Origin of the sequence: Streptomyces sp. NPDC006512 (genome assembly GCF_040611935.1) — a bacterium.
Lineage (GTDB): Bacteria > Actinomycetota > Actinomycetes > Streptomycetales > Streptomycetaceae > Streptomyces.
In genome coordinates, this window is sequence record NZ_JBEXPG010000019.1 from 56887 (window position 1) to 112244 (window position 55358).

Annotated in this window: 53 protein-coding genes, 3 tRNA genes and 2 pseudogenes (2 of these 58 only partly in view); 34 read left to right on the forward strand and 24 right to left on the reverse strand. The window is 72.4% G+C overall.

Annotated elements, in window-relative coordinates; all coding sequences use genetic code 11:
* From efeB to ABZZ17_RS15550, 6 genes are all read right to left on the reverse strand, one after another.
* A protein-coding gene (gene efeB, locus ABZZ17_RS15525) for an iron uptake transporter deferrochelatase/peroxidase subunit (RefSeq protein ID WP_356876093.1) crosses the window boundary here: on the reverse strand, positions 1 to 257 show its 5' portion. 1027 nt of this gene lie to the left of the window's left edge; the window shows 257 of its 1284 coding nt (coding positions 1–257); its start codon is at positions 255 to 257; its stop codon lies off the left edge, out of view.
* A 5-nt stretch (positions 258 to 262) separates the two neighbouring features.
* Complete coding sequence (locus ABZZ17_RS15530) at positions 263 to 2311, reverse strand: copper resistance protein CopC (protein WP_356876095.1); 2049 nt, start codon at positions 2309 to 2311, stop codon at positions 263 to 265.
* A 22-nt stretch (positions 2312 to 2333) separates the two neighbouring features.
* Positions 2334 to 2834 carry a copper chaperone PCu(A)C gene (locus tag ABZZ17_RS15535; protein ID WP_356876097.1) on the reverse strand — a complete coding sequence of 167 codons (501 nt, stop codon included), beginning with the start codon at positions 2832 to 2834 and terminating at the stop codon, positions 2334 to 2336.
* Positions 2831 to 3484, reverse strand: a complete 654-nt coding sequence (locus tag ABZZ17_RS15540; RefSeq protein WP_356876099.1) for an SCO family protein — start codon at positions 3482 to 3484, stop codon at positions 2831 to 2833. Before ABZZ17_RS15540 ends, ABZZ17_RS15535 begins: the two co-directional genes overlap by 4 nt.
* A gap of 70 nt (positions 3485 to 3554) precedes the next feature.
* Positions 3555 to 4292: a YcnI family protein gene (locus tag ABZZ17_RS15545; protein ID WP_356876101.1), complete on the reverse strand. Its 738-nt coding sequence runs from the start codon at positions 4290 to 4292 to the stop codon at positions 3555 to 3557.
* A gap of 114 nt (positions 4293 to 4406) precedes the next feature.
* Positions 4407 to 5219 (reverse strand): hypothetical protein, encoded by an 813-nt coding sequence (locus tag ABZZ17_RS15550; protein ID WP_356876103.1) that lies wholly within the window; start codon positions 5217 to 5219, stop codon positions 4407 to 4409.
* A 222-nt stretch (positions 5220 to 5441) separates the two neighbouring features.
* Between ABZZ17_RS15550 and ABZZ17_RS15555 the strand changes: the two genes are divergently transcribed.
* A complete protein-coding gene (locus ABZZ17_RS15555; protein ID WP_356876105.1) occupies positions 5442 to 5978 on the forward strand; it encodes an ATP-binding protein in 537 nt (178 codons plus the stop codon).
* A gap of 87 nt (positions 5979 to 6065) precedes the next feature.
* Here the strand turns inward: ABZZ17_RS15555 and ABZZ17_RS15560 are convergent, their stop codons facing one another.
* Both ABZZ17_RS15560 and ABZZ17_RS15565 read right to left on the reverse strand, forming a co-directional pair.
* Positions 6066 to 7532 (reverse strand): aminopeptidase P family protein, encoded by a 1467-nt coding sequence (locus ABZZ17_RS15560; protein ID WP_356876107.1) that lies wholly within the window; start codon positions 7530 to 7532, stop codon positions 6066 to 6068.
* Positions 7533 to 7682: 150 nt separating this feature from the next.
* Positions 7683 to 9245 (reverse strand): PP2C family protein-serine/threonine phosphatase, encoded by a 1563-nt coding sequence (locus ABZZ17_RS15565; RefSeq protein WP_356876109.1) that lies wholly within the window; start codon positions 9243 to 9245, stop codon positions 7683 to 7685.
* A 407-nt stretch (positions 9246 to 9652) separates the two neighbouring features.
* On the opposite strand from ABZZ17_RS15565, the gene ABZZ17_RS15570 reads away from it, so the two are divergent.
* The gene (locus tag ABZZ17_RS15570) at positions 9653 to 10372 is read left to right on the forward strand and encodes a bifunctional DNA primase/polymerase (protein WP_356876111.1); all 720 of its coding nucleotides are present in this window, start codon (positions 9653 to 9655) and stop codon (positions 10370 to 10372) included.
* A 104-nt stretch (positions 10373 to 10476) separates the two neighbouring features.
* Positions 10477 to 11046, forward strand: coding sequence for a hypothetical protein (locus ABZZ17_RS15575; RefSeq protein WP_356876113.1), 570 nt, complete (start codon positions 10477 to 10479; stop codon positions 11044 to 11046).
* 180 nt (positions 11047 to 11226) lie between these two features.
* Here the strand turns inward: ABZZ17_RS15575 and ABZZ17_RS15580 are convergent, their stop codons facing one another.
* From ABZZ17_RS15580 to ABZZ17_RS15590, 3 genes are all read right to left on the reverse strand, one after another.
* On the reverse strand, positions 11227 to 12201 hold the full coding sequence (locus tag ABZZ17_RS15580; RefSeq protein WP_356876115.1) for a DUF5926 family protein: 975 nt from the start codon (positions 12199 to 12201) through the stop codon (positions 11227 to 11229).
* 235 nt (positions 12202 to 12436) lie between these two features.
* Positions 12437 to 13039, reverse strand: coding sequence for an ATP-binding protein (locus ABZZ17_RS15585; protein WP_356876117.1), 603 nt, complete (start codon positions 13037 to 13039; stop codon positions 12437 to 12439).
* A gap of 85 nt (positions 13040 to 13124) precedes the next feature.
* Positions 13125 to 13925: a glycerophosphodiester phosphodiesterase gene (locus ABZZ17_RS15590; RefSeq protein ID WP_356876119.1), complete on the reverse strand. Its 801-nt coding sequence runs from the start codon at positions 13923 to 13925 to the stop codon at positions 13125 to 13127.
* Between the two features lie 244 nt (positions 13926 to 14169).
* On the opposite strand from ABZZ17_RS15590, the gene ABZZ17_RS15595 reads away from it, so the two are divergent.
* The 6 genes from ABZZ17_RS15595 (at position 14170) to ABZZ17_RS15620 (ending at position 19860) form a co-directional block, all read left to right on the forward strand.
* The gene (locus ABZZ17_RS15595; RefSeq protein ID WP_356876121.1) at positions 14170 to 15726 is read left to right on the forward strand and encodes a trypsin-like peptidase domain-containing protein; all 1557 of its coding nucleotides are present in this window, start codon (positions 14170 to 14172) and stop codon (positions 15724 to 15726) included.
* A gap of 117 nt (positions 15727 to 15843) precedes the next feature.
* Complete coding sequence (locus tag ABZZ17_RS15600; RefSeq protein WP_356876123.1) at positions 15844 to 16749, forward strand: LysR family transcriptional regulator; 906 nt, start codon at positions 15844 to 15846, stop codon at positions 16747 to 16749.
* A 100-nt stretch (positions 16750 to 16849) separates the two neighbouring features.
* Complete coding sequence (locus tag ABZZ17_RS15605) at positions 16850 to 17407, forward strand: cysteine dioxygenase family protein (protein WP_356876125.1); 558 nt, start codon at positions 16850 to 16852, stop codon at positions 17405 to 17407.
* A complete protein-coding gene (locus ABZZ17_RS15610; protein ID WP_356876127.1) occupies positions 17407 to 18465 on the forward strand; it encodes a putative sulfate exporter family transporter in 1059 nt (352 codons plus the stop codon). Before ABZZ17_RS15605 ends, ABZZ17_RS15610 begins: the two co-directional genes overlap by 1 nt.
* Before the next feature lie 264 nt (positions 18466 to 18729).
* Entirely contained in the window at positions 18730 to 19701 is a 972-nt protein-coding gene (locus ABZZ17_RS15615; protein WP_356876129.1) for a peptidase, read from the forward strand.
* Positions 19702 to 19773: 72 nt separating this feature from the next.
* A tRNA-Ser gene (locus ABZZ17_RS15620) sits at positions 19774 to 19860 on the forward strand.
* Positions 19861 to 20377: 517 nt separating this feature from the next.
* Here ABZZ17_RS15620 and ABZZ17_RS15625 read toward each other — a convergent pair.
* A complete protein-coding gene (locus ABZZ17_RS15625) occupies positions 20378 to 21385 on the reverse strand; it encodes a CU044_5270 family protein (protein WP_356876131.1) in 1008 nt (335 codons plus the stop codon).
* Positions 21382 to 21948: an RNA polymerase sigma factor gene (locus ABZZ17_RS15630; RefSeq protein WP_356876133.1), complete on the reverse strand. Its 567-nt coding sequence runs from the start codon at positions 21946 to 21948 to the stop codon at positions 21382 to 21384. Before ABZZ17_RS15630 ends, ABZZ17_RS15625 begins: the two co-directional genes overlap by 4 nt.
* A gap of 900 nt (positions 21949 to 22848) precedes the next feature.
* On the opposite strand from ABZZ17_RS15630, the gene ABZZ17_RS15635 reads away from it, so the two are divergent.
* Complete coding sequence (locus ABZZ17_RS15635) at positions 22849 to 23349, forward strand: CAP domain-containing protein (protein WP_356876135.1); 501 nt, start codon at positions 22849 to 22851, stop codon at positions 23347 to 23349.
* 67 nt (positions 23350 to 23416) lie between these two features.
* On the opposite strand, the gene ABZZ17_RS15640 is transcribed toward ABZZ17_RS15635, so the two are convergent.
* Together ABZZ17_RS15640 and ABZZ17_RS15645 are read right to left on the reverse strand one after the other, a co-directional pair.
* Positions 23417 to 24037 carry a hypothetical protein gene (locus ABZZ17_RS15640; RefSeq protein WP_356876137.1) on the reverse strand — a complete coding sequence of 207 codons (621 nt, stop codon included), beginning with the start codon at positions 24035 to 24037 and terminating at the stop codon, positions 23417 to 23419.
* 97 nt (positions 24038 to 24134) lie between these two features.
* Positions 24135 to 24695, reverse strand: a complete 561-nt coding sequence (locus tag ABZZ17_RS15645) for a hypothetical protein (protein WP_356876139.1) — start codon at positions 24693 to 24695, stop codon at positions 24135 to 24137.
* Between the two features lie 199 nt (positions 24696 to 24894).
* On the opposite strand from ABZZ17_RS15645, the gene ABZZ17_RS15650 reads away from it, so the two are divergent.
* From ABZZ17_RS15650 to ABZZ17_RS15665, 4 genes and pseudogenes are all read left to right on the forward strand, one after another.
* Positions 24895 to 25296 carry a DUF6344 domain-containing protein gene (locus ABZZ17_RS15650; protein WP_356876141.1) on the forward strand — a complete coding sequence of 134 codons (402 nt, stop codon included), beginning with the start codon at positions 24895 to 24897 and terminating at the stop codon, positions 25294 to 25296.
* A gap of 832 nt (positions 25297 to 26128) precedes the next feature.
* Positions 26129 to 26437 (forward strand): hypothetical protein, encoded by a 309-nt coding sequence (locus ABZZ17_RS15655; protein WP_356876143.1) that lies wholly within the window; start codon positions 26129 to 26131, stop codon positions 26435 to 26437.
* A 324-nt stretch (positions 26438 to 26761) separates the two neighbouring features.
* A complete protein-coding gene (locus ABZZ17_RS15660) occupies positions 26762 to 27913 on the forward strand; it encodes an acyl-CoA dehydrogenase family protein (RefSeq protein ID WP_356876145.1) in 1152 nt (383 codons plus the stop codon).
* A gap of 110 nt (positions 27914 to 28023) precedes the next feature.
* Positions 28024 to 28305, forward strand: a pseudogene (locus tag ABZZ17_RS15665) (MaoC family dehydratase N-terminal domain-containing protein); the annotation flags it as partial.
* Positions 28306 to 28458: 153 nt separating this feature from the next.
* Here ABZZ17_RS15665 and ABZZ17_RS15670 read toward each other — a convergent pair.
* Positions 28459 to 28680 (reverse strand): annotated as a pseudogene (locus ABZZ17_RS15670) (hypothetical protein); the annotation flags it as partial.
* On the opposite strand from ABZZ17_RS15670, the gene ABZZ17_RS15675 reads away from it, so the two are divergent.
* Genes ABZZ17_RS15675 through ABZZ17_RS15690 form a run of 4 tightly spaced genes read left to right on the forward strand, consistent with a single transcriptional unit; the run spans position 28633 to position 31686 of the window.
* A complete protein-coding gene (locus ABZZ17_RS15675; protein ID WP_356876249.1) occupies positions 28633 to 29013 on the forward strand; it encodes an OB-fold domain-containing protein in 381 nt (126 codons plus the stop codon). The pseudogene ABZZ17_RS15670 and the gene ABZZ17_RS15675 sit on opposite strands and share 48 nt — an antisense overlap.
* A complete protein-coding gene (locus ABZZ17_RS15680; protein ID WP_356876147.1) occupies positions 29013 to 30110 on the forward strand; it encodes an acyl-CoA dehydrogenase in 1098 nt (365 codons plus the stop codon). The genes ABZZ17_RS15675 and ABZZ17_RS15680 overlap by 1 nt, the downstream gene beginning before the upstream one ends.
* A 17-nt stretch (positions 30111 to 30127) precedes the next feature.
* On the forward strand, positions 30128 to 30523 hold the full coding sequence (locus tag ABZZ17_RS15685; protein ID WP_356876251.1) for a MaoC family dehydratase: 396 nt from the start codon (positions 30128 to 30130) through the stop codon (positions 30521 to 30523).
* Complete coding sequence (locus tag ABZZ17_RS15690) at positions 30520 to 31686, forward strand: lipid-transfer protein (protein ID WP_356876149.1); 1167 nt, start codon at positions 30520 to 30522, stop codon at positions 31684 to 31686. Before ABZZ17_RS15685 ends, ABZZ17_RS15690 begins: the two co-directional genes overlap by 4 nt.
* Positions 31687 to 31729: 43 nt before the next feature.
* Here ABZZ17_RS15690 and ABZZ17_RS15695 read toward each other — a convergent pair whose 3' ends face one another.
* Entirely contained in the window at positions 31730 to 32650 is a 921-nt protein-coding gene (locus ABZZ17_RS15695; RefSeq protein ID WP_356876151.1) for a hypothetical protein, read from the reverse strand.
* Positions 32651 to 32918: 268 nt separating this feature from the next.
* Between ABZZ17_RS15695 and ABZZ17_RS15700 the strand changes: the two genes are divergently transcribed.
* Complete coding sequence (locus ABZZ17_RS15700) at positions 32919 to 33452, forward strand: SigE family RNA polymerase sigma factor (RefSeq protein WP_356876153.1); 534 nt, start codon at positions 32919 to 32921, stop codon at positions 33450 to 33452.
* A gap of 212 nt (positions 33453 to 33664) precedes the next feature.
* On the forward strand, positions 33665 to 35314 hold the full coding sequence (locus tag ABZZ17_RS15705) for a long-chain fatty acid--CoA ligase (RefSeq protein ID WP_356876155.1): 1650 nt from the start codon (positions 33665 to 33667) through the stop codon (positions 35312 to 35314).
* 25 nt (positions 35315 to 35339) lie between these two features.
* Here ABZZ17_RS15705 and ABZZ17_RS15710 read toward each other — a convergent pair whose 3' ends face one another.
* The 3 genes from ABZZ17_RS15710 to ABZZ17_RS15720 form a co-directional block, all read right to left on the reverse strand.
* A complete protein-coding gene (locus ABZZ17_RS15710; RefSeq protein WP_356876157.1) occupies positions 35340 to 35915 on the reverse strand; it encodes an antibiotic biosynthesis monooxygenase in 576 nt (191 codons plus the stop codon).
* A gap of 13 nt (positions 35916 to 35928) precedes the next feature.
* On the reverse strand, positions 35929 to 39234 hold the full coding sequence (locus ABZZ17_RS15715) for a PAS domain-containing protein (protein ID WP_356876159.1): 3306 nt from the start codon (positions 39232 to 39234) through the stop codon (positions 35929 to 35931).
* A gap of 119 nt (positions 39235 to 39353) precedes the next feature.
* Positions 39354 to 39791 carry an SSI family serine proteinase inhibitor gene (locus ABZZ17_RS15720; RefSeq protein WP_356876161.1) on the reverse strand — a complete coding sequence of 146 codons (438 nt, stop codon included), beginning with the start codon at positions 39789 to 39791 and terminating at the stop codon, positions 39354 to 39356.
* A 258-nt stretch (positions 39792 to 40049) separates the two neighbouring features.
* Here ABZZ17_RS15720 and ABZZ17_RS15725 point away from each other — a divergent pair.
* From ABZZ17_RS15725 to ABZZ17_RS15740, 4 genes are all read left to right on the forward strand, one after another.
* Positions 40050 to 40140 (forward strand) — tRNA-Ser (locus ABZZ17_RS15725).
* A 353-nt stretch (positions 40141 to 40493) separates the two neighbouring features.
* Positions 40494 to 40566, forward strand: a tRNA-Arg gene (locus ABZZ17_RS15730).
* 86 nt (positions 40567 to 40652) lie between these two features.
* Positions 40653 to 41321 (forward strand): histone deacetylase, encoded by a 669-nt coding sequence (locus tag ABZZ17_RS15735; RefSeq protein ID WP_356876163.1) that lies wholly within the window; start codon positions 40653 to 40655, stop codon positions 41319 to 41321.
* 106 nt (positions 41322 to 41427) lie between these two features.
* Positions 41428 to 41793, forward strand: a complete 366-nt coding sequence (locus ABZZ17_RS15740) for a PH domain-containing protein (RefSeq protein ID WP_356876165.1) — start codon at positions 41428 to 41430, stop codon at positions 41791 to 41793.
* 51 nt (positions 41794 to 41844) lie between these two features.
* Here ABZZ17_RS15740 and ABZZ17_RS15745 read toward each other — a convergent pair whose 3' ends face one another.
* Complete coding sequence (locus tag ABZZ17_RS15745) at positions 41845 to 42759, reverse strand: SMP-30/gluconolactonase/LRE family protein (protein ID WP_356876167.1); 915 nt, start codon at positions 42757 to 42759, stop codon at positions 41845 to 41847.
* 108 nt (positions 42760 to 42867) lie between these two features.
* On the opposite strand from ABZZ17_RS15745, the gene ABZZ17_RS15750 reads away from it, so the two are divergent.
* The 9 genes from ABZZ17_RS15750 (at position 42868) to ABZZ17_RS15790 (ending at position 52407) form a co-directional block, all read left to right on the forward strand.
* On the forward strand, positions 42868 to 43302 hold the full coding sequence (locus ABZZ17_RS15750) for an Lrp/AsnC family transcriptional regulator (RefSeq protein WP_356876169.1): 435 nt from the start codon (positions 42868 to 42870) through the stop codon (positions 43300 to 43302).
* Between the two features lie 44 nt (positions 43303 to 43346).
* On the forward strand, positions 43347 to 44174 hold the full coding sequence (locus ABZZ17_RS15755) for a DUF2797 domain-containing protein (protein WP_356876171.1): 828 nt from the start codon (positions 43347 to 43349) through the stop codon (positions 44172 to 44174).
* Between the two features lie 154 nt (positions 44175 to 44328).
* Positions 44329 to 44667 carry an antibiotic biosynthesis monooxygenase gene (locus ABZZ17_RS15760; RefSeq protein ID WP_356876173.1) on the forward strand — a complete coding sequence of 113 codons (339 nt, stop codon included), beginning with the start codon at positions 44329 to 44331 and terminating at the stop codon, positions 44665 to 44667.
* Positions 44651 to 45532, forward strand: a complete 882-nt coding sequence (locus tag ABZZ17_RS15765) for an amidohydrolase family protein (RefSeq protein ID WP_356876175.1) — start codon at positions 44651 to 44653, stop codon at positions 45530 to 45532. Before ABZZ17_RS15760 ends, ABZZ17_RS15765 begins: the two co-directional genes overlap by 17 nt.
* Positions 45533 to 45652: 120 nt before the next feature.
* The gene (locus ABZZ17_RS15770) at positions 45653 to 46420 is read left to right on the forward strand and encodes a response regulator transcription factor (protein ID WP_356876177.1); all 768 of its coding nucleotides are present in this window, start codon (positions 45653 to 45655) and stop codon (positions 46418 to 46420) included.
* Between the two features lie 77 nt (positions 46421 to 46497).
* Entirely contained in the window at positions 46498 to 48090 is a 1593-nt protein-coding gene (locus ABZZ17_RS15775) for a HAMP domain-containing sensor histidine kinase (RefSeq protein ID WP_356876253.1), read from the forward strand.
* Between the two features lie 25 nt (positions 48091 to 48115).
* Positions 48116 to 49450 (forward strand): glycosyltransferase, encoded by a 1335-nt coding sequence (locus tag ABZZ17_RS15780; protein WP_356876179.1) that lies wholly within the window; start codon positions 48116 to 48118, stop codon positions 49448 to 49450.
* An 11-nt stretch (positions 49451 to 49461) separates the two neighbouring features.
* A complete protein-coding gene (locus ABZZ17_RS15785) occupies positions 49462 to 51657 on the forward strand; it encodes a glycosyltransferase family 39 protein (RefSeq protein WP_356876255.1) in 2196 nt (731 codons plus the stop codon).
* 90 nt (positions 51658 to 51747) lie between these two features.
* The gene (locus ABZZ17_RS15790; protein WP_356876181.1) at positions 51748 to 52407 is read left to right on the forward strand and encodes a TetR/AcrR family transcriptional regulator C-terminal domain-containing protein; all 660 of its coding nucleotides are present in this window, start codon (positions 51748 to 51750) and stop codon (positions 52405 to 52407) included.
* 87 nt (positions 52408 to 52494) lie between these two features.
* Here the strand turns inward: ABZZ17_RS15790 and ABZZ17_RS15795 are convergent, their stop codons facing one another.
* Positions 52495 to 54174 (reverse strand): MDR family MFS transporter, encoded by a 1680-nt coding sequence (locus ABZZ17_RS15795; RefSeq protein WP_356876183.1) that lies wholly within the window; start codon positions 54172 to 54174, stop codon positions 52495 to 52497.
* A 14-nt stretch (positions 54175 to 54188) separates the two neighbouring features.
* Positions 54189 to 54623 (reverse strand): MarR family transcriptional regulator, encoded by a 435-nt coding sequence (locus ABZZ17_RS15800; RefSeq protein WP_356876185.1) that lies wholly within the window; start codon positions 54621 to 54623, stop codon positions 54189 to 54191.
* A gap of 135 nt (positions 54624 to 54758) precedes the next feature.
* Between ABZZ17_RS15800 and ABZZ17_RS15805 the strand changes: the two genes are divergently transcribed.
* On the forward strand, positions 54759 to 54986 hold the full coding sequence (locus tag ABZZ17_RS15805; RefSeq protein ID WP_356876187.1) for a hypothetical protein: 228 nt from the start codon (positions 54759 to 54761) through the stop codon (positions 54984 to 54986).
* A 73-nt stretch (positions 54987 to 55059) separates the two neighbouring features.
* Here the strand turns inward: ABZZ17_RS15805 and ABZZ17_RS15810 are convergent, their stop codons facing one another.
* Positions 55060 to 55358, reverse strand: partial view of a hypothetical protein gene (locus ABZZ17_RS15810; RefSeq protein WP_356876189.1) — the 3' portion only. The gene runs 535 nt beyond the window's last position; the window shows 299 of its 834 coding nt (coding positions 536–834); its start codon lies beyond the right edge, outside the window; its stop codon occupies positions 55060 to 55062.

Sequence of the window (55358 nt, forward strand, 5' to 3'; positions counted from 1 at the left end):
ACGTGGCCCTTGGCCTGGAGCGGGGTGGTGATCCCCGCCTGGTGGTCCCCGTCGAAGGCGACCCGGGAGGCGCCCAGGGAGGCGAGTGCCCCGGCCGGGCCGGTGGCACCGGCCGGGGAGTCGGCGATCGAGGCGTGGGTGAGGGCCCCGCCCGTGGCGCCGAGGGCGAGTCCGACGGCGCCGGCGGCGCTCACGGTGCCCAGCAGCCTGCGCCGGGAGATCTCGATGTCCGGGTTGCTCCCGGTGCTGTCGGTCACGCTGCTCAGCCGATCTTCACGTTCTTCTGGACGGTCGTCTGGTCGATGTCGGAGGTGCGGACGGTCACGTCGATGCGCCATTCACCCGTGAGCGGCAGCTGGACCCCGGACGCGGTCCAGTGTCCGGGACCGGAGCGGTCCGGGACGACCGGCAGCGGGCCGATCTCCTTGGCGGGCAGGGTGAAGGCCACCTTGATCTCGGGGAGGTCCAGGGGCTTGGCGTCCGGGCCCTCCGCCCACAGGTGGAGCGTGTTGGCGCCGACCCGGCCCGGGTCGAGCTCCAGCCGTACGGTGCCCTTGCCGTTCTGGCCGCCGGTGTCGAAGGGCAGGGTGATCTTGACGGGGCGGTTGGGCACCGCGGTGGCGGCCGCGCCCCGGCCGGTCTCCTGCTCCACGGCGCGACCGGGCTCGGTGCTGGTCAGGACGGTGGTGACGGCGAGCAGGGCCACGGCCACCGCCGCCTCCGCGAGGACCGACCGGCGCAGGCCGGCCCGGCCGGGATCGGCGTCGCGCACCTGGTGCTCGCGGGCCTTCTCGCGTGCGGCGTGCTGCCGGGCGAGCTGGGCGGCCCGCTTGGGGTCCGCGGGCTCGGGGTCGGCGGACTCGGTGCCGGCCGCCGCCTTCGAGGCCCCTGTTTCACGTGAAACATCGCTCCCCGAGAGCACCCCGGCCGCGGAGCCGGCCGACTCCCCGGTGACCTTGGCGGCCACCTTGTCGGACACCTCCGCGGCGGTCTCCGCCGGGGCGTCCGCGAGCCGGGCGGTCCACTTCCGCGAGAGGTAGGCGACGCCGAGGAGCACGGCGACCAGCCCCACCTTGATCATCAGGAGTCGGCCGTAGCTGGTGCCGGTGAGGGCCGACCAGCTGCCGAGCTGGCGCCAGGACTGGTAGACGCCGGTGACGGCGAGGACCACGACACTGATGAAGGCGACCTTCGAGAAGCGCCGTACGGCGTCCCGCTCGATGTCCGGCACCTTGTGCAGGGCGACCAGCAGTGCGGCGAGACCGCCGAGCCAGGCGGCCACGGCCAGCAGGTGCAGGATGTCGGCCGGCATCGCGATGGCGGGCTGGATCCCGGTGGAGGCGTGCTCGGAGAGGGCCCAGGTGGCGGCGATGCCGGCGGCCACCACGGCCCCGCCGAGCCCGAGCCCGAAGGCCAGGTCGCTCGTCTCCTTGCTGCCGTCGGGCTCCTGTCCCGATGCCTCGTGTCCGGATGCCTCCTGGGCCTGCTGGCGGCGTGCGTACGCCCCGAAGAGCACGGCGATGAACAGGGCGGCCGCGCCGAGGAGCAGCAGCCGGGAGACGAACGAGGCGCCGGTCTTGGTCTCCAGCACGGCCCGCAGCCCGGCGAGGTCGAAGACGTCGGCGAACTTCCCCGAGCCGGTGTACGGGTTGCGGAGCGCCAGCATCGCCAGGGTGGCGGCGGTCAGGGTGACCCAGCCCCGCAGGACCAGCTTCTGCAGCGGCCGTTCGGCGGCCCCCCGGCGCCAGCACAGCAGGATGAAGGCGGCGCCGCCGACGAGGACGGTGAACCCGGCGTAGGCGGCGTAGCGGGCGATCCCGTACGCGATGCCGACGGGCCCGCCGCCCGCCTGCTGGGTGGGCAGGGCGACGTCGGTGGCCGAGGGGGCGCCGATGGAGAAGGTGAAGGCGCCGGAGATCGGGTGGCTGTCCGCGGAGACGGCCTGCCAGGCGACGGTGTACGTACCGTCGGGCAGCCCGGTGTGGAGGGCGGTGCCGTACCGGATGACCGAGCCGCTGCACATGTCGCGCAGCTCGCCGGTGTCCACGCGCCTGCCCTGCGGGTCCATGACGCGGATGGAGTCGTCGCCCATGGCGACCTGCTCCGAGAAGGAGAGGGTGACCTGGGCGGGTGCCGTGGCGACCACCGCCCCGTCCTGGGGGTCGCTCGCGGTGAGTGCGGCGTGTGCCGTGGCCGGTCCGGCCGCGGTGAACAGGGTTGCCAGCAGGGCTGCGAGGACCAGCGCGAGCCGCGGCAGGAATGCCGTGATGCGGACCCGGGCTGGGGAAGGGGCGGGGGCGGTGGCCGTCATGGCGTGTCAGTTCCTCGGTCCGTCAGTGGGCGTTGGAGTTCTGTGCGTTGTAGGTCCGCTCTTTCACGTCGACCTCGACCTTGACCGGGTCGGCCTTCTCGAACCGGAGCTCGACGGTGATCTTGTCCCCGACGGCCGGCTTGTTCTTGAGTCCCATGAACATCACGTGGTCGCCGCCCCGCTGGAGCTTGAGCTCGCCGCCCGCGGGCACGTCCAGAGCCTGGACCTGCTGCATCTTCTGATCCTTGGTCTGGTGGATCTGAAGGTCGTCGGAGAGGGGGCTGGTGACGGCCGTCAGCTTGTCCGCGGTCTTCGAGTCGTTCTTGATGACCATGAAGGCGCCGGCCATCTTGTCGTTGACCGGTTCCGGCATGAAGGCCCCGCTGACCGTCAGCTTCGGCTTCGCGCCGTCGGATCCGGAGGAGGAGTCCGAAGAGGAGTCCGAGGAGCAGCCGGATATGGCGAGCGCGGCCGTCAGGGCGAGGGCGGCGGCGAGGGTGTTGCGGGTGGTGCGGCGGTTCACGGGTTCTCCCCCTTGGCGAGCTTCGGCAGGTCCTTGGTGTAGTCATCGACGGTGGTGCCCTCGCCGTAGAGGACGTAGCCCTCTTCCGTCTTGGGCGAGAACGCGATGACCTGGGCACCGTGCATGGAGACGACCTTGCCGTCGGGCCCCGTCGTGGGGGCCTCGATGCCGATGCCGAGCGAGCGCGCCGCGGTCTGGATGGTGGCGAAGTCCCCGGTCAGTCCGATGAAGGACGGGTCCTGGGCCTTGAGCCACGAGCCGAGGGATTCGGGAGTGTCCCGTTCGGGGTCCGTGGTGACGAAGACGACCCGGAGGTCGTCCTGGTCCGCCTTCGGCAGCGCCTTCTTGGCGACGGCGATGTTGCTCATCGTCAGGGGGCACACGTCGGGGCAGTTGGTGTAGCCGAAGTAGATGAGCGTCGGCTTGCCCTTGGTCTGCTCGCGCAGGTTCCAGGGCTTGCCGGTGGTGTCCGTGAGGACGAGGTCCGGCTTGTCGAAGGGGCGGTCGAGGACCGTCGCGGCCCCGGCCTTCTTCTGACCGGTGATCTGGGTGACCGAACCGGTGTTCTTCGCCGTCTCACCGCCACAGGCGGAGAGGGCGAGGGCGGTCGCCACCGCGAGGGCGGCGACCGTCACACGTGTGGTGCGCATGGAGGAATGTCCCTGGGATCGGGGATGGTACGGATGTTCTGGGAACGACACGCCCTGCGGGCGCGGCAGGTCAGGAGGCGCGCCGACGCGAGGCGATGCCGAAGGCGACGCCGCCGAGGCCGATGACGATGCCGGCGATGCCGAGGGCGCGGGCGGTCGTGTCGGAGCCCTTGGCCGCGGCCTCGTCGTGGTGACCGTCCCCGGCCGCCTTGTCGTCCTTGCCGGCGTTCTTGGCCTCGTCGGCCTTCGTGTCGCCGCCGGCGGCGTGGTGGTCGTCGCCCTTGGCGGCGGTCAGCTTCAGGACGGGCGCCGGGGTCTGCGGCTCCGGGGCGCCTTCCTTGGCCTCCTCGATCCAGCGGACGACCTCGTTGTTGTCGTACGTCTGGATCGCCTTGAAGACCATCTGGTCGGCGTTCTCGGGGAGCTTGCCCACGGAGACCGGGAACTGCTGGAACTTGCCGGGCTCGATCTTGCCGCCGGACCAGGTCACCTTGGTGACGGCCTCGTTGATCTGCTTGCCGTGCACGGTGAGCGGCTTGTCGAGCTTGCTCTTCTCGACGCTCACGGTCCAGCCGGGGATGTCCTGAGGCATGACGGACGTGAGCGGCTGGTCGATCGGGAAGCTGACCTCCAGCTGCGTCGTCGACGCGTTGTCGCGCTCGTTGGGGACCTTGAAGTTGATCGTCGCGTAGCCGCCCTTGGTGGCGTCGCCGGGCTGCACGCTGACGTGCGCGAAGGCCGTCCCGGAAAGGACGAGGACGGAACCGGCGGCGAGGGCGGCGGCGAAGGAGACGCGAGAGGTCTTCATGCGGGAACACTCCACGGAAGCAGGGGTGACATCGGCTCCGCACACGGGCGCGCGCGGAGGTCGCGGCACCGGTGCTCCCGTCGCTCGTGCTCGGGGGGACGTAGGGGTGCCGCGTCAGGCTGCGAGGGCGAGCGCCGTGGGGGGCCCGCGCCTGGTCACCGTGTGCTGGAGCGCCTCACGGCCGGTCGCGGCCGCGGGGGCCGCCCCGCTGCGGCCGGTGCGCCGGGCCCGCGCGGGTGCGCCCGGGATGCCGGCGGCGAGGGCGCGTACGAAGGCCAGCGCGGCGCGCAGCGGACGTACGGGATCGGCCTCGGTGGACAGCCGGGACAGTTCGAGGAGCCGGAACAGCGCGGCGTCTCCCCGGCCCATCAGCCAGCCGGCCGCCAGCGCGGCCAGCAGGTGCCCGGCCAGCATGGCCGGGCTGAACAGCCCGGTCGCCTGCTGCCCGGCGGCGCCCGCCAGGTGCTCGTGCGCGGCGTGGCCCTGGGCGGCGGCCCCTCCGGCCACGGCGGCCGGGTCGAGGCCTGCGGCCTCCAGGATCCGTCGGGCGTCGGCCGGGCTGAGCGGTACGGAGTTGCCCCCGCAGACCAGCCGGGCGGCGAGCGCCGCGAGGGAGGTGTCGGAGTCCGCGGCCGTCGCCCGCGCGGCGGCCTCGCCGTGCTGGGAGAGACCGAACAGGGCGTGCAGTCCCGCCTGCCCGGAGGCGAGCGCGGCGGCTATCCCGCCGGGTGAACGCCGCCGCCCCGAGAGCGGGGCCGCGACCGCGAACACGGCGACGAAGGCGGAGGCCAGCGCCCACCACGGCACGGCGGCGCAGGAGGCCACGGCGTGCCCGACAGCGGACAGCATGACGCAGACCGCGGCGAACACCGCGGCCCGGGTCGTCCGGAGCCCGGCTCCGGTGCGCGTCGTGTGGGGGGCAGTCATGGCCGGGCCATCATCGCACTGCGCTTAGGCCCTGCATACGGCAGGTACGGAAGGGACCCGTGCGTTCCGGCCTCCGGTCAGGCCGGGGTCAGCGAACGGGCGGTGCGCGCCCTGCGGCGGCCGCCGCGTACACCGCTCCGTGGGAATGCCGCATCGGCCGAATGAGGGCTCCGGCGGCCGCCGGGCGCTTACGGCCCGCCCGGGGCGGCAATAGGTAACCGTATGAGCATCTGGTGGTCTCTCCACTTGAGGCGCGAAGCCGCGAGCGTGCCGCTCGCCAGGCGACTGCTGCTGGGGACGATGGAGACCGCGGGGGTGGACCCGGACATCTCGTTCGACCTGTCGCTGGCACTGAGCGAGGCGTGCGCGAACGCGGTGGAGCACGGCGGCCGTGTCGCCGGCCCCGGCTGCGGGGTTCCGGGCGCGGGCGCCCACGACGGTTCCGGGGTCCCCGACGGCTGGGCCGACGCCGAAGGTGCGGGCGACGCGGACGACGCCGACGGGTCCGGGGCGTACCACGTCACGGCCTATCTGGACGGGGACCGCTGCCGCATCGAGGTGTCCGACTCCGGTCCGGGGTTCCCGGCCGCGACGGTGGCCCGCCGCAGACCCTCCCTGGCCGAGCACGGCCGCGGCCTGCACCTGATCGAGGAGCTCGCCGACCACGTCCGCTTCCGCAACCGGCCGGGCCGGGGAGCCGTGGTGAGCTTCGACAAGATGCTGAAGTGGCGCGACGACGCGCTGCTGAAGGTGTCGTAGCCGCCGCTTCCGTGAACGGAGCCGGCGCGGACGCGCCGGTGGGCGGGACCCCGCAGGAGGTCCCGCCCACCGTGAGCCGAAGGGGCGTCAGCCCTTGAGGCGCGCCATCCAGGCCTCGACCTCGTCCGAGGTGCGGGGCAGGCCGGCCGACAGGTTCCGGTTGCCGTCCTCGGTGACGAGGATGTCGTCCTCGATGCGGACGCCGATGCCCCGGTACTCCTCGGGCACGGTCAGGTCGTCGGCCTGGAAGTACAGCCCGGGCTCGACGGTCAGACACATGCCCGGCTCCAGCGTGCCGTCGACGTACGCCTCGGTGCGCGCGGCGGCGCAGTCGTGGACGTCCATGCCGAGCATGTGGCCGGTGCCGTGCAGGGTCCAGCGGCGCTGGAGGCCGAGTTCCAGGACGCGCTCGACCGGGCCCTCCAGCAGGCCCCACTCGACGAGCTTCTCGGCGAGGACGTGCTGCGAGGCGTCGTGGAAGTCGCGGAACTTCGCCCCCGGCTTGACGGCGGCGATGCCGGCTTCCTGGGATGCGTACACCGCGTCGTAGATCTTGCGCTGGATGTCGGTGTAGGTGCCGTTGATCGGCAGGGTGCGCGTGACGTCGGCGGTGTAGAGGGAGTGGGTCTCCACGCCGGCGTCGAGGAGGAGCAGGTCGCCGGAGCGGACGTCGCCGTCGTTGCGGACCCAGTGCAGGGTGCAGGCGTGCGGGCCGGCGGCGCAGATGGAGCCGTAGCCGACGTCGTTGCCCTCGACGCGGGCGCGCAGGAAGAAGGTGCCCTCGATGTAGCGCTCGGACGTGGCCTCGGCCTTGTCGAGGACCTTCACGACGTCCTCGAAGCCGCGGACCGTGGAGTCGACGGCCTTCTGCAGCTCGCCGATCTCGAAGGCGTCCTTCACGGCGCGGGCCTCGGAGAGGTAGACGCGCAGTTCCTCGTCGCGCTCCTTGGTCACCTTGTCGGTGAGGGCGGCCTCGATGACGGAGTCGTGCCCGCGCACGTTGCGGACCGGGCCCTCCGCCTCGGTGAGGGCGTCGGCGAGCTCGCGGACGTCCTTGGCCGGGATGCCCAGGAGCTGCTCGGCCTCGGCGAGGGAGTGGCGGCGGCCGACCCACAGCTCGCCCTGGCCGGACAGCCAGAACTCGCCGTTCTCGCGGTTGGAGCGCGGCAGCAGGTAGATCGTGGCGGTGTGGCCGGTCCCGCCGGTGGGCTCCAGGACCAGGACGCCGTTCTCGGTCTGGTCACCGGTGAGGTACGCGTACTCGGTCGAGGCGCGGAAGGGGTACTCGGTGTCGTTCGAGCGGGTCTTCAGCCGGCCGGCCGCGATGACGAGGCGCTCGCCGGGGAAGCGCGCGGACAGGGCGGCGCGGCGCTCCGCCGTGTGCCCGGCCTGGGCGATGGGTTCCAGGCCGCGCAGCTCGGTGTCGGCCCAGCCGGTGCGCATGCTCTCCGCGAGTTCTTCGCTGACGCCCGGGTACAGCCCGTTCTTGCGCTGCTTGTGCTTCTTCTGGGGCTGCTCTTCTTCCGGGGTCTCCGGGGTGAGCTCGTCAGCCACGTCTTCTCCTCAGCTGCTACGACATGCAGGTACCGGGTATGGACCTCATCCATCGTATGTGCGAAGAGAAGACGTCCGGCGGGACCTGTGACATATCAGTCAAACCGGACGATCGTCTTCCGGGGCCTCCCCCGAACGGCGGGTTCCCCCTCAGTCGAACCGGACGGCGAGCAGGACGACGTCCTCGTCGGGATCCGCGGAGGGCGCGGCCGGGTCCTCCCCCGGCAGTACGGTCCGCAGGATGTGGTCGCAGATCGCGGCCGGGTCGTCCCGGGCGGTACGGGGAACCCCCGCGGCCGCCGCGTGCAGCCGGGCGTACGCCCGGTCCATGGCGTCGCCGGTACGCCGCAACAGCCCGTCGGTGTAGAGCAGCACCGTTTCTCCGGGCGCGGGCTCGATCTCCACGCTCGGGGCCTCCCAGCAGGCGAGCATCCCCAGCGGCGCGGAGAGGGTGGTCTCCACGTACTCGGTGCGCCGCTCGCCGATGAGCAGCGGCGGGGCGTGCCCGGCCCCGGCCAGGACGATCTTCCGCGCGGCGGGCTCGCAGTAGGCGAACAGCGCGGTCGCCGAGCGGGCGGGCTCGGTCAGGCGCAGCAGCAGTTCGAGGTCGGACAGCACCGCGACGGGGTCCTCGCCCTCCATGACGGCGTACGCGCGCAGCGAGGCCCGCAGCCGACCCATGGCCGCGACGGCGCTCGGGCCGGAACCGGTGACGGATCCGACGGCCAGTCCCATGGCGCCCTCGGGCAGCGGGAGGGCGTCGTACCAGTCGCCGCCGCCGCGCGGTCCCGTGTGGTGCCGGGCCGCGAGCTGCACCCCGGCGATCCGGGGGAGCCGGCTGGGCAGCAGTTCCTCGGCGACGGTGGCCAGCCGGACGCGGGCGCGGTCCACCTCGACCATCCGGGCCAGGTGCTCGGCGGCGTGCCGCACGTACAGCCCGATGAGGTCGCGCTGCCGCTCGTTCGGCTCGGCCTGTTCGTCGTAGAGCCAGACCGCCGCGCCGAGCCGGCCGGCGGCGTCGGCGGTCAGCGGCAGCGCGTAGCTGGCCGCGTAGCCGAGCCGGGCCGCGACCTCGCGGTGGCGCGGGTCGACGGGGGGTTCGTAGCCGCCGGATCCGGGGGCCGCGGGCGCGCTGTCCGGCTCGGGGAGCACCTCGGAGCCGCCGTGGGCGTCCGGGAGTCCGTCGAGGATGCGGCCGTAGGAGGTGGCGCTGCGCGGCACGGTCTCGATGTGGCCGAGGTCCGCGCGCCCGAGGCCGAGGCCGATGGTGGTCGTGGGGCCGAGGCCGTCGGAGGGTTCCAGGACCACCAGCCCCCGGCGTGCGCCGACGAGGGCGGCTCCGGCGCGCAGGAACTCCTGGAGGGAGGAGTCGAGGTCGCGGGCCCGGGCGAGGCGCTCGGTGAGCTCGTGCAGGGTGGTGAGGTCGGAGACCATGCCCGCCAGCCGGTCCTGGATGACGCTGCTCGCGGCAGGCGGAGCGGCCTGGGCGGGGGTGGTGCGTACGGGCGTGGAAGCGGGCGTGGGCGCCGGAGTCTGCGCTGACGCTGTAACTGCTGGATCGATTCCAGCCACTTTCGGCAGATGCGGGGCGCTCATGGCGTCCGCCTTTCCACCTGGTGCGATTCGCCATATAGCATCGCAAACCCCCAGATCGTGCTGCGCCGCCATCAATGGATCCACATCTACACGCACACGAGGAGCGATGTCCAGCATCGGACCAGCGGGAATCCTGGTGTCCGTGGGACGACAACTCACGGTCCAGCCAGGGCTAAAACTTGGCCGGAAAAAGCTGGAAGCGGACGGTTTTTGCGATCGACTGGGCGGGCGTCGTAGTGGCTTCGGGTACGTAATCGGTGGTACCCAGGGTCAGTTGACGCCTCCCGGCACCGCCGGGAACCGCCCGGCACGGGCCGTCGTCCTTAGCGGCGGCAGCCGGTCTCGACACCGGTGCGGGTCGCGCTCCGCCCCCGCCGGACGTTTGATGGACCCGTAAGAAAACTGCACGAACCGTGTGAACCTGCTTCCGGCGGACAGTGACGCGAAACGTGTACGTGTGGTGAAACACCGCTCACATGGTGTGATGTGGCCCCTCGGCGTTCAACGGAAAGGAACGAGCGCTCATGCGCGAGATCCTCGGAAGGCGTCTCCAGCGGCTCCGCGACCGGTGGAAATCCCCGCGCGCCGTCTCCCGCTCCGCCTCGTCGCCCGAGGCCGCCGCGGGCCCGTCCCTGCTCGACGGGGCGCTCACCTGCGCCACGGTCTGGCAGTGGCCCGTCCTCCCGGGCGTGGGCCGGGCCGGCGCCGAGAGCACGCGGTGCGCCTGCCCCGACCCCGACTGCGTGGTGCCCGGCGCGCACCCCTTCGACCCCGGACTGCTCGCCGCCACCACCGACGCCCGGATGGTGGCCTGGTGGTGGGCCAGGCGGCCCAGCGCCCCGGTGCTGCTGGCCACCGGTGGGGCGGCGCCGTGCGCGGTGAGCCTGCCGGCCGTCGCGGCCGCGCGTGCCGTCGGACGGCTGGACGCGCAGGGCATGCGGCTCGGGCCGATCGTCGCCTCGCCGACCCGGTGGTCCCTGCTGGTGGCGCCCTACTCGCTGGAGCGGCTCGGCGAACTCCTGTACGCCAAGGACCACGTGCCCTCCTCGCTGCGCTTCCACGGCGAGGGCGGCTACCTGTTGCTGCCGCCCTCGACCGCTTCGGGCGGCGGGCAGGTCTGCTGGGAGCGGGAACCCGCCGTGGGTTCCGGGGGTCCGTGGCTGCCGGAGGTCGAGGCGGTCGTGGACGCGCTCGTCGAGGCGAGCACCGGCGCCCCGGGCGGCGGAAGCCGGCTCGCGTACTGAGCTCGGGGGCCGCATCACTCGTACGGGTGCCAGGAGGGCCGGTTTCCAAGGGAATTGGGCGCGGGGATCTCCGCGCCCCTTTCCGGCGTCGCTATCTTCGGCGAATGAATCTCCGCCTGATCGGTATCGGCGCCGGTGTGCTGATCATCTTGTCGCTTCCTCTCGCCGGGGCGATCGCCGGGCCGGATTTCGCCGGTCAGGATGACGGAAAGGGCGGGGGTTTGCTCTCCTCGCTCGGCCTTTCCGACCCGTCCCGTACGCCGGACACCGCGCGGTCCGCCGAAGGTGCCGCCCGCCCGGCGCAGCCGGGGCCGGCCGAGCAGCCCCGTACGGATTCCCGCTGCGGTCCGGAACTCTCCTCCCCGCACGGGGTGGAGGCGCAGACCTGCGTCCTGGAGAGCGAGGGGCAGACCTGGGGCCGCAGTTACTACCGGAACACCAGCGGCCGGATCTTGGACGCCGTACTCACCGTCATGGGGCCGGCGGGGCGGACGGTACAGATCCGTTGCGCCGTGGGCGCGGGCGACGAGCCGGGTCTGTGCGAAACGCCCCGGGGTGAGTCGGTGGGAAAGCCGGACGACTACTCGGCCGTAGCGGAATTTGCAGTTCCGGATGATGAAGGGCAACTGCTCCTGCGGTCCGGGAGCAACTCACCGGAGCCGGGCGACGGTTGACCGCCGCCGGAAATGGAAGGGCCCGGTCGCTGGCGACGGGGGATGCACCAGCGACCGGGCTACAAGAACGGTAACAAGAGATCGCCGGTACGCAAATTCGATCTCTGATATTCGGACACCGATTTGCAGGCGATTAGCGGGAGTTGTGACGCCGGTCACCGGTCCCGCGGGGCCGGTGCGTCAGCTGAGCGTCACCTGGCGGTTCGTGAGCCCGCCGCGTGCACGGCGCTCCTCAGGGGTGAGCGGGGCGTCCGTGGCCAGGGCCGCGGCGAGCCGCTCCGCGAACTCGGCAGCGGGCTTCTCCACGTCGTCGGCGGAGACCCCGGTCGGCAGGTCCCAGACGGGGACGACCAGGCCGTGCGCACGGAAGGAACCCACGAGCTTCGTGCCCTCGCCGAGCGAGGAGGTGCCCGCCGCGTGCAGCCGCGCGAGGGCGTCGAGCAGCTTCTCCTCGGGGTGCGGCATGACCCAGCGCAGGTGGTTCTTGTCCGGCGTCTCGCACCAGTAGGCCGAGTCCACGCCGGCCAGCTTGACGGTCGGGATGGCGGCCGCGTTGGCTCGTTCCAGCGAGGCGGCGATCTCCGGAGAGGCGGCCTGGGCGCTTTCCGACTCCGGAATCCAGAATTCGAAGCCGCTGTGCACAACCGGCTCGAAAACGCCCTCCGGGTCCAGGAGATCCTGAAGTCGGCTGCCCTCGGCCGGAACCCGACGGGCCGGAACCGGCGTACCGGGTTCCGCGACGAGCGCGCGCTCCAGGGTGTCGGCCATGTCGCGGGCCAGGTCCCCGGTGGTCGAGTCGTTCTGCAGGCCGAGCAGGACGGAGCCGTCCTCGCGGCGCAGGGCCGGCCACGCCATGGGCAGTACGGTGACCAGCGTGACGGACGGGACGCCCTCGGGCAGCCCGCCCTTGAGGGTCAGCGGGATGGTGGCGGCGGGCACGAGTTCGCGCAGCGCCACCCAGTCGCACTCGCCCGGCAGTCCCTCGAACGGGCGCTGCACGTGCTCGGTGACGGCGTGCGCGGCGGCGGCGCCGTGGCAGGCCTTGTAGCGGCGACCGGATCCGCACGGACAGGGCTCGCGAGCGCCCACCACCGGGATCTCCCCGTTGTTGAGCTGCGGCTTCGCGGTCTTCGCGGCGGGGCGCTTCTTGGCCATCGTGGGTGTCTCCCGGTTGCGGCGGTACGGCGGTGTCTCTGGTCGCGAGCCTAGCCGTTCGTACCGCCGGAACCGGTGGGGTGCGGCCGGGAGCACGGTCGGCGTGCGCTCCCGGACGGCCGCCCGCGCGGATGACCGGTGCGGAGGGGGACCCGGCGGGATCCGGAGAGCGGGATCCGGGCGGGGAGTCCCTCGGATCGAGGGGATCGAGGCGGGTCCGTGAGGGGGATCCGCCTCACGGATCCAGATCGTCGAAGGCCGATGTGAAGCCGATGGCCGGGGCAGTGACGCGCGTAGCGAAATCGTCGTGCCGCGCCCCCCGGGCGACGATCACCCACACGGTGACCTCACCCGCCGCTCCGTCCCGGACGCCCCAGTCCTGGGCCAGGGCGCTGATGATGTTCAGCCCGCGGCCGCCCCGTGCGGTGACCGAGGGCGTGGCCGGGACGGGGCGGGTGGGTCCGCCGCCGTCCGTGACCTCGACCGTCAGCCGTCCCGCCTTGTCGACGCACCACGCGGCGCGTATCTGCCCGTCGCCGATGTCCCGCGCGCCCAGCGGCCGGCCGTGGCGGCAGGCATTGCTGAGCAGTTCGGAAAGGATCAGTACGGCATCGTCCACGACCGATTCGGACACGCCGCTGATGCGCAGTTGTTCGCGCATGCGGTGTCTCGCCTCCCCCACGCCCGCAGGACCATGGGACACGTCCATGCACGAAGACGTGGGCACTTCCTGTGCCATCACCAACGCCACCCCCGGAACCTCCTTAGCCCCACGCCATGGTCTGGATGCCCCAATGGCCTGGACCGGAAACCGCCGTGAGCGGGCCCTCTGACGCATTCATGACCAGTGACTGCGGAGCGGATGCGCCGGAGCACACCCTGTCACGTGCGGGTTTCGTGTGACGGGTGGGCAAATGGGGACGTCAGCGTCCTAGTTGTGACAGAACCTGACGTGGCCTGTTCGTGATGATCGCTTCTACACCCAGATCAGCGCATAGCTGAACATCTTCGGGTTCGTTCACGGTCCATACGTGCACGGAATGCCCCGCGGCCTGGAGCTTGCGGATGAAGCCGGGGTGGTTGCGCACGATCCGCATGCCGGGCCCCGCGATCCGCACCCCGGCGGGCAGCCGGCCGTCGCGCATGCGGGGCGAGATGAACTGCATCAGGTACACGGTCGGCACCGTCGGGGCGGCGGCCCGCACCCGGTGCAGGGAGCGGGCGGAGAAGCTCATGACCCGCACCGGGTGCGGGCCCTCGGCGGGCGGGGCGTCGAGGCCGAAGCGCTTGAGGAGGAAGAGCAGGCGTTCCTCCACCTGTCCGGCCCAGCGGGTGGGGTGCTTCGTCTCGATCGCCAGCTGGACCGGCCGGCCCGCGTCCGAGACCAGCTCCAGCAGCCGCTCCAGGGTGAGGACGGAGGTCCGCTCGGGGTCCGCGTCCCAGTCGGGGGACTCCTCGCGGTCCTTCCAGGAGCCGAAGTCGAGGGCGGTGAGGTCGGCCAGCTCCAGCGCCGAGACGGCGCCGCGGCCGTTCGACGTACGGTTCACCCGGCGGTCGTGGACCAGGACCAGATGGCCGTCGGCGGTCAGCCGGATGTCGCATTCGAGGGCGTCGGCGCCGTCCTCGATGGCCTTCCGGTAGGCGGCCAGGGTGTGCTCGGGGGCATCCTCCGAGGCGCCGCGGTGGGCGACGACCTGGATGGGGCGCGGCGTTGCGTGGGTCACCCGGTCATGGTGCCACCGAGGAGCGCCGGCGCGTCGGGGCGAGTCCTGGGGATGCGCCTGAAATGCCGGAGATAAAGGATGGGGGAGACGCACAGGTCCGGCTTACAGTGCTCTGACGGGTCATGGGAAAGGCTTCGCCCTGGAACTTGTGCGGCACGTCGAACGTTTAGCCGAACCGATGTCGGGACGATATCGGTCGATTTCCAGCAGCTGTGTAAGCCGTGTGTGACGAGGAGAGAGCGCTGTGAGCACCGAGAACGAGGGCACCGCGGCCCCGACGCCCCCCGCGGCCCCGTCCGCACCCGCAGTGCCGGTGGCCGCTTCCACCCCCGCCCAGGCCCCGGCGCCGGCCGACGCGGCTCCGGGTGCTCCGGCACCGGCCGCCCCGGCTTCCGTACCGGGCGCTGAACAGACCCAGCAGCTTCCGCCCACGCCGGCCGCTCCGGCAGCTCCGGCCGCCCCGCCGTACGCTCCGGAACCCGCTCCGGCCCAGGGTTACGAGCAGCCTCCGGCCCAGGGCTACGCCCAGGCTCCGCCCCACGGCCAGCCGGCCCCCGCGGCCGCGTACGGCGCCGAGGGCTGGCCGCCTCCCCCGCCCGCGGTGCCCGCGTACGGGTCCGGCGGCCACGGCGGCGGCGCCTGGGGCGCCCCCCTCACCACCGACGGCGCCCCGCCCCCCAAGCCCAAGGGCAAGGGCGGGCTCATCGCGGGCGTGCTCGTGGCGGCCCTCCTCGCGGGCGGCGTCGGCGGCGGCATCGGCTACTGGGCGGCCAACCGGAGCAACGACGGCTCCGGCTCGACCACCATCAGCGCGGGCAACACCCCGAAGGACCTGAAGCGGGAGGCGGGCTCGATCGCGGGCCTCGCCGCCTCCTCACTGCCCAGCGTCGTCACCATCGAGGCCTCGGCCGGGGACGGCGAGGGCGGCACCGGCACAGGTTTCGTCTACGACGAGCAGGGCCACATCCTCACGAACAACCACGTGGTCGCCTCCGCGGCGAACGGCGGCAAGCTCTCCGCCACCTTCTCCGACGGCAAGAAGTACGAGGCCGAGGTCATGGGCCGGGCCCAGGGCTACGACGTCGCCGTGCTCAAGCTGAAGAACCCGCCCGCCGGTCTCAAGCCGCTGGCGCTCGGCGACTCCGACAAGGTGGCCGTCGGCGACGCGACCATCGCGATCGGCGCGCCCTTCGGCCTGTCCAACACGGTCACCACCGGCATCGTCAGCGCCAAGAACCGCCCGGTGGCCTCCGGCGACGGCTCCGGCAGCAAGAACTCGTACATGAGCGCCCTCCAGACGGACGCCTCGATCAACCCCGGCAACTCCGGCGGTCCGCTGCTCGACAGCCGCGGCGCGGTGATCGGCATCAACTCGGCGATCCAGTCCGCGGGCAACGGCGGCTTCGGCGGTGGCCAGGCCGGGTCCATCGGCCTGGGCTTCGCCATCCCGATCAACCAGGCCAAGATCGTCGCCCAGTCGCTGATCAAGACGGGCAAGCCGGTCTACCCGGTGATCTCGGTCTCCGTGGACCTCCAGGCGAAGGTCGACGGCGCCAAGATCTCCGAGCAGGGCGCGGGGGCCAACGAGCTGGTCGACCCGAACGGCCCGGCCGGCAAGGCGGGCCTGAAGCCCGGTGACGTCATCACCGAGTTCGGCGGCAAGCCGGTCGACAGCGGCCCGACCCTGATCAGCATGATCTGGACGTACAAGCCGGGCGACACGGTCAAGCTGACCTACCAGCGCGACGGCAAGCCGACCTCGGTCGACATCACGCTCGGCTCGCGCGTCGGCGACAAGTAGCACCGCGGCCCCGCCGGTGGACCACGCGTCCAGACAGCGGGGAGGCTGGCTTGATGGGAGGGGCCGTGGGCGGGATTCCGCCTACGGCCCCTCCCAACATCTGCTTATGCTTCGAGGGTGTTCGATTCACGGCACATACGGACATTCCATGAAGTGGTCGCCGCGGGGTCCTACTCGGCGGCCGCCCGGGTCCTGGGGTACACCCAGCCCGCGATCACCCAGCAGATGAAGGCGCTCGAACGCGCCGTCGGCACCCCGCTGTTCACCCGCGTGGGCCGGAAGATGAAACTCACCGAGGCCGGCGAGTCCCTGGCCCGCCACGCGGAGTCCATCCTCGGCAGCCTCTCGGCCGCCGAAGCCCAGCTGAAGGCCTACACGCGCCTGCGCACCGGGCGCGTACGGGTCTGCGGATTCCCCAGCGCCAACGTCACCCTCGTCCCGGAAGCCCTCAGCGGGCTCGCCAAGAACCACCCCGGCGTCCAGGTCGAACTGCTCGAAGGGGAGCCTCCGGAGTCACTGCGCCGGCTCCAGCGCGGGGAGTGCGACATCACCCTGGCCTTCACCTACCCGGGCCTCCACGAGGAGGTTCCCGAGGACGTCGCCGAGGTCAGGCTGCTGGAGGACCAGCTGACGGTCCTGCTGCCGACCGGCCATCCGCTCGCCCGCCGCCGGGCGGTGCACCTGGGCGACCTCGCCGAGGAACGCTGGATCGCCGGCTGCCCCCGCTGCCGGGCGAACCTGCTGCACGAGTGCGCGGAGCTGGGCTTCGTCCCCGACATCCGGTTCGCGACCGACGACAACCTGGTGGTGCAGAGCCTCGTCGGACAGGGTCTGGGGGTGGCCATGATGCCCGCGCTGGTCCTGCCCTCGCTCTCCCTCAACCGGGTCTGCGGCCGCGTGCTGGAGCCGGCCGCCCGCCGCCACATCGCCGCGTACGTGTACCGCGACCACCTGCGGATCCCGGCGACGGCCGTGGTGCTGGACGAGCTGAAGCGGGTGGCCTCGAACCGCGTCGGCTGCTGACCGGCAGGGGCCGCGCGCCGCCCGATCCATAAGCGGGGCTTGGGATTTCAGGGCAGAACTGTCGTTGGACGTGATGGTCGGGCGGGCGGACGCTCGTCCCATGACCACCACCACGCCGGCCCGTACGACAGCGAGGATGGCCGCCCTCGTCAGTGACATACGCAGGGTCGTCGACCGGGGCCTGGCCCCCGACCTGACGGCCTACCTGGTCGGAGAACGCCTCGCCCCGCACCTGGGCACGCCCGATCTGCTCACCCCCGGACAGCGCGAGGGCCACCCCGACCGGTACCGGCAGCACATCCTGCACACCGAGCCGGACGGCAGCTTCTCGGTGGTCGCCCTGGTGTGGCTGCCCGGCCAGGAGACCTCCATCCACGACCACGTCTCCTGGTGCGTCGCCGGGGTCCACGAGGGCTCGGAGAGCGAGATCCGCTACCGGCTCGCCCCCGCCCCCTCCCCGACGGCGCCCGCACGGCTCGTGGCGACCGAGCAGGTGGTCAACGGCCAGGGCGACGTCTGCGGCTTCGCCCCGCCCGGCGACATCCACAAGGTCCGCAACTCCTGTCGTACGACGGCGATATCCCTCCACGTCTACGGTGCCGACGTGGCCCGCCTGGGCAGCAGCGTCCGGCGGGTCTACCCGGAGCCGGTGGACTGATGGCCCTGCTGAACCGCACCGTCCACCGGCCGGCGCGGGTGCGGCTGCTCGATGTTTCACGTGAAACGTCGACCTCCTGGCCGGGGTTGCTCCTGGCCGCCGCGGGCGCCCTGGTGGCCTGGTGCGTGCACCTGCTGGTCCCCGCGGTGCCGATGCTGACCGCCGCCGTCGTGCTGGGGATCGCGGTCGCCCACCTCCCGGGCCTGCGCACCGTCGTACGGGGCCCCGCCCGCCCGGGCCTGTCCCTGGCGGGCCGGCGGCTGATGCGGATCGGCATCGTCCTCCTCGGCCTCGGACTGGGCCTGGACCAGGTCGTCCGGCTGGGCTGGGCGACCGTGGTGATGGTGAGCGCCGTGGTCGCGGCCACCTTCTTCGGCACGCTCTGGCTGGGCCGCCGCCTCGGGCTCCCGGGTGACCAGCCCCTGCTGATCGCCACCGGCTACTCGATCTGCGGTGCCTCGGCGATCGGTGCGGTCAGCCAGGTGTCGGGCAGCGACGAGGAGGACGTGGCTTCCTCGGTGGCCCTGGTCACCCTGTGCGGAACGCTCGCCATCGCGGTCCTCCCGCTGTTCCAGGGCCCGTTGGGGCTGTCCGACCCCGCCTTCGGCCGCTGGGTGGGTGCGAGCGTCCACGACGTCGGCCAGGTGGTGGCGACCGCGCAGACCGCGGGCCCCGGCGCGCTCGGCGAGGCGGTCCTGGTCAAACTGATGCGGGTGGCCCTGCTGGCCCCGCTCGTGGCGGCCGTGGCCTTCTCGCTACGGGCCCGGCGACGCGGGGTGCGCACGTCCTCGGGCCGGCGGCCGGCCCCGGTTCCGCTGTTCGTGGCCGGGTTCCTGGCGGCGGCCGCGCTGCGCGCCACCGGCACGCTGCCCGACGTAGCGCTGGACTGGGCACACACGGCCCAGGAGGGCCTCCTGGCGGCGGCCCTGTTCGGCCTGGGGAGCGCGGTGCACCTGCCGACGCTGGCCCGGACGGGCGGGCGGGCCGCGCTGCTGGGGCTGGGGGCGTGGGTGATGGTGGCGGGGGTCTCGTACGTGGGCGTCGTGCTCACCGTATGACGCTTCGAAGCAGGGGGAGTTGGCCAATTCCTGGCCGGAACCGACCGAACGTTCAGGCTGCCCCCTGACATCTCGCGGCCCTCGTGCGACTCTGCCCCCGCAACCGGAACCACCGAACACCGCACGGCCAGAACTGCCGCACAGCCAGAACCACCGCATTGCCAGAACTGCCGCACAGCCGCACAGCCGATCCGCACCGACAGAGCTCTTCACCCCCACCCTGCCCGGGTCCGACCGGTCCGGGCACGGCAGAAGGAGTCCTGCGTGAATCGTCATCGCACGGCGGCGTCCGTCCTCCTCGCCACGGCCACCCTGCTCGCGGGGGCCCTGACGGCGGCCGGCCCGTCGGCCGCCGCGGAGCAGCCCGCCTCGTTCCGGCAGCAGCACAGCCAGGGTTTCTGGACCGCGGAGCGGATGCGTGAGGCCGTCCCGCTCGACGTGACGGCGGCCCCCGGTGCCGTCCGTACGGCGCCCTCGCCGGCCGGTCGGCCGACCCTCGTGGCCCCCACCCCCGCTTCCGGTCCGGCAGCCGGCCTGGCTTCCTCCCCCACGGCGTTCCCGCAGCCGGGTGGCGCCTGGACGGGCGGCGGGGCGGTCGTGAAGACCTCGGGCCGGGTCTTCTTCACCATGGGCGGCCGGACCGCCTCCTGCTCCGGCGACTCGGTCACGAGCGCCAACGGCAGCACGGTCATCACCGCCGGCCACTGCGTCAAGTACCAGGGCGCCTGGCACACCAACTGGGTCTTCGTCCCGGCCTACGACAACGGCAACGCGCCCTACGGCCAGTGGCCCGCGACGAAGACCTTCGCCACCGACCAGTGGGCGGCGAGCGAGGACATGAACATGGACGTCGGCCTCGCCGTCGTCGCACCCCTGAACGGCCAGAAGCTCAGCCAGGCCGTCGGAGCCCAGGGCATCCTCTTCAACGGGGGCTACAACAAGAAGATGTACTCCTTCGGCTTCCCCGCGGCCGCGCCCTACGACGGGACCAAGCTCGTCTACTGCAGCGGGAACAGCAACAAGGACTTCCTCCTCACCAAGGACCACGGCCTGGGCTGCAACATGACCGGCGGCTCCAGCGGCGGCCCCTGGTTCCAGGACTTCAACGAGGCGACCGGCCTCGGCACCCAGGTCTCGGTGAACAGTTTCGGCTACACCTTCCTCCCGAACCGGATGTACGGCCCGTACTTCGGCAACGAGGCCAAGGCGGCCTACGACAAGGCCCAGACGGCCTGACCCACCCCGCTCCCACCCCGCTCGGAACACCCACCCCACCCACCCCCACATCCCGGTACTCTGTACCGGCCAGGTGGGTTGCCCGAGCGGCCTAAGGGAACGGTCTTGAAAACCGTCGTGGCAGCGATGTCACCGTGGGTTCAAATCCCACACCCACCGCAGGTGAACGACCCCTGACCAGGTCCAATGGTCGGGGGTCGTTCATTTTCGCGTGACTGCTAGTGACCGAGCTTCCCCGTGGTTCCCGATGGATCGGGCACGGGAGGGGCACGCGGACGGAGCAAGGGGGCACGGTGGACGAAGATCAGATGGCGCGGGCTGTGACGCGGGGCATGCACCAATATGACGCGGATCAAAGGGCGGTGGACCGTCGCCGGGTCCGAAAGATGGCTGTCTACCTGTGGCTTGCCGCGCTTGCCACGGGGCTCGTAATCCTTGGCTCTTTCGGAAAGCTCGGCTTCTAGCTAGCCCTTCGCCCGCGCTCCCGCCGGCCCTCCCCCTGTTTGTCCGCCCTGTGGGCGACTCTGCCTACACACTGCACGCGCAGTCACAACCGGTGGCTGCGCGTGCAGGAGGCTACGTCCCAATCGGAGAGAAGTGCGTGGCGCGGATCGTATCTCTGTTCGAATTATTGCCGTGTCGGACAAGATCAAAGGACCTGCGGCCCGAACGTCCGTCATTGGCGCGGTAGTTGTCCGGGGCGGTCCGTGACTCCCTGGGCGACGATGGCCCGCGTGGACACCGTCTCGCCAGCCTTGCCCCAAGCGCTGTCTTTGAGCACGACCGTGCGGGAACCCAGCAGGCGCATGCTCTGCTTGTCGAAGATCCACTCAGTGCGCTCGTCCTTGTGGACCCGTGCGACCGCAACGCCCGTACGACCTGCGGCGTCCGTCGCCTCGGGCGCCAGGACGACACCCGGAATGCGCGCCGCCGCGCGGTAGAGCGCCGCACTCAAACCGGGCGGGGCCTGAACCCGCCCCAGCATGTCACCGATGGCTACGAACGCCTGCTGATCTGGCCCGGTGGTCGAACCGGAGCCGGCGCCGTGCTGCTTCTCCGTGTCCTCGTAGATCAGCTTCAACAGCCGGTCGGGATCGGTCGGCAGCGATTCGAGGAATCGATAGGTCGGGGCGTTGAAATTCGGCGAAACCTCGGGGGGATACGTCTCGGACCCCGTTGCTGTGCGCTCCGCCCACCCTGCCGAGCCGTCGACCGAATGCCAATATTCGGCAGAGTCATCCGAGGGGATTCGCTCCATCTCCCCCCCTCCGCCCGGGATCTCGGAAAGGGTGACGGACTGTCCCACGGTCTTCGTGTACAGGAACTGCCCGTCGCGTACCACCGGAGCCGGCGCGGATCCGGCCGCCAGGGCGACGCGGTCCAGGAGCTGAACGGCCGCAGGCTCAGGGCGGGCGGCTCTGGCGGGTTCCGCCGGAGTGTTGTTGCTCAGCGTGAAGGTGACGGCCACCGCGCACGCCGCTGCCACCACCCCCAGAGAAACGACGAGGGGGCGCCTGGACCGCCTGCGTGCGGTCGGCTCCGCTTGTGCGATTTCGCGCATCAGATGTGCCTTGATCGGGCGTTGGGCGCGGAAGGGCAAGTCTCCATCGGAGATCCCGTCCAGGCGCCGCAGGAGTTCGTCGTGCTCGGATCGTTCGTTCCGTGCGTCATCAGCGGCGTTCACAGGTGCCCCTCCCGTGCGGTGCGAGACGTGGGCGCACGCCCCGCGGCTTGGTCCGCGGCCAGATTGGCGGTGGTGAGTTTGCGAAGGCGGCTGCGCGCCCGTGACAGCCGGGAACGAACGGTCGATTCACCGACACCGCAGGCCTTTGCCACTTCGCCATGGCTGAGTCCGGACCACACCGACAGGACGAGGACTTCACGGTCAGCACGTCGGAGCTGATCCAACGCGGCCAGCGCGGCCGCCGCCTCCGCCGTGTCCGTGATCCGGGACACCACACGGTCGGCCGGGTCCGGGACGGCATCCGGCAGGGGTAAGCGAGTCAGCGCCTCCCTGTGCCGCCGCGCGGCCCGACGGGTGTTGCGTATGACATTGGTGGCGATCCCGAGTAGCCAGGCGCGGTGACTTGTGACTCCGTCCAGCTTTCCCCGCAATCGCCATGCTTCGAGGAACGTGAGGGAGACGATGTCGTCCGCTCCCGCACAGTCGGAAGTCATACGGACGGCATGCGCGTACACCGCGTGGGCGTGTGCGTCATAGAGCTCCGCGAACAGTTGCTGGTCCACACCCAGTAGTGTCCGCTCGCGGAAAGTCGCTGCATGTGATGTCAGTCACACCCTAAGGATGGGTTGGGTCCGAGGTCTGTTCCATGCCGATACGTGGTGATCTGGGCGAGTGCCCCGGATGCCGCAACGCCACCTCAGGCTGTCCGGAAACCATGGCTATGACCTGATGATCACTTGAGGGGGTCTTATCTCGCTCATATGGTCATTTCCGACCGCATAGGTGAACAATCACAGCAGGGGACGCAGGTGGAAGACGGGCGAACAGCCGGGGTAGTCCTGGGAATTGCGGGCTTTAACGCGGCCCTGACCATTGCAGCAGCCGTCGTCACGTGGCAGGACGGCCCCACTCCGTGGGCGGCCGCAGCCGCGAGCTCCGTACTCGTCTTCCTCGTGCTTCTTCGCAAGCGCTGATGGTCGCGATCCGTGCGAGCAACTTGGGCATGTCCGTGATCAAGGAGTAGACGTTCCCTTGAAGCTTCCTTACCGCATAGCCGCCGCCGTCCTGGCCGGCCTGGCCCTCGTCGGTATGACCGCCGCGTAGAGCCACGCGTTCGCCCCTTCGGCCTTCACCTCCGCTTCCCTCGCGGGCGACGTCTCGCCCGAAACCGCTGCGCTGGCCAAGAACATTCAGGCACTAGGGGTCAGGTAGCTGGGGGTTCACATCCCGCACTCACCGCCGGGTCGGAGGGTGGGCAGCCGAATCGGGTGCCCGCCCTCCGTGTTTGGCTCTCGTTTTGGTGCGCTGCTATCGGTGTGGGAGCGGCCATACCCGTTCTGACCTGGGGTTTAGCTGTCGGAAGATGCGGACGGGGAGACTGCGGCGCAGAATCGTGGCGATGGGGGTCCAGCGGCGACGGTGCCGCGTCCACTGCTTCTTGTCGAAAGAAGGAAGGTAACCCCATGGCTCTCGGAACCAGTCGAATAGGACGTAGGTGCACGATCGCGTGCGCATCCTCGCTGCTGATGCTGGCGGGAACCGTCGGCACCGCCGCGGCGGCCACCACGACCACACCCGCGCAATCGGGTACACGGGCGGTGCTCCCGCAGGTGGCCGACCCCAACAAGGTCCTCCAGCTCGTCAACGAGGCGCGCACGGCGGCTGGTTGCCAGCCGCTCACGGTCGACCCCGCCCTCACGGCGGCGGCCCAGGAGTACGCCAACGACACGACCACCAGCCACACGGGTTCGGACGGCTCGAAGGTTGAGGACCGGCTGAAGAAGGCCGGGGCGACCTTCTCGGCCTCCGCCGAGAACATCGCCTGGGGTTCCGGCGACGAGAAGGTGCACGTGGACGGCTGGCTCAACAGCACGGGTCACGCGGGCAACATCAAGAACTGCAACTTCACCAAGACCGGCGTGGCGGCGTCGGGCGACAGGATCGTCCAGGTGTTCACCAACTGACAGGTACACCTGCACCACGGTGATGGGCGGCCCCCGACCGGATCGAACCGGTCGGGGGCCGCTCGCGTCAGGCGAACCAGACGACCATGCGGACGCCCTCGTCGCCGTGCAGGGCGGCCAGGGTGCGCATGACCGACCAGACGGCTCCCCAGTCGTGATCGGGGACGGCCTGTCTGCGGGTGAGGCGGCCGATGCGGAAGAGGCGGTCGCCGTCGGGCCACTCCGTGCCCTCGGGGTAGGTGCGGCCCGCGCGATAGAGGGCGCGGGGGTCGGTGATGCCGGCGAGCTCGGCGAAGCGGCTGAGGCCGGAGTTCCGTCCGTGCAGCCGCCAGGTCCCGTGCGGGGTCAGGCGGTACTCGTGGACGCAGTCGTCCACCTGGTCGGAGACCTCGTCCCAGTCCGCGGCCTCCAGCTCCGCCCAGGTGATCCAGGAGGCCCCCTTCACGTCCGGGCCCCAGGGCTCCATGTCGGCGAGGGTCTCCGGGGACACGTCGGGCGGCAGGCCGCGCTGGTCGGCGAGGGGACGGAAGGAGGCGGTGTCGCGCATGCCGAACAGGGATCCGAAGGCCACGTAGGAGCGTCCGTTGTAGAGGTGCGCGAGGTCGATGGCTCCGCTCCAACTGTGGTCGTCCTCGTCCAGCCAGCGGTCCCAGCGGCACTCGATGAAGCCGTTCAGGTCTACGCCCATGCCCGGGATTGTTCCCCGTCGGTGTAACCGCTGCGAGGAGTTTTCCGGCTTGCGGGACGGGCCCCGGCGTGCGGGGCCCCGACGACACGGCCTGGGCCTAGAGCTCGCGGTCCAGGGCGAGGGCGTCCCAGTCGAGGGTCAGGAGGGAGGGGTCGGCCGCGTCGCCGTTGGGGATCCGGGGTTCGTCCTGGAGCCAGGCGACGGTGAGCGCGGAGTAGTGGAGCGCCGGGTCGAGTCCGGGATCGACGGGCACTGAGGTGAGCAGGGCGACGCAGGTCACCGCGGGCAGGGTCTCCAGCGGGCCGAAGGCGCCACCGGGCAGGTCCGGCAGGTCCCGGCGGGGCGGAACGAGGTGGGCCGGGATGCCGGGGAACGCCTGCGCGGCCCGGTGGAGCAGCCCGCTCAGGTTCAGGTCGTTCAGGCGGGCGAACGGGTAGCCCTCGAGCATGTCGCCGTAGGTCGTGCGGAGGCGGATCTCGGAGACCTCGGCGGTCCGGCCGGAGGCGAGGCGGATGTGGGACAGGGGCACGGTCGGGTTCCTCGGCGTGGTGGAAGGGCGGGTCGGCTCGGGGTCGTAGGTGTGTCCCACCCGCGACACCGAGTCGCGGAGCGCGTACATCTCCCCTACTCCGAAGGCGTTTTCCGGCTGGACGGGCATGCTCCACACCCGTTCTGTCGAGCGCCCCGGTGCTGGTCGTTCCATGATCTTGTCAGACCCGGATTTATGCCTTTTGGGCCTTTCGAGTGGTGTTTGTCGGAAGATCGGCGCGCGTCGTGGGGGCGGTCCGGTTGCGGCCACATCATGACGAATGTATTCAGATCCACCCGTCGGAACATCGCGAAATGAGGCGCTCGTCATGAACAACCGCAGCACCGTCACGTCGATCTGGACCACCGTCCTCGCCGCTCTCGTGGCGCTCCTCGGCCTCCTCGGCCTCGCCGCGAAGGCGGCCCCGGCGGCGGCTTCCGCGGTTGCCGTCCCCGCCGCCCCCGCCGTGCGCCGGCCGGCCGTCGTGGCGCGCCGGACGTGGCGGGCGATGATGCGGGGCGGATCGCTCCCGCCCACGATCAAGCAGCGGATCCGGGCCGAGGCCCACGGAAAGACCCCCTCCGTCCGCCGCTCGACCACCGCCGCCTCCCTCGCGGGGACCACGGGTACCCCGGCCGGATCCGAACGAGCCGCGACCGTGACGACCTCACCGGCCGCTGTGGCGCACCGGAGCGGCGCGGGCCGGGAGCGGCTGGAGCTGGCGGCGTAGGAGAGCTCGCGCAGGACAGCCCGCGATGGTGCGGGCCCGGGAACCGTCCCGGAAGCGGAGTACGGGCGAGAGCGCGACCGCGAGTGCGCGGCAGCAGGACCGCAAGCGGCACAGGACGAGAAGCGGAAGCAGCAGGATCCGCAGGATCCGCAGGACCAGAAGCAGCAGAGCCGGCAGTACCGGCAGTACCAGCAGGATCGGCAGTACCGGTGTACCGGAGCAGCACGACCGGACGCAGCGGGGCCAGGCCCCGCAGGGTCGGGCGCAGGGGACCGGAAGACGCGGGGAACCAGAGCCGGCACAGGTGTGTCCGGGGTCGAAGACGTAGAAAGACGCAGGAAGTCGTAGGAAGACGCAGGAAGTAGAAGTCGCAGGAAGGCGAGGCGCTGGAGCCCGGTCGGTCACGGCCGTGGATCGCGTCGCGACGTGCCCCGGGAGTGGGTACGGCGGGATCGCCCCGGCGGGCGCCGGGGGCGTGCAGGGGGCGTGAAGCTTGGTATCGCAGGGCCGCAGGCCCGGGAGACGGTGGGGTTCCCGGATGGCGCGGCCCTTTTTGGCATGTCCGGGATGCGGAGGTTTGGCGTAACGCTTCCTCCCTTGTGCGGCAAGGGTTTCGTCGGGTTCCGGGGCGCTGAGCAGGGGCGGCGGCGGAGCGAAGAGGGTTTATCCGATGTTGGTCATGCTTGCGGGGGAATCGGGGGCTGCGGGGTGGTTCGCCGGGGATTCGGTGGGCAACTCTGGTCTCGCGACGTCGTCACCACACGGAACGACCGAGGCGGCCGGCCAACTGCCTCGTAGTACACCCGACTTCGGTTTTCTGGAGGATTCAGACATGGCAAGCATCCGTACCGCCCGCGTCATCGCCGCTGTCGCCGCTCTCCCCCTCGCCGTCGCCCTTTTCGGCGGGGTCGCCTCGGCCGACAACGGCTCCTTCGCGAACGACGGGTCGAATGCGAGCGTCGCCAGCATCATCGGCAGCGGTGTGGGCGGCAACAACAACGGCAACTCCTCCACCTCGCAGCAGGTGGCCACCGGCTCCGGTGCGTCGAACCAGAACAACACCGCGCAGGTCAACGGTTCGGCCTTCACGGCGATCCATCAGGCCAACTCCAACATCGCGGTGAACTTCTTCCCCTGGTGACCCGGTGCGCGGTGACCGCGTGACCGCGTGACCCCCTGACCGCGTGATTCCGTGACCCGGTGCCCCGTGGCCGTGATCGTGGTCGCCGCAGTTCCGCGGGCCGCGCCCGCGCCGCATCAGCGCAGCGCCACCGACCGTTGAGAGCGCCCGTACGACCGGACCGGCTGGGGTCCGGTAGTGCGGGCGCTCCCGCGCGTCCGGGCCCCCGCCGTCCGGTGGGCACGCCCCGTTCTTCCCGGTGAGCTCCCGACGACCTTGACATCCACACCGAATCTGACGGACAGTCAGGTTCACTCGTCGATGTGATGCCGGGAGGCCCGCGCCGTGCACCTCGCCCCGACCGAAGGCCAGTTGCGGCTGCGTGCCGAACTGCGCGCCTACTTCAGGAACCTGCTGCCGGACGGGGTGCCCGAAGAGCCGGCCGCCCAGCGCGCGGTCCTGCGCCGCATCGGCGCGGACGGGCTGCTCGGCCTCGGCTGGCCCGAGGAGTACGGCGGCCAGGGCCGCGGCGCCGACGAGCAGTTCGTCTTCTTCGACGAGGCCTACCGGGCGGGCGCCCCCGTCTCGATGGTCACCCTCAACACCGTCGGCCCCACCCTCATGAAGTACGGGACCCAGGAGCAGAAGGACTACTTCCTGCCCCGGATCCTGCGGGGCGAACTCGTCTTCGCCATCGGCTACTCGGAGCCCGAGGCAGGCACCGACCTGGCCTCGCTGCGCACCCGCGCCGTCCGCGAGGACGACGCGTGGGTGATCGACGGCCAGAAGGTCTTCACCTCCAACGCCCAGAACGCGGACTGGATCTGGCTCGCCTGCCGCACCGACCCGGAGGCCCCGAAACACAAGGGCATCTCGATCGTCCTGGTGCCGACCGACAGCCCCGGCTTCGGCTGGACCCCGATCGACACCGTCGGCGGACTCACCACCACGGCCACCTACTACGACTCCGTCCGCGTGCCGGCCGGCCACCTCGTGGGCCCCGAGCACGGCGGCTGGGGCCTGATCACCAACCAGCTGAACCACGAGCGCGTCGCCCTCGCCGCCATCGGCATGCAGGCCGAGGACTTCTACGAGGCCGCGCTCCGTCACGCCCGTACCCCCGATCCGGTGAGCGGTGAGCGTCCGGCCGATCTGCCCTGGGTGCGGTCGCGGCTCGCCGAGGCACACGCGCGGCTGGCCGCCGTACGCCTCCTCAACTGGCGCCTCGTCCAGGACGTGGGCGCGGGCACCCTCGCTCCCGGCGACGCGAGCGGGGTGAAGTTCCTCGGCACCGAGTCCACCGTCGAGGTGTACCGGATGTGCCAGGAGGTGGTCGGCGAGGAGGCCCTGATCCGGGGGCCCGGGGCCTACGCGGCGGGTGAGCTGGAGCGGATGAACCGGGCCGCCCAGATCAACACCTTCGGCGGCGGGGTCAGCGAGGTCCAGCGGGAGATCGTCGCCATGATGCGGCTCGGCATGAAGGGGAGGAAGCGATGACCGGGGCACAGGCCGCCGAGGAAGCGGACCCGTTCCACCAGCGGCTGAGGACCTTCGAGGGGCGGCCCGCCGCCACCGGGGGCCGGGCCAAGGACGCGGTCAACGAGCCGATGATCCGACACTGGTGCGAGGCCGTGGGGGACACGAACCCGGCCTACTCCGGGCCCGGCGCGATCGCCCCGCCCACCATGCTCCAGGCGTGGACCATGGGCGGACTGTCCGGCCACACCGACCGCTCCGCCGCCTACGAGGAACTGTTCGAGCTCCTCGACGGCGCGGGCTGCACCTCCGTGGTCGCCACCGACTGCGAGCAGGAGTACCTGAGGCCCCTGCGCCCGGGGGACGCGGTGACCTTCGACGCGGTGATCGAGTCGGTCTCGGCGCGCAAGACGACCAAGCTGGGCAGCGGGCACTTCGTGACGACCCGGATGGACGTCCACGCGAACGGCGAGCTCGCCGGTACGCACCGCTTCCGCATCCTCAAGTACGCCCCGGCGAGCACCGCAGGGCGCAGCGCCACGAAGCCGGGCGCCACGAAGCCGAGCACCACGAAGCCGAGCGCCACGAAGCCAGGCGCCACGAAGCCGGTCACCGCACGACCGAGCACCGCGAACCCCGCCACCGCGAACCCCGCCACCGCGAACCCGGCCGCCGCGAACCCGGCCGCCGCGATCCCGCCCCCCGCCCCCGAACGGCCCGCCGCCCGCCGGCCCCGCCCGGTGATCAACCGCGACAACCGGGGCTTCTGGGACGGGATCGCGGAACACCGGCTCCTCATCCAGCGCTGCACCGCCTGCGCCACCCTCCGTTTCCCCTGGCTCCCCGGCTGCAACGCGTGCGCGAGCCCGGACTGGGACACCATCGAGGCCTCGGGCGCGGGCACGGTGTTCTCGTACGTCGTCATGCACCACCCGCCCTTCCCGGCCTTCGACCCTCCCTACGCGGTCGCACTCGTCGAACTCGCCGAGGGAGTGCGGATGGTCAGCAACATCACCGGAGTCCCCTACGACAAGGTGCGCATCGGCATGCCCGTCCAACTGGAGTTCCTGAGGGCGGACGAGGAACTGGAACTGCCCGTCTTCCGGGGGAGCGAGGGCTGATGGACTTCCACCCCACCGAGGAACAGGCCGCCGCGGCCGGTCTCGCCGCCCGCGTCTTCGGGGACCTCGCCACCCACGAACGCCTCGCCGCCGCGGGGACCGGCAGCGACGCCGAGCTGTGGAAGGCCCTCACCACCGCCGGGCTCACCGCCGCCGTCGAGGACGTCGGCCTGCTCGGCCTCGTCCAGTTGCTGGAGGAGCAGGGCCGCACCACCGCCCAGGTCCCGTACGCGGCGACCTGCGCGTACGGGATCCTGCCCGTCACCCGGCACGGCAGCGACGCGCAGCGCGCCCGGCTGCTGCCCGCGCTGGGGACGGGCGAGGCCGTGGCCTGCGGGGTCTTCCCCGCGCGCGGCCGCGTCACCGCCTCGCCGCAGGGGAGGCTCAGCGGCACCGCGCCCTTCGTTCCCTGGCTGCGGGACGCCACGCACGTCCTGGTCCCCGACGCCGGCCGGAACCTGTGGCTCGTACGGACCGACGCCCCGGGCGTGCGGATCTCCGCGGTGGAGACCACCGCCCCCTGGGCGGCTGGACGCCTCGACCTGACGGGTGCCGAGGGGGAGCGCCTCGGTGAAGGCCCGGAGGCGTACGAGGACACCCTCGCGGTCGCCCGTACCGCCTTCGCCGGTCTCCAGGCGGGCGTCTGCGCCGGCTCGCTGGCCCGGGCCGTGGAGTACACCTCCACCCGTGAGCAGTTCGGCCGGCCGCTGTCCACCAACCAGGCCGTCATGCTGCGCGCCGCCGACGCGTACATGGACACCGAGGCGATCCGGGTCACCGCGTACGAGGCGGCCTGGCGCATCGACGAGGGGCTCCCGGCCCGCGCCCACGCCCTCACGGCGGGCTGGTGGGCCTCGGAGGCGGGCAAGCGGGTCGTCCACGCGGGCCAGCACCTCCACGGCGGCATGGGCGCCGACCTGGACCACCCGGTGCACCGGCACTTCCTGTGGGGCCGCCAGCTGGACGCCTACCTGGGCTGCGGCAGCGAGCTGCTGGCCGAGCTGGGCACGCTCCTGTCCGAAGAAGGCACGGGACCGGACGCGGGGACCGTGGCCGTCACGGTCCCCGCCCCGACCACCGAAGGGGACGACGCGTGAACGCCGGCGACATGCCGCTGAAGGCCGGCGACACGCTGGCCCCGCTGGAGATACCCGTGACCCGCACCCTGATCGTCGCGGGCGCGATCGCCTCCCGCGACTACCAGGACGTGCACCACGACGCCGAGCTGGCGAGGCAGAAGGGCTCCCCCGACATCTTCATGAACATCCTGACCACCAACGGCCTGGTCGGCCGGTACGTGACCGACCGGCTGGGCCCGCACACCGTCCTGCGCAAGGTGGCCATCCGCCTGGGCGCCCCCAACTACCCGGGGGACACCATGACCCTCACCGGCACCGTGACCGCCCTCGACGGCGACACCGCCGAGATCGGGATCGTCGGCGCCAACGGCCTCGGCCGGCACGTCACCGGCACGGTCACCGTGACTCTGCGTCCGGGGAGCGCCGCATGAGCGTGCGTACCCGCGACGACCTCGGCGGCCGGGCCGCCATCGCCGGGATCGGGGCGACGGAGTTCTCCAAGGACTCCGGCCGCAGCGAGCTCAAGCTCGCCGTCGAGGCGGTGCACGCCGCCCTCGACGACGCCGGACTGACCCCCGCCGACGTGGACGGCATGGTCACCTTCACGATGGACACCAGCCCCGAGATCACCGTCGCCCAGGCGGCCGGCATCGGGGAGCTCTCCTTCTTCTCCCGGATCCACTACGGCGGCGGCGCGGCCTGCGCCACCGTCCAGCAGGCCGCACTGGCCGTCGCCACCGGCGTCGCGGAGGTGGTGGTGTGCTACCGCGCCTTCAACGAGCGCTCGGGCCGCCGCTTCGGCTCCGGCGTCCAGCAGCGCGAACCCTCGGCCGAGGGCGCGGCCCTCGGCTGGTCCCTGCCCTGGGGGCTGCTCACTCCGGCGTCCTGGGTGGCCATGGCCGCCCAGCGCTACCTGCACGCCTACCACCTCACCCCCGAGGCCTTCGGCCACGTCGCCGTCACCGACCGGCGGCACGCGGCGAACAACCCCGCCGCCTACTTCCACGGCAAGCCCATCACCCTGGCCGACCACGCCGCCTCGCGGTGGATCGTTGAACCGCTGCGGCTGCTGGACTGCTGCCAGGAGACCGACGGCGGCCAGGCGCTCGTCGTCACCACCACCGAGCGGGCCCGGGACCTGCGGCAGGCGCCGGCCGTGATCACCGCCGCCGCGCAGGGCGCCGGCCGCCGCCAGGAGGGGATGACCTCCTTCTACCGCGACGACCTCACCGGCCTGCCGGAGATGGACGTGGTCGCCCGCCAGCTGTGGCGGACCAGCGGGCTGCGTCCCTCGGACATCGACGTGGGCATCCTCTACGACCACTTCACCCCCTTCGTCCTCATGCAGCTGGAGGAGTTCGGCTTCTGCGGTCCCGGTGAGGCCGCCGACTTCGTGGCCGCCGACGCGCTGCCGCTCAACACCCACGGCGGCCAGCTCGGGGAGGCCTACCTGCACGGCATGAACGGCATCGCCGAAGCCGTCCGCCAGGTGCGCGGCACCTCCGTCAACCAGGCGGCGGGAGCGGAGCACGCCCTGGTCACCGCCGGAACCGGGGTCCCGACCTCCGGGCTGATCCTCGGCGCCGACCGCTGACCCACAGCCCCGGTGCGCCCCGACCCACGGGACGCACCGGGGTTCAGGCTCCGCAGAACGACTGGGTCCGCACGTACCCGCCCAGGTTCTCGTCGTCGGTGCCGAGCAGCGTCCCGTCGGCCCCGGGCAGGCATTCCACGGCCTCGACCTTGTACTGGGGGAAGGTCGCGAGCAGCCGCGCGGACGCCGTGAGGGTGACCCGTACGGTGCCCGCCGCCGACACGGTCACCCGGCCCGCGTCGCTCACCGCGGAGTCGAACGGGCCGTCGTCGCCGGCGTCGGCCGCCGAGCTCACGATGATCCGGCCGGAGCCGGTCACCGAGAGGTCGGAGACGTGCCGCGTTCCGTCCTCGGTGGGGTACGGCGCCCGGTACGGGCGGCGCGTCACCGAGCCGAACTGCGGTTGCCCCCACGGGGCGAACGTCAGGGGCGCCGCGTAGACGGTGGCCGGGCGGGCCGCGCCCGCTCCGCGGTCCGCCCACAGCGCGGCGAGCCTCCCGTTCTGCGAGACCAGCGCGAAGCTCTCGAAGTCGTCGCCCTCGCCGATCCCGGGCAGCGGGGCGTAGTAGACGACCGTCGCCGTGTCCCCGCTGACCCGCAGGCGGTAGACGATGCCGGTGCTCGCCAGTGCCACGTACTCGCCCGGCATCCCGGGGACCGCCTCGATGGCCTCCAGGTCGACGGGCTCCGCTCCGACCCAGGCGAGCGGGGAGACGTCTTCGGACTCCTCCCGGTGGGTGATCCGGGACAGCCGCGGCCGTCCGGAGCGCTTGTTGTCGTGCACGACCAGCGCGTGGACCCCGGAGCCGTCCTCGGTACGGCCCTCGTACGCGAGGCCGCTGACTCCGCTGAGGGTGTCGTCGCCGACCTTCTGCCAGGGGCCGTCCGCGGCCCCGGCCGGGGCCGCGCAGAGTACGGCCAGCAGCGTGGCCGCCGCGGAGAGCCAGGTCGTGCGGCGCAACATCGGAAGTTCCACTGGGGTCGCTCGCCTTCTTCGTCCGGCAGGCGCGAGAGCACGCGCCGGCGCCAGGTTATGGATCTTGGTGGGTGCGTTCCCAGCGGCGATTGGGCCGTTCGCCGGAGCGCGCGGGCGCACTCGGCGGGGGACGGTGGCGACCGCCGCCCTCCACCTTCAGGAGGTGGGACACGGCCCGGCCCTACAACCTGAGATGGACCCGCCTTCGGCACCTGCGGGCGATCCGGGGGGCGCCGTCCGCTTCTAGCGTGGAGCCATGACCACGCCTGTGTGCACGCTCGCCTCGAACCCGACGCCGTACCCGTCGTTCTCGGCGTACGTACGGACCCGCGGCACGGTCCTGATGCGCACCGCGCGCTCGCTCACCGCCAACCCGTGCGACGCCGAGGACCTGCTCCAGACGGCGCTCGCGAAGACGTACGTGGCCTGGGACCGCATCGAGGACCACCGCGCCCTGGACGGCTACGTCCGGCGGGCCCTGGTCAACACCCGTACTTCCCAGTGGCGCAAGCGCAAGGTGGACGAGTTCGTCTGCGACGAGCTCCCGGAGAGCGAGGAGCCGCCGGCCGCCGACCCCGCGGAGGCGCAGGCCCTGCGCGACGCGATGTGGCGCGCGGTGACCCGGCTGCCCGACCGGCAGCGGGCCATGGTGGTCCTGCGCTACTACGAGGACCTGAGCGAGGTGCAGACCGCCGAGGTGCTCGGAGTGTCGGTCGGCACGGTCAAGAGCGCCGTCTCCCGGGCCCTGGTCAAGCTCCGCGAGGACCCGGAACTCACCCCGGTGCGCTGAACGGCGCTGTTTCACGTGAAACAACCGCTGTTTCACGTGAAACAGCCCTTGTTTCACGTGAAACAGGAGGTCGGCCCCACACCGCCACACGCGACTGCGCACAGTGATCGGCAGAGCCGTTTGTACTCCCGGGTAGTGACATACCGCGTGGTACGTGCGCAGAATCTTCCCATTGTCGCGACGGAGCGACAGCGCCCACCGGGAGGACGCCCGTGCTCAGCACCATGCAAGAGGTACCGCTCAACATCAGCCGGATTCTGGAGCATGGCCGGAGGGTCCACGGCAAGTCCACCGTGACCACGTGGACGGGTGAGGCAGAGCCCCACCGCCGGACGTTCGCCGAGATCGGAGACCGCGCCGCACAGCTCGCCAACGCCCTGCGCGACGAACTGGGCGTCGAGCCCGGAACTGTTCTGGCGACACTGATGTGGAACAACGCGGAGCACGTGGAGGCCTACTTCGCGATCCCGTCCATGGGCGCGGTCCTGCACACGCTGAACCTTCGGCTGCCTCCCGAGCAGCTGGTCTACATCGTCAACCACGCCGCGGACCGGGTCGTCCTGGTCAACGGAACCCTGCTGCCGCTCCTCGCGCCGCTGCTGCCGCACCTGCCGACCGTGGAGCACGTCGTCGTCGCGGGCATCGGCGACCGCTCCGCGCTCGACGGCCTCGGCGTGCGCGTGCACGAGTACGAGGAGCTCATAGAGGGCCGCTCCACCCGCTACGACTGGCCCGAGCTGGACGAGCGCCAGGCCGCGGCCATGTGCTACACCTCCGGCACCACCGGGGATCCCAAGGGCGTCGTCTACTCCCACCGCTCCATCTACCTGCACTCCATGCAGGTCAACATGGCCGAGTCGATGGGTCTGAACGACAGGGACACCACCCTCGTCGTCGTCCCGCAGTTCCACGTGAACGCGTGGGGCCTCCCGCACGCCACCTTCATGACCGGCATCAACATGCTGATGCCGGACCGGTTCCTCCAGCCCGCCCCCCTCGCCGACATGATCGAGCGCGAGAAGCCCACCCACGCGGCGGCCGTCCCCACCATCTGGCAGGGGCTGCTCGCCGAGGTCACCGCCAACCCGCGCGACCTGACCTCGATGAAGCAGGTCACCATCGGCGGCGCGGCCTGTCCGCCCTCCCTGATGGAGGCCTACGACAAGCTCGGCGTCCGGCTGTGCCACGCCTGGGGCATGACGGAAACCTCCCCGCTCGGCACCATGGCGCACCCGCCCGCCGGGCTGAGCGCCGAGGAGGAGTGGCCCTACCGGGTCACCCAGGGCCGTTTCCCGGCGGGAGTCGAGGCCCGTCTCGTCGGCCCCGGCGGCGACCACCTGCCCTGGGACGGCGAGTCCGCGGGCGAGCTGGAGGTGCGCGGCACCTGGATCGCGGGCGCCTACTACGGGGGCGTTTCCGGCGAACCGGTCCGCCCCGATGACAAGTTCAGCGCCGACGGTTGGCTGAAGACCGGCGACGTCGGCGTGATCAGCCCCGACGGCTTCCTCACCCTGACCGACCGGGCCAAGGACGTCATCAAGTCGGGCGGCGAATGGATCTCCAGCGTCGAGCTGGAGAACGCGATCATGGCCCACCCGGAGGTCGCCGAGGCGGCGGTCGTCGCCGTCCCGGACGACAAGTGGGGCGAGCGCCCGCTGGCCACCGTCGTCCTCAAGGAGGGCGCCACCGTGGACTACGCGGGACTGCGCGCCTTCCTCGCCGGTTCGATCGCCCGGTGGCAGCTGCCGGAGCGCTGGGCCCTCGTCGAGGCGGTGCCCAAGACCAGCGTCGGCAAGTTCGACAAGAAGGTGATCCGCAAGCAGTACGCGGACGGCGCCCTGGACGTCACCACCCTCGCCTGACCGCCGTACCGGAGGGCGGGGCGGGTCAGCCGCGCGTGAGCCACGGCCGCAGCAGCCTGCTGACGGCGGGCATGGCCGCGTAGGTCATCAGGGTGCTGAAGACGACGGCGAACGCGGCCGTCCGCAGCACGAAGTGGAGGTCCACCAGGTACGGCCCGAGCACCGCGTTGCCGGCGAGCGAGATCGGGAAGATGGCCAGCCCCGAGCTGATCGCCATCTTCCACCGCGGCGGCGCGGGCCGGGTCGTACCCGGCTTGGCGAACCAGGTCTCCATGCCGTGCAGTTCGCGCCGGGCTATCTCGGTGTGGTGGTGGCCGAGGCAGTTCGAGAACCACTGCGCCCGCTCGGGCGAGTCCTGCCAGCGCTGGAACGCCTCCTGGTTGCGGAAGCGGTGCACGAGGAACCAGGGGCCGCCGTCCGCCGCGGGCCGGAACAGCCCGTACCCGAGGTGGTCCGGGAAGCCCGCCGCCGTCTCCAGGATCCCGTGCGCCCAGGCCTCGAACGTCTCCTCGTGGCCCGGGTCCACCTGCCGGGCTATCAGGAGGTTCACCTCGCCGTTGTCGGCGGGGACGGTCTGCTCGGACGTGTTGGTGAGGGCCATCGGCCCAGGATGACTAGTTGGTGCCGATCTTGGCCAGCAGGTCCACGATGCGGCCCTGCACGTCGGCGGTGGTGGCCCGCTCCGCGAGGAACAGCACGCTCTCCCCCGAAGCCAGCCGCGGCAGTTCGGACGCCTCGATCCCGGCGGTCGTGTAGACGACCAGCGGGGTGCGGTTCAGCTGCCCGTTCGCGCGCAGCCAGTCCACGATCCCGGCCCGCCGGCGCCGGACCTGCATCAGGTCCATGACCACCAGGTTGGGCCGCATCCGGGTCGCCAGTTCCACGGCGTCGGTGTCGGCGCCCGCCCGCGCCACCTGGAGGCCGCGCCGCTCCAGCGCCGCGGTCAGGGCGGTGGCGATCTCGACGTGCTCCTCGATCAGCAGTACCCGCGAGGGGTGCTGCTCGCTGTCGCGCGGCGCGAGCGCCTTCAGCAGCACGGCCGGATCCGCGCCGTACGCCGCCTCCCGCGTGGCATGGCCCAGCCCGGCCGTGACCAGGACGGGCACCTCGGCGGCCACCGCGGCCTGGCGCAGGGACTGCAGGGCGGTCCGGGTGATGGGACCGGTCAGCGGGTCGACGAACAGGGCGGCGGGGAAGGCCGCGATCTGTGCGTCGACCTCCTCACGGGAGTGCACGATCACGGGGCGGTAGCCACGGTCGCTGAGGGCCTGCTGGGTCTGCGCGTCGGGCGCGGGCCACACCAGCAGCCGACGCGGATTGTCCAGCGGCTCGGGGGGCAGCTCGTCGTCCACGGGCCGCGGTACGGGCCGGTTGACCACCTCGACGGCGCCACCGGGGCCGTCCAGCGGCTCCGGGCCCTCGGCGGAGCCCGCCTCGGGTGCCCCTATGGCGAAGGCGCGCCCCTGGGGGGCCGGTTCGGACAGCCGGCGCCGCCGGCCGGAACCGGATCCGCCCAGGCCCGCGCCGGAGGTGTCGCCCGCGCCGGGGTCGACGGAGATGCCCTGGCCCAGGGTGCCGAGCGCGCGCACGCTGATCGGCTGCGCGGCGGCCGCCGGGGCGTCACCGGGCCGACGGGCACCGGGCAGAGCGGCGGGGCCGGGGGCCTCGTCGTCCTCGGCGGCGGTACGGGCCGCGGGGACGGGCCAGGCCGGGGCGGCGGGCAGCCCGCGGCGCCGGCCGGTCGGGTGCGCGGGGTCCTCGGCGCCCTCGGCGGCGGCCTCGGGGGTCTCCGGCTCGGCGCCGGCGGGAGCGCCGAGCACCCGGCGGCCACGGCGGCCGCCCGGCCCGTCGGCGTCGGCCTCGGCGGGAGCGGGGGCCCCGCCGGCCATGGCGGGGGTCTGCGGGGAGGCGGGGGCCGGCCCGGCGGGCAGTGCGAAGCCGCCCTCGGGCGCGAGGGGCCGGGGCGTGGCGGGGGCCGCGAGCCCGGCCGCCGGTACGGGACCGCCGGGCTGCGCGGGCGCGGCGGGCGGACCGCCCAGCGCCCGGCGGCGTCCGGCCGGATGCTCGGTCACCGGAACCGGGGGCACCGCCGGTACGGGCGGCAGCGCCGGCATGCCGGTGCCCTGCGGGGGCACGGGCCGGCCGGCCCCGCCCCGCGCGGCGTCCGCGCTGCCGTCGCCGTCCCGGCCGCGCCGGCGCCCGGTACCGAGTCCGGCGGGGTTCACCGGGGACTGCGCGAGCTCCGCCGGACCGGAGTCGGCGGGGCTGCCGTCCGCCCGGCGCCGCCCCGACGGCAGCGCGAGCGCGCCCCCGCCGTCACGGGCCCCGGGGTCCTTCGCCCCGTCCGCCCCGTCCTCCAGGAAGGCGTCGACTCCGCGCCGGGCCCGCCGCCCGCCGGGACCGGGGGCGCCGTCGCCGCCCTCGGGAGCCGGCGGCTCCTCGGGGGGCTCCGGCAGGGTCACCGTCCCGGCACCCGTCCCGAGCGGCAGCTCCAGTACGTACGCCCCGCCGGGCGCGCCCGGAACCTCCACCGTCTGCAGGACCCCGCCGTGCGCGGCGACGATGCCCCGTACGACCGGCTCGTGCACGGGGGTGCCGCCCTCGTGCGGGCCGCGCACCTCGATCCGTACGACCTCGCCGCGCTGGGCGGCCGCGACCACGATGGTCGAGTCGCCGTAGCCGCTGCCCTGGGCGGTCTTGCCGGTGGCGTCCACCCCGGCGACATCGGCGACCAGGTGCGCGAGGGCGGTCGCGATGCGCTCCGCGTCCACCTCGGCCTCGATGGTCGGGGCGTGGACGGCGAACTGCACCCGGCCGGGGCCGATCAGCTCGACGGCGCCGTCGATGCCGGCCGCGACGACCGTGTTGATCAGGACATTCTTCTTCTTGAGCTTTTCGGCGCCGGCGTCGAGCCGCTGGAAGGCGAGCACGTTGTCGACCAGCGCGGTCATCCGCGAGTACCCGGCGGCCAGGTGGTGCAGCAGCTGGTTGGCCTCGGGCCACAGCTGTCCCGCGTCGTCGGCGGCCAGGGTGGCCAGTTCGCCGCGCAGTTCGTCGAGGGGGCCGCGCAGGGACTCGCCGAGGACGGCCAGCAGCTGGGCGTGGCGCGCGGCGAGGGCGTCGTAGGCCCGCCGGTCGGTGAAGGTCATGACGGCGCCGACGAGGAGTTCCCCGTCCCGTACGGGCGAGGTGGTCAGGTCGACGGCCACGGGCTGTCCGGCCTTGTTCCACAGCACCTGCCCGCGGACGCGGTGCTTGCGGCCGCTGCGCAGGGTGTCGGCGAGCGGGGACTCGTCGAAGGGGAAGGGGGAGCCGTCGGCGCGCGAGTGCTGGACCAGCCCGTGCAGCTCGCGGTTGCCGAGGTCGGTGGCGCGGTAGCCGAGGATCTGCGCGGCGGCCGGATTGACGAGGACGACCCGGCCCTCGGTGTCCGTGCCGACGACGCCTTCGGCGGCGGCCCGCAGGATCATCTCGGTCTGCCGCTGGGAGCGGGCCAGCTCGGCCTCGGTGTCGACGGTCTCGGAGAGGTCCCGTACGACGAGCATCAGCAGCTCGTCACCGGTGTAGGCGGGCTGGGGCTCGCGGTAGGCGTCGCGGCCGTCGAGGTGGGCGCTGGTGACCTCGACGGGGAACTCGGTGCCGTCGGTGCGGCGCGCCGTCATCCGCTTGGGCTTGGAGCGGCCCTCGTCGTTGTCGCCGGGCCGGCGCATCGATCCGGGGATCAGCTTGGAGTCGAACTCCGGCAGCAGGTCCAGTACGCCGCGTCCGACGAGCCCGGTGCCGGGACTCTCCATGACCGCGAGGGCGATCGAATTCGCGTTGACGACCGTGCCGTTGGCGTTGACGAGCAACAGCGCGTCCGGAAGGGCGTCGAGTATTGCTGCGAGGCGAGCAGCGCCTCGGGATGGCCTGCTGCTCACGACGAGCTTCCTCCCTGACCACGACTACCGGCATGTCACGGGAGGAGTCTAAGGGCACCGTCCCGCGGCGAGGTGGCGGATGGACGGGGGAAACCGTGCATCCGCCGCATCCTCCCAGGTCAGGCACTCGCACTCGGAAGCACAGGTTCCAGGTCGTTCCACCGGGCGATGTCGCATCCGTTCTTCCGGCGGAAGGTGCTGTCCACCTTCTCTCCGCGCCAGGTTCCGGTGACGCGGGCGGTCGCGGGACCGCCGTTCTGGAAGGTGCAGAGCTGCCGCTTCGGCTCGGGGGCGAAGGGGTTCTTGCCCTGCCGGGCGAACTCGTCGAGGCGGGCGCAGGCCTTCTTCGCCTCTGGGTGGCTGCCGCCGACGGGGTCGCACTCCAGCCGGTACTCGCCGTCGAGGAGGCGGTTGCCGGTGTCGGACACGGCGATGGTGAGCCGGTCGGGGGCGGCCGTCAGCAGCCGTGCCACCGGCAGGGACGGCAGCGGTGGCAGGGGGCCGGCGACCGCGGCGGCCAGGGCTGAGGTGACGGCGAAGGCGGCGAGACGCAGCATGGGGCACTCCAGGTCGTCCGTACGTCGTACGCCTCACCAACGACGCGCGCGCTCCGACGTTGCGTGCGGCCCCGGGGGTGTGCGGCGGACGTGTGCCGCACGTGTGTGCCGTCCCGGGGTGCGCGCACGCGGCTTTCGAGGCGGGGGGCTTAAGGCTTTGCCCTGCGGGCCCGGCTCCTTGTACCGTGGGAGCGGATTGGTGAGCGGCCCTGCGGCTGTGTCATCATCTGCACGCACCCTCGTACGCGGGGGTGTGCTGGAGGCGTCGCCTAGTCCGGTCTATGGCGCCGCACTGCTAATGCGGTTTGGGGCTTACCCCCCATCGAGGGTTCAAATCCCTCCGCCTCCGCACTCACGAAGCCCCGGTCCTCACGGACCGGGGCTTCGGTGCGTTCGGGGCACCTCGATCGGTTCGGCTCGCCTCGGCCGGGTCACCTCGGTCGGCTCGCCTCGGTCGGGTCGCACGCGCATCGGGCCGCTCGCGCGGGCTCCGGCGCGGCGACGGGCCCTGGAGGGTTTCGGCCGCCCCTGCGGGGGTAGCGCGAGCGCGGACCAGGCTTCCCCGAAGACGTACGGACGATCTTCTTCCGGGGCGTTTCCGCAGGTCAGGCGTGGTGGAGCTAATGGATTTCGCGTCCCGCCGAGGTCCATGTATTGTTGTTCTCGCAAGGCCAACGGGGCGCAAAACCCCGAGAAGCCCAAGCACTCGTAGCTTAACGGATAGAGCATCTGACTACGGATCAGAAGGTTGCAGGTTCGAATCCTGCCGAGTGCACAGCAAGCGAAGGCCCCCCGGACATCGTCCGGGGGGCCTTCGGCGTCAGCCGGTACGCCCTCGCCCCCAGCCCCCGAGGACTGCGCATGACCGTGCACACCGCCACTCCGCTCACGCGGACGATCTCCGCGCCCGAGCGGGTCTGGTACGCCTCGTACGGGTCGAACATGCACGTGGACCGCCTCGCGGCGTACATCGCCGGCGGCACCCTGCCAGGGGCGGAGCGCGTCTATCCGGGCTGCCGCGACCACCGGGGGCCGGAGCGTTCCCTCGCGGTGGAGCTGGAGGGCTGCCTCTACTTCGCCACGGAGTCCACCGTGTGGACGGGAGGCCGGGCGTTCTACGACCCGACGGCTCCCGGGCTGACGCGGGCGCGGGCGCACCTGGTGACGCCGGAGCAGATGTCCGACATCGCCGCCCAGGAGATGTACGAGGAGCCCGGCACGGACCTGGACCTGACGAAGGTGCTGCGCGACGGCCGCGACGAGGTGGGACCGGGACGGTACGAGACCCTGATCTGCCCGGGGGAGATCGAGGGCGTCCCCGTCCTGACGTTCACCGCGCCGTGGACCCTGCGGGACGTCGAGGTGCGCGCCCCGTCCGCCGCGTACCTGCGCTACCTGGCCGGCGGCCTGTTGCAGTCGGGGCCGTGGGAAGAGCCCGGGATCGCCGCGTACTTGTCCTCCCGCCCCGGCGCCGCGGGGCAGTGGACCGCAGAGCGGGTACTGGACCTGCTCAGGGGCGGCAGCGGCTGACGTCCGGGCCGGAAGGTCCACCCCGACGGCCTTTGCGGTGCTTTGACATCGCCGTCGCTAGCCTTCGGAGGACAGCTGATCGTTTCGAACTTTCGAGGGGGGACCCATGGGTCTGTTCGGGAACGCGCACACCGTCGATCCGGTGTCGGCGCAGCGGGACTACGCCCGGCTGCTCGGCAACGGCGAGCAGGTGCACGCCGCCTACCTGCTGATCCGGGACACGATCCTGTTCACCGACCGGCGCCTGGTGCTGGTCGACAAGCAGGGGCTCACGGGCAAGAAGGTGGAGTACCACTCGATCCCGTACCGGAGCATCACGCACTTCTCCGTGGAGACCGCCGGTCACTTCGATCTCGACGCCGAGCTCAAGATCTGGATATCGGGCACGTCGGCACCGATCGAGAAGACCTTCACCAAGGGCGTCGACATCTACGAGGTGCAGGCGATCCTGACCCAGTTCGTCGCCCGCTGACGGCCACCGCGGCCGGGGCGGCGCGAAGGCGGCCCCGGCCGCGGCCGCCGGTCAGGCGAGGACGCGCGGCAGGCCCGTCACCGACATCACCAGCGAGTAGAGCGAGGTGGTGGCGGTGATGAAGAGACGGTTGTTCTTCGGGCCGCCGAAGGCGATGTTCGAGACGGGCTCCGGGACGCGCAGGCGGCCGATGAGGTCGCCGTCCGCCGCGTAACAGTGCACGCCCGCGTCCATCGCGGCCGCCCACAGCCGGCCCTCGTCGTCGAAGCGGATGTTGTCCGGCCGGGGGCAGGTGGCGAAGACGCGGTCGCCGCTCAGCGTGCCGTCCGCGCCGACCTTGAAGGCGCGGATGTGGCCCGCGCGGGTGTCCGAGGCGTAGAGCTCGCTCTCGTCCGGGGAGAAGACCAGGCCGTTCGGGCCGAGGAAGCCGTCCGCGACGAGGCGGACCTCGCCGGTGGCCGGGTCGGCGCGGTAGAGGTTGCAGGCGCCGATCTCGCTCGGCGCCCGGTGGCCCTCGTAGTCGTTGGTGATGCCGAAGTCGGGGTCCGAGAACCAGATCGAGCCGTCCGAGCGGACCACCGCGTCGTTCGGGCTGTTGAGGCGCTTGCCGTCCCAGCGGTCGGCGATGACGGTGATCCGGCCGTCGTGCTCGGTGCGGGTGACGCGGCGGTTGCCCTGCTCACAGGTGATCAGACGGCCCTCGCGGTCGAGGGTGTTGCCGTTGGAGTGGCCCGCCGGGGAGCGGAACTCCGAGACCGCGCCCGTGACCTCGTCCCAGCGCAGCATCCGGTCGTTCGGGATGTCGCTCCACACCAGCTGGCGCCAGGCCGGCAGGTACAGCGGCCCCTCGGCCCAGCGGCAGCCGTCGTACAGCCGCTCCAGGCGCATGTCGCCGTTGGCGCAGCGTCCCGTGCGGAAACGGTCGTCCAGGACCTCGTACAAACTACGGTCAGCGATACCTGACATTCTTCCCCCTGAAGTCCGATCCACCGAATTGTGTTCGGTGTGATGGTGAGATTGCAGGATCCGGTACCGTCTTCGCAAGAGCCGACGGCTCAGTGAGAGGAAGATCGCGTGGACGAGATCGACCGGGCGCTCGTCCTGCGCCTCCAGCAGGACGCGGGCCAGTCGTACGCCGCCCTCGGCACCGCCGTCGGGCTGTCGGCGGGGGCGACCCACGAACGCGTGCGCAAGCTCCGCGAGCGCGGGGTCATCCGGCGGACCACCGTCGACGTCGACCCGGCCGCCGTGGGCAGCGGGGTGCTCGCCTACGTGATGGTCGACTCCCGTACCTGGATGGGCGAGTCCGGGCCGGCCTTCGAGGCGATCCCGGAGATCCAGGAGGCCCACGTCATCGCGGGCAGCGCCTCCGTCCTGGTCAAGGTCCGCACCTCCTCGACCGGGCAACTGCAGGACGTGCTGCGCCGGCTGTACGCGATCGACGGGGTCAGCGGCACGCACGCCACCGTCGTCCTGGACACCTTCTTCGAGCGGCCGCTCCCGCTGTGACCTGGCGGTGCACCGGCATCCGGTGGGACGGCGGGCGCCCCGCGATGGGATGGACCGGCCCCGCGGACCGCGTCAGCCCGCTCGCCCCCGGTCAGCGCCTCGCCTTCACCGCCCGGGGCGAGCGGCGCTGCCTGGGCGTGCGCCGGGCCGGGAAGCGGACCCCCTGCCCCACCGGCCTGGCCGTCCCGGGCCGCGTCGGGAACGCCCAGTGCCCCGAGTGCGCCCGCCTGGACCGGTCCTTCTCCGTCGCCGCCGACACCAACGCCGCCGATCCGCGCACCTACCGCGTCTACCTGGCGTGGTTCGGGCCGGACACCGTCAAGGTCGGCATCACCGCCGAGGAACGCGGCCCGGCCCGGCTCCTGGAACAGGGCGCGGTGACCTGGGCCTGGCTGGGGCGGGGCCCGCTGATGGCCGCGCGCCGCACCGAGGAGCTGCTGCGCGCCGCCCTCGGCGTGCCGGACCGGATCGCCTACGCCCGCAAGCGCGCCCTGCGCGGGCTGCTGCCGCCGGAGCCCGAGCGGGCCCGGGAGGTCGCCGCACTGCACGCCCGGGCCGTCGCGCTGCCCGGCTGGCCGGAGTCCCTGGACCGCGTGGAATGCGCCGTCGCCGACCACGCCGGGCCGTTCGGGCTGGCCGGACTGCCCGCCCCGGCCCGGGCGATCACGGAGATGGTGCCCGGCGGGACGGTGGTGGGCCTGCTGGCGGGCGCGGCCGGCCCCGACCTGCACTTCACCGACGGGCTCGTGGTGGACGCCCGGCTGCTGGCCGGCTGGGAACTGACCGCCGCTCCCGAGGGCGCGGTCACCGACGTACCGCTCGCGGAAATCGCCCCGCCGGGGCCCGCGGCGGGCCAGGACGGGCTGTTCTGACCCCTGACCCCTGACCCCTGATCCCCGACCCCTGGGCCATGCCTTTGCGGCCGCGCCCGCCGAGGTCGTGATCAAGGTCAAAACTTGGATCCCTTTGGCCTTCCGGGCCCGATTCCGGTGGACATGCCGAAGCGGTCCGCAGAGGGTGGTGGGCATGAGCATCCAGCCTGTTCCGGCATTCGAACCGCCTTACGTGATGGCCGTCTTCAGCAATGTCCGCACCCCCGACGACAGCGGATATCCGGAGACCAACGCCCGGATGAACGAGATCGTCGCGGAGAACCCGGGCTTCCTCGGCTACGAGTCCGCCCGGACTCCCGGCGGCCTCGGCATCACCGTCGCCTACTTCCGCGACCACGAGTCCCTCACCGTCTGGAGAGAGGACATGGAGCACCAGGCGGCCATGAAACAAGGCCGCGCCCACTGGTACGACAGCTACACCCTGCACGTCGCGACGGTCGAGCGGAGCCACGGCTTTGCCCGCAACGGCTGAGGCGGTCCGCGCCTTCCGCGAACGGCTCGGTCTGCCCGGACTGGTCGACGTGCACACGCACTTCATGCCCGAGCGTGTCCTGGCCAAGGTGTGGGACTACTTCGACGCGGCCGGCCCGCTGACCGGCGTCGCGTGGCCCATCACCTACCGCCACGAGGAGGAGCAGCGGCTGGCCCTGCTGAGGGAGTTCGGCGTACGGGCCTTCACCGCGATGGTCTACCCCCACAAGCCCGCCATGGCCGCCTGGCTCAACTCCTGGGCCGCCGGTTTCGCCGCCCGCACCCCCGACTGCCTGCACACCGCGACCTTCTTCCCGGAGGAGGGGGTGAGCGCGTACGTAGACCGGGCCCTCGACGCCGGGGCCCGCGTCTTCAAGGCCCACCTCCAGGTCGGCGGGTACGACCCGAACGACGAACTGCTCGACCCGGTCTGGGGGATGCTGACCGAGGCCGGGACCCCCATCGTGATCCACTGCGGTTCGGGACCCGCTCCGGGCAAGCACACCGGCCCCGGACCCGTCGCCCGGCTGCTGGCCCGCCACCCCCGGCTGCCGCTGATCGTCGCGCACATGGGCATGCCCGAGTACGACGCCTTCCTGGACCTGGCCGACCGGTACCCCGAGGTCCGCCTCGACACCACCATGGCCTTCACCGACTTCTCCGAGCGCTTCAGCGCCTTCCCGCCCGCGGACGTCGCCCGGCTCGCGGACCTCGGGGACCGCATCCTGCTGGGCACCGACTTCCCGAACATCCCCTACCCCTACGAGCACCAGCTGGAGGCCCTGGAACGCCTCGGCCTCGGCGACGACTGGCTGCGCGCGGTCTGCCACGACAACGGCGCCCGCCTGTTCCGCCTCCACTCCTGAAACCGGCCCGGGGCCCGTCCCCTAAGCCCGCCCCGTGACCCTACGGCCGCGCCGGCGATTCTCAGGAGATTCACAGGAAGGCGCAAGAACGCTCTCAGAGGCGGCGGCCAGCGTGAACCCATGACTGCGACGACCACCTCCCACGCGTCCACGTCCACCGGCAACCCGACGGCCCTCGTGCGCCCCGACGGCGGACCCTGCCGGGTCCTCGTCGTCGACGACGAGGCCTCCCTCTCCGAGCTGCTGTCCATGGCCCTGCGCTACGAGGGCTGCGAGGTCCGCAGCGCGGGCGACGGGGCGGGCGCAGTACGGGCGGCGCGGGAGTTCCGCCCGGACGTGGTCGTACTCGACATCATGCTCCCGGACATGGACGGGCTGGCCGTCCTCGGACGGCTGCGGCGGGAGATCCCGCACGTCCCGGTGCTGTTCCTGACGGCCAGGGACTCGGTCGAGGACCGGATCGCGGGCCTGACCGCCGGCGGCGACGACTACGTCACCAAGCCCTTCAGCCTGGAGGAGGTCGTCGCCCGGCTGCGCGGCCTGGTCCGCCGCTCGGGGGCGGCCCAGGCCGCGCGCGGCGGATCCGTGCTCGCCGTGGGTGACCTGCGGCTCGACGAGGACAGCCACGAGGTGGTCCGGGGCGGCCAGGAGGTCCACCTGACCGCCACCGAGTTCGAGCTGCTGCGCTACCTCATGCGCAACCCGCGCCGGGTGCTCAGCAAGGCCCAGATCCTGGACCGCGTCTGGTCCTACGACTTCGGCGGCCAGGCCAACGTGGTGGAGCTCTACATCTCCTACCTGCGCCGCAAGCTGGAGGCGGGCACCGGCCTGCCCCCGCTGATCCACACCCGGCGCGGCGCCGGTTACCTGATCAAGCCGGCCGAGTAGTGCCTGTACGCCCCTCCCGGCCGGTACGCCTTCCCCGGCCCGGCCGCCCCTCACGGCCCAGCCGCCGGCCGTGGTCCCTGCGGACCCGGCTGGTGGTCTCGGCGGTGGCGCTGATCGCCGTGGTCGGCGCGGCCATCGGCACCGTCACCACCCTCGCCCTGCGCTCCTACCTGACCGACCGGCTCGACGAGCAGCTCGGCGTCTCCGTCGACATGGCCGTGCGCGGCCCCGGCGCGGGCAAGGCCGCCCGCGACAACAGCCTCGGCTTCGTCCTGGCCCCCGGCAACCCGCAGAACACCGCCGGGGTCCGCCTCGACCCCGCCGGGAAGGTCCTCGGTACCGCCCGCAGCTCACCCGCCGACGGCTCCGCCCCCGACCACCTGCGCGCCCTGTCCGAGGCCCAGACCGAAGCCCTGGCCGGGGTCGCGCGCAAGGCCGCGCGGGGCAGCACCGCCCCCGTGGACCTGGAGCTCCCCGGCCTCGGCGGCTACCGGGCGCAGACCGCACCCGGCGGGAGCCTCGTCCTCGCGATCCCGCTGCGCGACGTGGACCGTACGGTGCACACCCTGATCGGCGTCGAGGTCTCCGTCACCCTCGCCGGGCTGATCGCGGCCTCCCTCGCCGGACAGGCCCTCGTCGGGGTCGCCCTGCGGCCGCTGCGCCGGGTCGCCGCCACCGCCACCCGCGTCTCCGAACTCCCCCTGCACAGCGGGGAACCCGCCCTGCACGAACGGGTCCCCGACGCCGAGGCCGACCCCCGTACCGAAGTGGGCCAGGTCGGCGCGGCCCTCAACCGGATGCTGGGCCACGTCTCCTCCGCCCTCACCGCCCGCCAGGAGAGCGAGACCCGCGTCCGCCAGTTCGTCGCCGACGCCAGCCACGAGCTGCGCACCCCGCTCGCATCCATCCGCGGCTACGCCGAACTCACGCGCCGGGGACGGGAGGAGACCGGCCCCGACACCCGGCACGCGCTGGGCCGCATCGAGTCGGAGGCCACCCGGATGACCGGCCTCGTCGAGGACCTCCTGCTGCTGGCCCGGCTCGACGCCGGCCGCCCGCTGCCCGGCTCCGCCGCCGACACCGACCTCGCCCCCCTCGTCGTGGACGCCGTCAGCGACGCCCGGGCCGCCGGGCCGGGCCACCACTGGAGACTCGACCTTCCCGCCGAGCCCGTACCCGTGCACGCCGATCCGGCCCGGATCCAGCAGGTGCTGGTGAACCTCCTCGCCAATGCCCGCACCCACACCCCGCCCGGGACGACCGTCACCGCCCGTGTTTCACGTGAAACATCCGCCGTCCGGCTGCTGATCGAGGACAACGGGCCCGGCATCCCGCCCCAGCTGCTGCCCCACGTCTTCGAACGGTTCGCCCGCGGTGACGCCTCCCGCTCCCGCGCGGCGGGCTCCACGGGCCTCGGACTCGCCATCGTCCACGCCGTGGTCTCGGCGCACGGCGGCCGCGTCGGCGTGCGCAGCGAACCCGGCCGGACCTCCTTCGAAGTGCGCCTCCCGCTCGCCGCGGCCACCCACGCACAGTCGGGTCACACGCAGTCGGGTCACGCACGGGCGGGTCACGCACAGCCGGGTCCCACGCAGTCGAGTCACGCGCAGCCGGGGCACTCACGGGCGGGTCACTCACAGACGGGTCACAGGCTCACCACACAGCGGTGACAGGGCGCCCCGCGAGGGTCGTCCCATGTCAACCGACGCCTCTCCCGGGGCCCTTCCGGCACGGGCGCCCCTCGCGCCCCTGCCCGGTGTGCCCGTGCTCGACGTGGTGATCCCGGTCTTCAACGAGGAGAAGGACCTGGGCCCCTGCGTTCGCCGGCTGCACGCCCACCTCACGCGCACCTTCCCCTACCCCTTCCGCATCACCATCGCCGACAACGCCAGCACCGACCGCACCCCCGAGGTCGCGGCCGCCCTCGCAGTCGGCTGCGCCGAGGTGCGCAGCACACGGCTGGAGGAGAAGGGCCGCGGCCGCGCCCTGCGCACCGTCTGGTCCCGGTCGGAGGCGCCCGTCCTCGCGTACATGGACGTGGACCTCTCCACCGACCTGAACGCGCTCCTGCCCCTGGTCGCCCCGCTGATCTCCGGTCACTCCGACCTGGCGATCGGCACCCGGCTCGCCCGCTCCTCGCGGGTGGTCAGGGGAGCGAAGCGGGAGTTCGTCTCGCGGGCCTACAACCTGCTGCTGCGCTCCTCCCTCGCCGCCCGCTTCAGTGACGCCCAGTGCGGTTTCAAGGCCATCCGCCGGGAGGTGGCCGAGCGTCTGCTGCCGCTCGTGGAGGACTCCGGCTGGTTCTTCGACACCGAACTGCTGGTGCTGGCCGAGCGGGCCGGGCTGCGGATCCACGAGGTGCCGGTGGACTGGGTGGACGACCCGGACTCCACGGTCCACATCGCGCGCACCGCCGCCGAGGACCTCAAGGGGGTCTGGCGGGTGGGCCGGGCCCTGGCCGTCGGCGCGCTCCCGCTGGACCGGCTCGCCCGCCCCTTCGGGGACGATCCGCGCGACCGGACGGCCCTGCCCGGGGTCCCGCGCGGCCTGGCCCGTCAGCTCCTCGGCTTCTGCGCCGTCGGGGTCCTGAGCACGCTGCTCTACCTGCTGCTCTACTCCGCCCTGCGCGCGGTGGCCGGACCGCAGGGCGCGAACGCGGTGGCCCTGCTGCTGTGCGCGGTCGCCAACACCGCCGCCAACCGGCGGCTCACCTTCGGCGTGCGCGGCCGGGCCCGGGCGATCCGCCACCAGGCGCAGGGGCTGGTGGTGTTCGGCATCGGGCTGGCGCTGACCAGCGGTTCCCTCGCCGCGCTCGGGGCGGCCAGCGCCGAGCCCTCGCACGGCACCGAACTCGCCGTCCTGATCACGGCGAACCTCGCCGCGACCGTGCTGCGGTTCCTGCTCCTGCGGTCCTGGGTCTTCCCCGACCCGGCGCCCCGCGCCACGACCGACCCGGCCGGCCCGGCCACCTCGACGACCCCGACCACCCCGCCGGCCCCGACCACCCCGACGACCCAGGAGGGCCCGTGACCACGGCCGTACTGCCGCTCTTCCCGCCCGCCGCACCCGTACCCGTACCCGGGACCGTCCGGGCGGCGGCCGAGCGGCCCCGCTGGGAGCGGCCCGCGTACACCGCCCTGCTCCTGTGCACGGCCCTGCTGCTGCTGTGGAACCTGGGGGCCTCGGGCTACGCCAACTCCTTCTACTCCGCCGCAGTCCAGGCCGGTTCGGAGAGCTGGAAGGCCTTCTTCTTCGGCTCCTCCGACGCCGGGAACTCCATCACCGTCGACAAGCCCCCCGCCGCCCTGTGGCCGATGGCGCTGTCCGTACGGCTCTTCGGACTCGGCGCCTGGCAGATCCTCGTGCCGCAGGCCCTGATGGGCGTGGGCACCACCGCGGTCCTGTACGCCTCCGTACGCCGCCAGTTCGGACCGGCCGCGGCCCTGCTCAGCGGCGCCGCGTTCGCGCTCACGCCCGTCGCCGCGCTGATGTTCCGCTTCAACAACCCGGACGCGCTGCTGACCCTGCTGCTGACCGTCACCGTGTACTGCGTCCTGCGGGCCCTGGAGGGCGCGCACACCCGGTGGCTGGTCTGGGCCGGCGTCGCGGTCGGCTTCGCCTTCCTGACGAAGACCCTCCAGGCCTTCGTCGTCCTGCCGCCGCTCGCCCTGCTGTACGCCGTCTGCGCGCCGGCCCGGCTGCGTCGCCGCCTGGGCCAGCTGCTGCTCGCGGGGCTGGCCGCGGTGGTGGCCGGCGGCTGGTGGGTGGCGGTCGTGGAGCTGTGGCCCGCCGCGTCCCGCCCGTACATCGGCGGCTCCCAGAACAACTCCTTCCTGGAGCTGACCCTCGGCTACAACGGCCTGGGCCGGATCAACGGGAACGAGACCGGCAGCGTCGGCGGTGGCGGCGGGCGCGCCGGTGGTGGCGGTGGGGGCTGGGGGGAGACCGGTGTCGACCGGCTCTTCTCGGCCAATGTGGGCGGTCAGATCTCCTGGCTGCTGCCCGCCGCCCTGGTCATGCTGGTCGCCGGGCTGGTGATCACCTGGCGGGCCCGCCGGGCCACCGACTCGCTGGAGGCCATGGCCCGCGCGGCGTTCCTGGCCTGGGGCGGAGGCCTGCTGATCACGGCCCTCGTCTTCAGCTTCATGCAGGGCATCTTCCACGAGTACTACACCGTCGCACTGGCCCCGTTCGCGGCCGCGCTGACCGGGATGGGCGTGGGCGTGCTGTGGGAGGAGCGGAGCTCCCGGGCGGCCGCGCTGACCCTGTCCGGAACCCTGGCCCTGACCGCGTACTGGTCCTTCGTGCTGCTCGGCCGCGCCTCCGGTTACCTGCCGGGGCTGCGCTGGGCGGTGCTGGTGGCGGGTGTGCTCGCGGCGGCGGCCCTGCCCTTCGCCGCCCGCTTCGGCCGCCGGGCCCTGCGCGCGACGGCGGCGCTGGGGCTGGCGGCGGCGCTGGCCGGGCCGTTCGCGTACTGCCTGACCACCGTGAGCACCGGCCACACGGGCTCCATCGTGACGGCCGGACCGGCCGTGGCGGGCGGCCGGGGCGGTCCGGGGGCCCCGGGCGGCCCCGGCGGAACGCGGCCGGGCTTCGGCCCCGGCGGCGAGGCCCCGCCCGGGGGCGGTACGGCCGGTGCGCGGGGCGGGGACGGCCGGGGCACCGTACGCGCCGACGGCCGGGTCGGCCCGGGCGGCCCGGGTACCGGCGGCGGCCCCGGCGGCGGTGCGGGCGGCCCCGGCGGGCTGCTGGGCGGGACCCGGGTCGGGGCCGAGGCGGAGGCCGCGCTGCGTGCGGACGCCGGCCGGTACACCTGGGCGGCGGCCGCCATCGGATCGCAGAACGCGGCGAGTTACCAGCTGGCTTCGGGGGAGCCGGTCATGGCGATCGGCGGCTTCAACGGCAGCGACCCCTCCCCGACCCTGGAGCAGTTCCAGGCGTACGTGAAGTCGGGCCGGATCCACTGGTTCATCGCCCAGCCCGGAGCACAGCCCGAAGCCCAGCCCGGGGCCGAGGCCGGAGCCCAGTCCGGACCCCAGCCCGGAGCCCAGTCCGGAGCGGGTGGGCAGACCCGGCCCGGTGCCGGTACGGGGGACGGCGGCGGTCCCGGAGGAGGAGGCGGCGGCGCCCGCCCCGGCGGGGCCGCCGGATCCGCCATCGAGAACTGGGTGAAGGCGAACTTCGAGCCCACCACCATCGGCGGGACCACCTTCTACGACCTGACCGGCGCGTCCTGATCCGACCGGCACGGTGGAGGCACCCCCTAGCATCAAGAGGGCGGACCGGGCATTCCGGGCTGATCCCCCTGTGGTGAGGAGGGTGCCTCCATGGTGACCGAGGCCGATCCGGACGAGGCCAGGAGCAGTGTGTGGCTGGCCGTCAGGCCCGCGGCCCCCGTCAGACGCCGCAGCGAGGCCCCGTCCGGGCTGGACCGGGACCGGATCACGGCCGCCACCGTGCGGCTGCTCGACGCCGAAGGGCTGTCCCGCTTCTCCATGCGCCGCCTGGCCGCGGAACTCGGCGTCACGGCCATGTCCCTGTACTGGTACGTGGACACCAGGCACGATCTGCTCGAACTCGCCCTGGACAGCGCCCTGGGCGGGCTGCGGCTCCCGGCCGGACCGGCCGCGCGGGAGGACTGGCCGGACCGGCTGCGGATCCTGGCCCGCGGCTACCGGGGGCTCCTGGCGGAGCATCCGTGGGTGGCCCCGCTCAGCGCCGCCTACCCGAACATCGGCCCGCACGCGCGGGCCTTCGACGCGGCGCTGCAACGCCTGCTGGACGCCGCAGGCCTGGTGGGCACCGGTCGCACCGGCGCCCACCTGGCCCTCTCGCAGTTCCTGACCGGCTCCGGCCTGAACGGCTGCGGGGGTTCGGGCCGCAGGGCGCCCGAGGCGGACTTCGGCCTGGCCCTCGACGTCCTGATCGCGGGCATCGAGGCCAAGGCCGCCGACCGCACGGGACGCCGGGGTCACGACACTCCCTAGTGCCGTGACCGGAAAGGTCCACCGGGTCGCGACCCGGCAAACCTTCCCGGCCACGGCACCAGTGCCGTGGCCTTTCCGGTCGCGGCACTAGGACCCGGCCGGAGCCTCGGCCGTCTTCTTCAGCGCGTCGGCCGGAGCCTGCGCCGGGTCCGCCGGGGCGGACGTGGTGGAACCCGCGGCCGTCGGGGCGTGCGCGGCCGGCTTCGACTTGAGCGCGACCTCCTTGATGAACAGCACCAGCACCAGGGAGAGCAGCGCGAACGGGGCGGCGTAGAGGAAGACGTCGCCGACGCCGTGGCCGTACGCGGACTCGATGACGGTCCGGAACGGCGCGGGCAGCTTGTCGAGGTCGGGGATCCCGCCCCCGGCGGTGCCGCCGTGTCCCATGGCCGCGGCCTTCGGGCCGAGGGCGGTGAGGCCGTCCTGGACGTAGTGGGTGACGCGGTTGGCCATGACCGCACCGAGCGCCGAGACGCCCATGGCGCCGCCGAGGGAGCGGAAGAAGGTGACGACGGAGCTGGCCGCGCCGAGGTCCTCGGGGGCCACCTGGTTCTGGGTGGCGAGGACCAGGTTCTGCATCATCATGCCGAGGCCGAGGCCGGTCAGCGCCATGTAGACGGCGATGTGCCAGTACGGGGTGTCGTAGCGCAGGGTGCCCAGCAGGCCGAGTCCCGCGGTGAGGAGCACGCCGCCGGAGACCAGCCAGGCCTTCCACTTGCCGGTCTTGGTGATGACCTGGCCGGAGACGGTGGAGGAGACGAAGAGACCGCCGATCATCGGGATGGTCAGGACGCCGGACATGGTGGGGGACTCGTTGCGGGCCAGCTGGAAGTACTGGCTGAAGAAGACCGTGCCGGAGAACATCGCGATGCCGACGAAGAGCGAGGCCGCCGAGGCCAGGCTGATGGTCTTGTTGCGGAACAGCCGCAGCGGGATGATCGGGTCGCTCGCACGGGACTCGACGAGGACGAAGAGCAGGCCGAGCGCCACCGCGCCGCCGGTCATCGCCCAGGTCTGCCAGGAGATCCAGGCGTAGGAGTCACCGGCCTGCGTGACCCAGATCAGCAGCAGCGAGACCGAGCCGCTGATCAGGAAGGCGCCCAGCCAGTCGACCTTGACGTCCCGGCGGACGACCGGGAGGTGCAGGGTCCGCTGGAGCACGATCAGCGCGATGATCGCGAAGGGCACGCCGACGTAGAAGCACCAGCGCCAGCCCAGCCAGTCGGTGTCGGTGATGACGCCGCCGAGGAGCGGGCCGCCGACGGTGGCGACGGCGAAGACCGCACCGAGGTAGCCGCTGTAGCGGCCGCGCTCGCGCGGGGAGATCATCGCGGCCATCACGATCTGGGCGAGGGCGGAGAGGCCGCCGACACCGATGCCCTGGACGACGCGGCAGGCGATGAGCATGCCGGTGTTCTGGGACAGGCCGGCGACGACGGAGCCCAGGACGTAGATGACGAGGGATATCTGGACGAGCAACTTCTTGCTGAAGAGGTCGGACAGCTTGCCCCAGAGCGGGGTCGCGGCCGTCATCGACAGCAGGGCCGCGGTCACGACCCAGGTGTAGGAGGACTGGGTGCCGCCGAGGTCGCTGATGATCTGGGGCAGTGCGTTGGAGACGATCGTCGAGGACAGGATCGCCACGAACATGCCGAGCATCAGCCCGGACAGCGCCTTCATGATCTGGGGGTGGGTCATGGGCGCGCCGTCGGACGTGGTCTCCGACCGGCCGCCTTCCCGCACACCGGTGGGTGTGGTCGTAGCCATGCGTTTCCTTAGTACTAGAAGCTCGATCGGAGTCGGGCCAGCAGGGTGTTGAGTACGTCGACGTCCTCGGCCGACCAGTCGGCGAGGGCCTTCTCCAGCGCGCCGGTGTAGCGCGCGCCGAGCTCTGCGAGCAGCGCGCGCCCCGCCGGGGTGAGGCGCAGGATCCGGCAGCGGCCGTCGCCCGGGTCGGTTTCCCGGTCGATCCAGCCGCGCTGGGCCAGGTGGGCCACGTGGCGGCTGGTCACCGAGATGTCGACGGCCAGGTACTCGGACAGCCGGCTCAGCCGCATCTCCCCGTGCCGGTCGAGCACGGTCAGGACGGCGGCGGAGGCGGGCGGGCAGTCGTGGGGCAGGATCCGGGCCAGGTCGCGCTTGACCGCCCCGATGCCGGTGAGCTGGCGGGCCAGCTCCTCGTAGCGGGTGGTGCTCTGCGCGGTCCACGTGGTCACCGGGTGCCCCCCATCTTGTTGCTTAGGGCAACCATAGAAGCGGATGGTTGCTACAGGCAAATGAATCCGGGGGGTCCGGCGGTAAAGGAATCGGAAAACCCGTCGGCGGCGGAAAACCCGCTAGGGTCCTGGGCCATGGCTGCGAACCACAACTCTCCCGAACCCGAGGGTGGCTACGACCCCGCGGGCAGTACGCAGATGTTCCGCGCGTTCGTCGAGGAGGCCGAACCGGCCCGCACCCCGTCCGTCCCGGGCGCCCGGCGGCGCCAGAAGGACCCGGCTTCGAAGTCCGGGGCGGTGCTGGGGCTGGCCTTCGGCCTGCTCCTCGTGTTCGGCGCCGCCCTCTGGCTGGTCCTGCGCTGACCGCGCTGACCGCGCTGACCGCCCCCGGCCGACGGGGCACCGGTCATCGGGCCGCCCCTCGCCGGGCCGCCCGTCACTGGGTCCAGGAGGCCGTGACCTTCTGGGTCTCCACCCGCATGCCCAGCGGGACCCGCCACGCCTCCACGCACACCGTGTAGGTCTGGGTCTTCGAGGCTCCGGCCGCGATGGGGCCGGGCAGGGGCTGGCTGGTGGTGATCGTGGCCCAGTCGACGCCGAGGGCGCCGATGATGTGCGTCGCGAAGCTGACCGTGCCCGAACGGGCGGCGGTGCCGCCGGTGTTGGTGAAGGTGACCGTGACGCGTTCGCACCGGCGCTCGGACGCCGCCGCGCGGACCGGCGCGCTCAGCGACA

Excerpts from the sequence above, each read along its gene's own strand:
- ABZZ17_RS15790 (WP_356876181.1), top strand. The coding sequence starts at position 51,748 with ATGGTGACCGAGGCCGATCCGGACGAGGCCAGGAGCAGTGTGTGGCTG.
- ABZZ17_RS15655 (WP_356876143.1), top strand. The coding sequence starts at position 26,129 with ATGGCAAGCATCCGTACCGCCCGCGTCATCGCCGCTGTCGCCGCTCTC.
- ABZZ17_RS15605 (WP_356876125.1), top strand. The coding sequence starts at position 16,850 with ATGACCACCACCACGCCGGCCCGTACGACAGCGAGGATGGCCGCCCTC.
- ABZZ17_RS15650 (WP_356876141.1), top strand. The coding sequence starts at position 24,895 with ATGAACAACCGCAGCACCGTCACGTCGATCTGGACCACCGTCCTCGCC.
- ABZZ17_RS15755 (WP_356876171.1), top strand. The coding sequence starts at position 43,347 with ATGGGATGGACCGGCCCCGCGGACCGCGTCAGCCCGCTCGCCCCCGGT.
- ABZZ17_RS15740 (WP_356876165.1), top strand. The coding sequence starts at position 41,428 with ATGGGTCTGTTCGGGAACGCGCACACCGTCGATCCGGTGTCGGCGCAG.
- ABZZ17_RS15720 (WP_356876161.1), bottom strand. The coding sequence starts at position 39,791 with ATGCTGCGTCTCGCCGCCTTCGCCGTCACCTCAGCCCTGGCCGCCGCG.
- ABZZ17_RS15780 (WP_356876179.1), top strand. The coding sequence starts at position 48,116 with ATGTCAACCGACGCCTCTCCCGGGGCCCTTCCGGCACGGGCGCCCCTC.
- ABZZ17_RS15700 (WP_356876153.1), top strand. The coding sequence starts at position 32,919 with ATGACCACGCCTGTGTGCACGCTCGCCTCGAACCCGACGCCGTACCCG.
- ABZZ17_RS15555 (WP_356876105.1), top strand. The coding sequence starts at position 5,442 with ATGAGCATCTGGTGGTCTCTCCACTTGAGGCGCGAAGCCGCGAGCGTG.
- ABZZ17_RS15645 (WP_356876139.1), bottom strand. The coding sequence starts at position 24,695 with ATGCCCGTCCAGCCGGAAAACGCCTTCGGAGTAGGGGAGATGTACGCG.
- ABZZ17_RS15565 (WP_356876109.1), bottom strand. The coding sequence starts at position 9,245 with ATGCTGGACATCGCTCCTCGTGTGCGTGTAGATGTGGATCCATTGATG.
- ABZZ17_RS15540 (WP_356876099.1), bottom strand. The coding sequence starts at position 3,484 with ATGCGCACCACACGTGTGACGGTCGCCGCCCTCGCGGTGGCGACCGCC.
- ABZZ17_RS15575 (WP_356876113.1), top strand. The coding sequence starts at position 10,477 with ATGAATCTCCGCCTGATCGGTATCGGCGCCGGTGTGCTGATCATCTTG.
- ABZZ17_RS15545 (WP_356876101.1), bottom strand. The coding sequence starts at position 4,292 with ATGAAGACCTCTCGCGTCTCCTTCGCCGCCGCCCTCGCCGCCGGTTCC.
- ABZZ17_RS15550 (WP_356876103.1), bottom strand. The coding sequence starts at position 5,219 with ATGACTGCCCCCCACACGACGCGCACCGGAGCCGGGCTCCGGACGACC.
- ABZZ17_RS15680 (WP_356876147.1), top strand. The coding sequence starts at position 29,013 with ATGGACTTCCACCCCACCGAGGAACAGGCCGCCGCGGCCGGTCTCGCC.
- ABZZ17_RS15635 (WP_356876135.1), top strand. The coding sequence starts at position 22,849 with ATGGCTCTCGGAACCAGTCGAATAGGACGTAGGTGCACGATCGCGTGC.
- ABZZ17_RS15570 (WP_356876111.1), top strand. The coding sequence starts at position 9,653 with ATGCGCGAGATCCTCGGAAGGCGTCTCCAGCGGCTCCGCGACCGGTGG.
- ABZZ17_RS15610 (WP_356876127.1), top strand. The coding sequence starts at position 17,407 with ATGGCCCTGCTGAACCGCACCGTCCACCGGCCGGCGCGGGTGCGGCTG.
- ABZZ17_RS15805 (WP_356876187.1), top strand. The coding sequence starts at position 54,759 with ATGGCTGCGAACCACAACTCTCCCGAACCCGAGGGTGGCTACGACCCC.
- ABZZ17_RS15710 (WP_356876157.1), bottom strand. The coding sequence starts at position 35,915 with ATGGCCCTCACCAACACGTCCGAGCAGACCGTCCCCGCCGACAACGGC.
- ABZZ17_RS15770 (WP_356876177.1), top strand. The coding sequence starts at position 45,653 with ATGACTGCGACGACCACCTCCCACGCGTCCACGTCCACCGGCAACCCG.
- ABZZ17_RS15585 (WP_356876117.1), bottom strand. The coding sequence starts at position 13,039 with ATGCGTCAGAGGGCCCGCTCACGGCGGTTTCCGGTCCAGGCCATTGGG.
- ABZZ17_RS15760 (WP_356876173.1), top strand. The coding sequence starts at position 44,329 with ATGAGCATCCAGCCTGTTCCGGCATTCGAACCGCCTTACGTGATGGCC.
- ABZZ17_RS15530 (WP_356876095.1), bottom strand. The coding sequence starts at position 2,311 with ATGACGGCCACCGCCCCCGCCCCTTCCCCAGCCCGGGTCCGCATCACG.
- ABZZ17_RS15640 (WP_356876137.1), bottom strand. The coding sequence starts at position 24,037 with ATGGGCGTAGACCTGAACGGCTTCATCGAGTGCCGCTGGGACCGCTGG.
- ABZZ17_RS15580 (WP_356876115.1), bottom strand. The coding sequence starts at position 12,201 with ATGGCCAAGAAGCGCCCCGCCGCGAAGACCGCGAAGCCGCAGCTCAAC.
- ABZZ17_RS15690 (WP_356876149.1), top strand. The coding sequence starts at position 30,520 with ATGAGCGTGCGTACCCGCGACGACCTCGGCGGCCGGGCCGCCATCGCC.
- ABZZ17_RS15745 (WP_356876167.1), bottom strand. The coding sequence starts at position 42,759 with ATGTCAGGTATCGCTGACCGTAGTTTGTACGAGGTCCTGGACGACCGT.
- ABZZ17_RS15795 (WP_356876183.1), bottom strand. The coding sequence starts at position 54,174 with ATGGCTACGACCACACCCACCGGTGTGCGGGAAGGCGGCCGGTCGGAG.
- ABZZ17_RS15695 (WP_356876151.1), bottom strand. The coding sequence starts at position 32,650 with ATGTTGCGCCGCACGACCTGGCTCTCCGCGGCGGCCACGCTGCTGGCC.
- ABZZ17_RS15735 (WP_356876163.1), top strand. The coding sequence starts at position 40,653 with ATGACCGTGCACACCGCCACTCCGCTCACGCGGACGATCTCCGCGCCC.